The organism is Serratia sp. TSA_105.2 (assembly GCF_052692115.1).
On the sequence record NZ_JBQZFT010000002.1, the window covers coordinates 735,206 to 790,602 of the forward strand.

56 protein-coding genes, 1 other RNA gene and 1 other annotated feature (2 of these 58 running past the window's edge) are annotated in these 55,397 nt (G+C 60.5%); of the genes, 15 read left to right on the forward strand and 42 right to left on the reverse strand.

What is annotated here, in order from left to right; translation table 11 throughout:
- The 11 genes from hemH to ACUTSC_RS09985 form a co-directional block, all read right to left on the reverse strand.
- Nucleotides 1-685: the 5' portion of a ferrochelatase gene (gene hemH, locus ACUTSC_RS09935; protein WP_004940253.1), read on the reverse strand. The gene continues 278 nt to the left of window position 1, outside the view; the window shows 685 of its 963 coding nt (coding positions 1-685); it begins with the start codon at nt 683-685; its stop codon lies off the left edge, out of view.
- A gap of 119 nt (nt 686-804) precedes the next feature.
- Complete coding sequence (locus tag ACUTSC_RS09940; protein WP_445653303.1) at nt 805-1,968, reverse strand: glycerate kinase; 1,164 nt, start codon at nt 1,966-1,968, stop codon at nt 805-807.
- Nucleotides 1,969-1,977: 9 nt separating this feature from the next.
- Nucleotides 1,978-3,243, reverse strand: a complete 1,266-nt coding sequence (locus tag ACUTSC_RS09945) for a GntP family permease (protein ID WP_015376868.1) — start codon at nt 3,241-3,243, stop codon at nt 1,978-1,980.
- Between the two features lie 119 nt (nt 3,244-3,362).
- Nucleotides 3,363-4,496: a sugar diacid recognition domain-containing protein gene (locus tag ACUTSC_RS09950; protein WP_060423460.1), complete on the reverse strand. Its 1,134-nt coding sequence runs from the start codon at nt 4,494-4,496 to the stop codon at nt 3,363-3,365.
- 165 nt (nt 4,497-4,661) lie between these two features.
- Nucleotides 4,662-5,306 (reverse strand): adenylate kinase, encoded by a 645-nt coding sequence (adk, locus tag ACUTSC_RS09955; RefSeq protein ID WP_004940261.1) that lies wholly within the window; start codon nt 5,304-5,306, stop codon nt 4,662-4,664.
- Nucleotides 5,307-5,508: 202 nt separating this feature from the next.
- The gene (htpG, locus tag ACUTSC_RS09960) at nt 5,509-7,374 is read right to left on the reverse strand and encodes a molecular chaperone HtpG (protein WP_049199924.1); all 1,866 of its coding nucleotides are present in this window, start codon (nt 7,372-7,374) and stop codon (nt 5,509-5,511) included.
- A gap of 144 nt (nt 7,375-7,518) precedes the next feature.
- The gene (gene recR, locus ACUTSC_RS09965) at nt 7,519-8,124 is read right to left on the reverse strand and encodes a recombination mediator RecR (protein ID WP_004940263.1); all 606 of its coding nucleotides are present in this window, start codon (nt 8,122-8,124) and stop codon (nt 7,519-7,521) included.
- Complete coding sequence (locus ACUTSC_RS09970) at nt 8,124-8,453, reverse strand: YbaB/EbfC family nucleoid-associated protein (protein WP_025301790.1); 330 nt, start codon at nt 8,451-8,453, stop codon at nt 8,124-8,126. Before ACUTSC_RS09970 ends, recR begins: the two co-directional genes overlap by 1 nt.
- A gap of 41 nt (nt 8,454-8,494) precedes the next feature.
- Nucleotides 8,495-10,453 carry a DNA polymerase III subunit gamma/tau gene (gene dnaX / locus ACUTSC_RS09975; RefSeq protein WP_197773066.1) on the reverse strand — a complete coding sequence of 653 codons (1,959 nt, stop codon included), beginning with the start codon at nt 10,451-10,453 and terminating at the stop codon, nt 8,495-8,497.
- Nucleotides 9,098-9,162, reverse strand: a sequence feature (DnaX frameshifting element). (Overlaps the previous gene by 65 nt.)
- Nucleotides 10,454-10,545: 92 nt before the next feature.
- Complete coding sequence (gene apt, locus ACUTSC_RS09980) at nt 10,546-11,097, reverse strand: adenine phosphoribosyltransferase (protein ID WP_019454166.1); 552 nt, start codon at nt 11,095-11,097, stop codon at nt 10,546-10,548.
- A 278-nt stretch (nt 11,098-11,375) separates the two neighbouring features.
- Complete coding sequence (locus ACUTSC_RS09985) at nt 11,376-11,756, reverse strand: DUF454 family protein (protein ID WP_019454167.1); 381 nt, start codon at nt 11,754-11,756, stop codon at nt 11,376-11,378.
- 134 nt (nt 11,757-11,890) lie between these two features.
- Here ACUTSC_RS09985 and priC point away from each other — a divergent pair, with 134 nt between their 5' ends.
- Both priC and rsmS read left to right on the forward strand, forming a co-directional pair.
- Nucleotides 11,891-12,427 (forward strand): primosomal replication protein PriC, encoded by a 537-nt coding sequence (gene priC / locus ACUTSC_RS09990; protein ID WP_038875000.1) that lies wholly within the window; start codon nt 11,891-11,893, stop codon nt 12,425-12,427.
- A gap of 108 nt (nt 12,428-12,535) precedes the next feature.
- Nucleotides 12,536-12,715: a pleiotropic regulatory protein RsmS gene (gene rsmS / locus ACUTSC_RS09995; RefSeq protein WP_016928837.1), complete on the forward strand. Its 180-nt coding sequence runs from the start codon at nt 12,536-12,538 to the stop codon at nt 12,713-12,715.
- A 41-nt stretch (nt 12,716-12,756) separates the two neighbouring features.
- Here rsmS and mscK read toward each other — a convergent pair whose 3' ends face one another.
- From mscK to acrR, 3 genes are all read right to left on the reverse strand, one after another.
- On the reverse strand, nt 12,757-16,140 hold the full coding sequence (gene mscK, locus ACUTSC_RS10000; protein WP_443003470.1) for a mechanosensitive channel MscK: 3,384 nt from the start codon (nt 16,138-16,140) through the stop codon (nt 12,757-12,759).
- Nucleotides 16,141-16,240: 100 nt separating this feature from the next.
- Nucleotides 16,241-16,594 carry a DsrE/DsrF/TusD sulfur relay family protein gene (locus ACUTSC_RS10005; RefSeq protein ID WP_197766806.1) on the reverse strand — a complete coding sequence of 118 codons (354 nt, stop codon included), beginning with the start codon at nt 16,592-16,594 and terminating at the stop codon, nt 16,241-16,243.
- A gap of 11 nt (nt 16,595-16,605) precedes the next feature.
- Nucleotides 16,606-17,280, reverse strand: a complete 675-nt coding sequence (acrR, locus tag ACUTSC_RS10010; RefSeq protein WP_063990987.1) for a multidrug efflux transporter transcriptional repressor AcrR — start codon at nt 17,278-17,280, stop codon at nt 16,606-16,608.
- 142 nt (nt 17,281-17,422) lie between these two features.
- Here acrR and sdeX point away from each other — a divergent pair, with 142 nt between their 5' ends.
- The 4 genes from sdeX (at nt 17,423) to ykgO (ending at nt 22,368) form a co-directional block, all read left to right on the forward strand.
- Entirely contained in the window at nt 17,423-18,610 is a 1,188-nt protein-coding gene (gene sdeX / locus ACUTSC_RS10015) for a multidrug efflux RND transporter periplasmic adaptor subunit SdeX (RefSeq protein WP_063990986.1), read from the forward strand.
- A gap of 17 nt (nt 18,611-18,627) precedes the next feature.
- Entirely contained in the window at nt 18,628-21,774 is a 3,147-nt protein-coding gene (sdeY, locus tag ACUTSC_RS10020; protein ID WP_060423439.1) for a multidrug efflux RND transporter permease subunit SdeY, read from the forward strand.
- 186 nt (nt 21,775-21,960) lie between these two features.
- The gene (locus ACUTSC_RS10025; protein WP_004940303.1) at nt 21,961-22,215 is read left to right on the forward strand and encodes a type B 50S ribosomal protein L31; all 255 of its coding nucleotides are present in this window, start codon (nt 21,961-21,963) and stop codon (nt 22,213-22,215) included.
- Nucleotides 22,216-22,227: 12 nt separating this feature from the next.
- Entirely contained in the window at nt 22,228-22,368 is a 141-nt protein-coding gene (gene ykgO / locus ACUTSC_RS10030; RefSeq protein WP_004940304.1) for a type B 50S ribosomal protein L36, read from the forward strand.
- A gap of 106 nt (nt 22,369-22,474) precedes the next feature.
- On the opposite strand, the gene ACUTSC_RS10035 is transcribed toward ykgO, so the two are convergent.
- From ACUTSC_RS10035 to ACUTSC_RS10045, 3 genes are read right to left on the reverse strand one after another with little or no spacing between them, the layout of a single operon-like run.
- Entirely contained in the window at nt 22,475-23,353 is an 879-nt protein-coding gene (locus tag ACUTSC_RS10035) for a metal ABC transporter substrate-binding protein (protein WP_089185570.1), read from the reverse strand.
- Between the two features lie 25 nt (nt 23,354-23,378).
- The gene (locus tag ACUTSC_RS10040; RefSeq protein WP_197766807.1) at nt 23,379-24,236 is read right to left on the reverse strand and encodes a metal ABC transporter permease; all 858 of its coding nucleotides are present in this window, start codon (nt 24,234-24,236) and stop codon (nt 23,379-23,381) included.
- Nucleotides 24,233-24,946, reverse strand: a complete 714-nt coding sequence (locus ACUTSC_RS10045; protein WP_197766808.1) for an ATP-binding cassette domain-containing protein — start codon at nt 24,944-24,946, stop codon at nt 24,233-24,235. The genes ACUTSC_RS10040 and ACUTSC_RS10045 overlap by 4 nt, the downstream gene beginning before the upstream one ends.
- A 408-nt stretch (nt 24,947-25,354) precedes the next feature.
- Here ACUTSC_RS10045 and ACUTSC_RS10050 point away from each other — a divergent pair, with 408 nt between their 5' ends.
- From ACUTSC_RS10050 to ACUTSC_RS10060, 3 genes are all read left to right on the forward strand, one after another.
- Complete coding sequence (locus tag ACUTSC_RS10050; RefSeq protein WP_197766809.1) at nt 25,355-25,708, forward strand: hypothetical protein; 354 nt, start codon at nt 25,355-25,357, stop codon at nt 25,706-25,708.
- Between the two features lie 158 nt (nt 25,709-25,866).
- Nucleotides 25,867-26,235: an Hha toxicity modulator TomB gene (gene tomB / locus ACUTSC_RS10055; protein WP_004940312.1), complete on the forward strand. Its 369-nt coding sequence runs from the start codon at nt 25,867-25,869 to the stop codon at nt 26,233-26,235.
- 49 nt (nt 26,236-26,284) lie between these two features.
- The gene (locus ACUTSC_RS10060; RefSeq protein WP_004940313.1) at nt 26,285-26,488 is read left to right on the forward strand and encodes an HHA domain-containing protein; all 204 of its coding nucleotides are present in this window, start codon (nt 26,285-26,287) and stop codon (nt 26,486-26,488) included.
- Nucleotides 26,489-26,740: 252 nt separating this feature from the next.
- On the opposite strand, the gene ACUTSC_RS10065 is transcribed toward ACUTSC_RS10060, so the two are convergent.
- Nucleotides 26,741-27,259, reverse strand: a complete 519-nt coding sequence (locus ACUTSC_RS10065; protein WP_445653304.1) for a cytochrome b — start codon at nt 27,257-27,259, stop codon at nt 26,741-26,743.
- Nucleotides 27,260-27,311: 52 nt separating this feature from the next.
- Nucleotides 27,312-28,739, reverse strand: coding sequence for an N-acetylglucosamine-binding protein GbpA (gene gbpA, locus ACUTSC_RS10070; protein ID WP_197766810.1), 1,428 nt, complete (start codon nt 28,737-28,739; stop codon nt 27,312-27,314).
- 249 nt (nt 28,740-28,988) lie between these two features.
- Between gbpA and gspS the strand changes: the two genes are divergently transcribed.
- A complete protein-coding gene (gspS, locus tag ACUTSC_RS10075; RefSeq protein WP_445653305.1) occupies nt 28,989-29,351 on the forward strand; it encodes a type II secretion system pilot lipoprotein GspS in 363 nt (120 codons plus the stop codon).
- Here gspS and ACUTSC_RS10080 read toward each other — a convergent pair.
- The 16 genes from ACUTSC_RS10080 to ffs all read right to left on the reverse strand — a co-directional run bounded on the left by ACUTSC_RS10080 (nt 29,348) and on the right by ffs (nt 42,469).
- A complete protein-coding gene (locus ACUTSC_RS10080; RefSeq protein ID WP_445653306.1) occupies nt 29,348-30,163 on the reverse strand; it encodes a prepilin peptidase in 816 nt (271 codons plus the stop codon). The two genes, gspS and ACUTSC_RS10080, sit on opposite strands and share 4 nt — an antisense overlap.
- 36 nt (nt 30,164-30,199) lie before the next feature.
- A complete protein-coding gene (gene gspM, locus ACUTSC_RS10085) occupies nt 30,200-30,646 on the reverse strand; it encodes a type II secretion system protein GspM (protein ID WP_197766813.1) in 447 nt (148 codons plus the stop codon).
- Nucleotides 30,643-31,773, reverse strand: coding sequence for a type II secretion system protein GspL (gene gspL / locus ACUTSC_RS10090; protein ID WP_445653307.1), 1,131 nt, complete (start codon nt 31,771-31,773; stop codon nt 30,643-30,645). Before gspL ends, gspM begins: the two co-directional genes overlap by 4 nt.
- Before the next feature lie 3 nt (nt 31,774-31,776).
- Nucleotides 31,777-32,682, reverse strand: a complete 906-nt coding sequence (gene gspK / locus ACUTSC_RS10095; RefSeq protein WP_445653308.1) for a type II secretion system minor pseudopilin GspK — start codon at nt 32,680-32,682, stop codon at nt 31,777-31,779.
- Nucleotides 32,679-33,290 carry a type II secretion system minor pseudopilin GspJ gene (gene gspJ, locus ACUTSC_RS10100; protein WP_060440570.1) on the reverse strand — a complete coding sequence of 204 codons (612 nt, stop codon included), beginning with the start codon at nt 33,288-33,290 and terminating at the stop codon, nt 32,679-32,681. Before gspJ ends, gspK begins: the two co-directional genes overlap by 4 nt.
- Nucleotides 33,287-33,634: a type II secretion system minor pseudopilin GspI gene (gspI, locus tag ACUTSC_RS10105; protein ID WP_445653309.1), complete on the reverse strand. Its 348-nt coding sequence runs from the start codon at nt 33,632-33,634 to the stop codon at nt 33,287-33,289. Before gspI ends, gspJ begins: the two co-directional genes overlap by 4 nt.
- The gene (locus tag ACUTSC_RS10110) at nt 33,546-34,124 is read right to left on the reverse strand and encodes a prepilin-type N-terminal cleavage/methylation domain-containing protein (RefSeq protein WP_072265458.1); all 579 of its coding nucleotides are present in this window, start codon (nt 34,122-34,124) and stop codon (nt 33,546-33,548) included. Before ACUTSC_RS10110 ends, gspI begins: the two co-directional genes overlap by 89 nt.
- On the reverse strand, nt 34,121-34,555 hold the full coding sequence (gspG, locus tag ACUTSC_RS10115) for a type II secretion system major pseudopilin GspG (protein WP_047730782.1): 435 nt from the start codon (nt 34,553-34,555) through the stop codon (nt 34,121-34,123). The genes ACUTSC_RS10110 and gspG overlap by 4 nt, the downstream gene beginning before the upstream one ends.
- 41 nt (nt 34,556-34,596) lie before the next feature.
- Nucleotides 34,597-35,808: a type II secretion system inner membrane protein GspF gene (gene gspF, locus ACUTSC_RS10120; protein ID WP_445653310.1), complete on the reverse strand. Its 1,212-nt coding sequence runs from the start codon at nt 35,806-35,808 to the stop codon at nt 34,597-34,599.
- Nucleotides 35,798-37,294 carry a type II secretion system ATPase GspE gene (gene gspE / locus ACUTSC_RS10125; protein WP_445653311.1) on the reverse strand — a complete coding sequence of 499 codons (1,497 nt, stop codon included), beginning with the start codon at nt 37,292-37,294 and terminating at the stop codon, nt 35,798-35,800. The genes gspF and gspE overlap by 11 nt, the downstream gene beginning before the upstream one ends.
- A complete protein-coding gene (gene gspD, locus ACUTSC_RS10130; RefSeq protein ID WP_445653312.1) occupies nt 37,291-39,180 on the reverse strand; it encodes a type II secretion system secretin GspD in 1,890 nt (629 codons plus the stop codon). Before gspD ends, gspE begins: the two co-directional genes overlap by 4 nt.
- Nucleotides 39,181-39,305: 125 nt before the next feature.
- Nucleotides 39,306-39,809, reverse strand: a complete 504-nt coding sequence (locus tag ACUTSC_RS10135; protein WP_197766820.1) for a type II secretion system protein N — start codon at nt 39,807-39,809, stop codon at nt 39,306-39,308.
- Nucleotides 39,810-39,839: 30 nt separating this feature from the next.
- Complete coding sequence (locus tag ACUTSC_RS10140; protein WP_197766821.1) at nt 39,840-40,325, reverse strand: CadC family transcriptional regulator; 486 nt, start codon at nt 40,323-40,325, stop codon at nt 39,840-39,842.
- A gap of 402 nt (nt 40,326-40,727) precedes the next feature.
- Nucleotides 40,728-41,222 carry a FidL-like protein gene (locus ACUTSC_RS10145; protein WP_197766822.1) on the reverse strand — a complete coding sequence of 165 codons (495 nt, stop codon included), beginning with the start codon at nt 41,220-41,222 and terminating at the stop codon, nt 40,728-40,730.
- Nucleotides 41,207-42,004 (reverse strand): winged helix-turn-helix domain-containing protein, encoded by a 798-nt coding sequence (locus ACUTSC_RS10150; protein WP_197766823.1) that lies wholly within the window; start codon nt 42,002-42,004, stop codon nt 41,207-41,209. Before ACUTSC_RS10150 ends, ACUTSC_RS10145 begins: the two co-directional genes overlap by 16 nt.
- A 368-nt stretch (nt 42,005-42,372) precedes the next feature.
- Nucleotides 42,373-42,469, reverse strand: an RNA gene (gene ffs / locus ACUTSC_RS10155) — signal recognition particle sRNA small type.
- A 156-nt stretch (nt 42,470-42,625) separates the two neighbouring features.
- On the opposite strand from ffs, the gene ACUTSC_RS10160 reads away from it, so the two are divergent.
- Nucleotides 42,626-42,940, forward strand: coding sequence for an MGMT family protein (locus ACUTSC_RS10160; protein WP_033642088.1), 315 nt, complete (start codon nt 42,626-42,628; stop codon nt 42,938-42,940).
- Between the two features lie 64 nt (nt 42,941-43,004).
- On the opposite strand, the gene ACUTSC_RS10165 is transcribed toward ACUTSC_RS10160, so the two are convergent.
- Complete coding sequence (locus ACUTSC_RS10165) at nt 43,005-43,496, reverse strand: YbaY family lipoprotein (protein ID WP_060426627.1); 492 nt, start codon at nt 43,494-43,496, stop codon at nt 43,005-43,007.
- Nucleotides 43,497-43,727: 231 nt separating this feature from the next.
- Between ACUTSC_RS10165 and tesB the strand changes: the two genes are divergently transcribed.
- Nucleotides 43,728-44,591, forward strand: coding sequence for an acyl-CoA thioesterase II (tesB, locus tag ACUTSC_RS10170; protein WP_197766824.1), 864 nt, complete (start codon nt 43,728-43,730; stop codon nt 44,589-44,591).
- A 90-nt stretch (nt 44,592-44,681) separates the two neighbouring features.
- Here tesB and amtB read toward each other — a convergent pair whose 3' ends face one another.
- The 5 genes from amtB to ACUTSC_RS10195 form a co-directional block, all read right to left on the reverse strand.
- On the reverse strand, nt 44,682-45,968 hold the full coding sequence (amtB, locus tag ACUTSC_RS10175) for an ammonium transporter AmtB (protein WP_038876195.1): 1,287 nt from the start codon (nt 45,966-45,968) through the stop codon (nt 44,682-44,684).
- 36 nt (nt 45,969-46,004) lie between these two features.
- Nucleotides 46,005-46,343: a P-II family nitrogen regulator gene (gene glnK / locus ACUTSC_RS10180; RefSeq protein ID WP_004940327.1), complete on the reverse strand. Its 339-nt coding sequence runs from the start codon at nt 46,341-46,343 to the stop codon at nt 46,005-46,007.
- Nucleotides 46,344-46,621: 278 nt separating this feature from the next.
- Nucleotides 46,622-48,400 carry a multidrug efflux ABC transporter permease/ATP-binding subunit SmdB gene (gene smdB / locus ACUTSC_RS10185; protein WP_197766825.1) on the reverse strand — a complete coding sequence of 593 codons (1,779 nt, stop codon included), beginning with the start codon at nt 48,398-48,400 and terminating at the stop codon, nt 46,622-46,624.
- Entirely contained in the window at nt 48,393-50,168 is a 1,776-nt protein-coding gene (gene smdA / locus ACUTSC_RS10190; RefSeq protein ID WP_197766826.1) for a multidrug efflux ABC transporter permease/ATP-binding subunit SmdA, read from the reverse strand. Before smdA ends, smdB begins: the two co-directional genes overlap by 8 nt.
- Before the next feature lie 92 nt (nt 50,169-50,260).
- A complete protein-coding gene (locus tag ACUTSC_RS10195) occupies nt 50,261-50,722 on the reverse strand; it encodes an Lrp/AsnC family transcriptional regulator (protein WP_004940330.1) in 462 nt (153 codons plus the stop codon).
- A gap of 122 nt (nt 50,723-50,844) precedes the next feature.
- Between ACUTSC_RS10195 and ACUTSC_RS10200 the strand changes: the two genes are divergently transcribed.
- Nucleotides 50,845-51,885 (forward strand): PLP-dependent cysteine synthase family protein, encoded by a 1,041-nt coding sequence (locus ACUTSC_RS10200; RefSeq protein ID WP_015376851.1) that lies wholly within the window; start codon nt 50,845-50,847, stop codon nt 51,883-51,885.
- Nucleotides 51,886-51,945: 60 nt separating this feature from the next.
- Here the strand turns inward: ACUTSC_RS10200 and cof are convergent, their stop codons facing one another.
- A complete protein-coding gene (gene cof, locus ACUTSC_RS10205) occupies nt 51,946-52,770 on the reverse strand; it encodes an HMP-PP phosphatase (protein WP_197766827.1) in 825 nt (274 codons plus the stop codon).
- A 104-nt stretch (nt 52,771-52,874) separates the two neighbouring features.
- On the opposite strand from cof, the gene ACUTSC_RS10210 reads away from it, so the two are divergent.
- Nucleotides 52,875-54,590 carry an SgrR family transcriptional regulator gene (locus tag ACUTSC_RS10210; protein WP_197766828.1) on the forward strand — a complete coding sequence of 572 codons (1,716 nt, stop codon included), beginning with the start codon at nt 52,875-52,877 and terminating at the stop codon, nt 54,588-54,590.
- A gap of 115 nt (nt 54,591-54,705) precedes the next feature.
- Nucleotides 54,706-55,397: the 5' portion of a 7-cyano-7-deazaguanine synthase QueC gene (gene queC / locus ACUTSC_RS10215; RefSeq protein WP_025301770.1), read on the forward strand. 7 nt of this gene lie beyond the right edge of the window; 692 of the gene's 699 nt are visible here — the first part of the coding sequence; the start codon lies at nt 54,706-54,708; its stop codon lies beyond the right edge, outside the window.

Genomic DNA, 55,397 nt, shown 5'->3' on the forward strand with positions numbered 1-55,397 from the left:
CGCGTTCCGGCGCCAGCGGCAGCGTGGCGCTCAGCGCACGCAGGGTGTCCTCGCAGCGCTGCGGGTAGTCGTCACCCAGGCGCGCATAACGTTTGGGAATGCCGTGGAACGACAGCACCAGCCGATCCGGCTGGCCGTGCTCGGCGAACGAGCGCTCCACGCTTTGCTGCAGCGCGGCGATGTAGGCCGGATGTTCGGCGTAATCGCGGATGAAGGCCACAGAAGGCAAACGGCGATAGCCTTTCAGCACCCGCGCTACGCCATCCCATACCGCCGCGCTGGTGGAACAGGAATATTGCGGATAGAGCGGCAACACCACCAGGTTGGTCACGCCCTGCGCCAACAGCTTGTCGATGGCTTCCGCCAGGCTCGGCGAACCGTAGCTCATGCCCAGCTCCACCGGCGTATTCGGCATGCGCGCCGCCAGCGCCCGCTGTTGGCGGCGGCTGTACACCAGCAGCGGCGAGCCCTCTTCCATCCACACCGACTGATACAGCTTCGCCACGCGCGGCGAACGGATCGGCAAGATCGCGCCGTTGAGGATCGGCCACCAGATCAGCGGCGCCGTATCGACCACGCGATCGTCACTGAGGAATTCCTTCAGATAGCGTTTGACCGCCGACGAGGTCGGCGCATCTGGTGTGCCCAGGTTCACCAGTAATACGCCGTGTTTCTCTTGCTTCATCTCAGTTCCCCTCATTTCCTTTCCGGCCGGCATTCCGTTCTGGGTCGGGATGTCAGCAGTCATTAATGCCGGCTATTGTAACGGAAAAGTCCTGCATCGAAACCGATAACAGCAACAGGCTATGCCTGTGGGCCTTCCCTTTGCGCCAGTTGCCACACCGCCGCCACGTTGCGCGCCGTCACCTGCAGATTGCGATCGGCGTCCGCCAGCGCTTCTTCCAGCGTCACGATGCGATCGAGCACCGAAAACGCCGCGTCGATGCCGTGTTGATGCACCACCTGGTAATCCGGCGTCAGGCTGCCGGCGATGGCAATCACCGGCACCCCGTGGCGCTTGGCCACCCGCGCCACGCCGATCGGCGTTTTGCCGTGGATCGACTGGCTGTCCAGCCGCCCTTCGCCGGTGATCACCAGATCGGCATCGCGCACCGCCTCATCCAGACGCAGGGTTTCGGTGACGATCTCGATGCCCGGCCGCAAGCGCGCGCTGAGCATGCCGAGCAGCGCCGCCCCCATGCCGCCCGCCGCCCCCGCGCCCGGCCGGGTGAGCACGGCGCGGCCGGTTTCCCGTTCCAGCAGTTCGCCATAGTGATGCAGCGCCGCATCGAGCTGGGCCACCATCTCCGGCGTCGCCCCCTTCTGCGGCCCAAACACCGCCGAGGCGCCCTTTTCGCCGCACAGCGGGTTATCGACGTCGCAGGCGGCGGTTACGCTCACCCGTTGCCAACGCGCATCCAGCCCGGCGAGATCGAGGTGCGCCAGCTGCGCCAGGGCCGCCCCGCCCACCGGCAGCGGCCGGCGATCCTTATCCAACAATTTAACGCCCAGCGCCTGCATCATCCCGGCGCCGCCGTCGTTGGTGGCGCTGCCGCCGATGCCGAGAATGATCGCCTTCACGCCGCGCTCCAGCGCCGCCAGCATCAGTTCGCCGGTGCCGTAACTGGTGGTGATGCGCGGATCGCGCCGGCCGGGCGGCGCCAGGTGCAGCCCGGAAGCGGCGGCCATTTCAATCACTGCGGTTGCGCCGTCGCCCAGCAGGCCATAGAACCCCTGCACCGGCTCTCCCAGCGGCCCGGTGACCGTCACCTGGACGATTTCGCCGCCGGTGGCCGCCACCATCGACTCCACCGTGCCTTCGCCGCCGTCCGCCATCGGCAGCTTCACGTAGTGCGCCTGCGGATAAATTTGGCGGAATCCCCGCTCGATGGCGTCGGCAACGCCGAGCGCGCTCAGGCTCTCTTTGAAAGAATCCGGGGCAATAACCACTTTTTTCAGCGTTTTCATCACTGTTCCTTATCCCGCCAGGTTAAATACGCCAAACATCAGCGCCGAGATTGCCGCGATGGTGAATCCCACCAGCGTTTCATACGGCAACAGCTTCAGCCGCTCGTGCACCGCCATATTGACGCTGCCGCCGGTAGCGTGGAAGAAGCTGCCGTGCGGCAGGTGATCCAGCACCGTGGCGCCCGCATGGATCATCGCCGCGCCGGCCAGCCCGCTCACGCCCAGCTCGAGCAGCGTGGAGCTGAACACCCCGGAAGCCACGGCGGTGCCGGCGGTGGTCGACGCGGTCGCCATCGACATCAGCGCGCCGGACAGCGGCGCCAGCAGCCAGGCCGGCAGCCCGGTGTGCGTTAAGCCGTTAATCAAGACATCCTTCAGCGCCGAGTTGGCGATAATGCCCGCCAGCGTGCCGGTGCCGAGCAGCATGATCGCCACCGGCGCCATGCGCGACAGGCCGGAGACCATAAACTGATTGCACTGGCGGATGCGCCCCATCAGCAGCGCGCCCGCCAACCCGCCGGCCGGCAGCGCGATCAGCGGATCGACGGCGATACCGGCGATCGGCCGCAGCGACAGCAGCAGGATCGCCACCAACGGCGCGCTGATCGCCGCAGCGAAGCCCGGCCGCGCCCCTTCGGCATGCTGGGTCAGCTCTTCGGCCATCACTTTGCTGCCTTTATCGCTCAGGCGACGCGCCAGCAGATAGGCCACCACCAGGCCGCACAGCCCCGGCACGATGCCGGCCATCATCACCGAGGTGAGCGGCACGTGGAAGTTGTCCGCCGCCGCAATGGTGTTCGGATTAGGTGACATCACGTTGCCGGCCTTGCCACCGCCGATCATCGCCAGCAGGATCGCCGCGCGCGAAATGCCGGCCTTCTGGGCGATCGACAGCGCGATCGGTGCGACGGTGATCACCGCCACGTCGATAAATACCCCCACCGCCGTCAGGATCAGTGTAGCCACCGCCAGCGCCAGCAGCGCTCGGGTTTCACCCACCTTGCGCACGATGGTTTCGGCGATGGTGTGCGCCGCGCCGGATTCGATCAGCACTCCGGCCAGCACCCCCGCCGCCAGAATGCGCATCACGGCGTTGGTGATGCCCTGCGCCCCGCCGATCATCAACGTTACGGTCTGCACCAGGTCGGCGCCGCCGCACAGCCCGCCCGCCAGCGCGCCGGCGATCATGCCGTAAGCCGGTGGCACCTTGCGTAGAATCAGGACGATGGCGACGGCTAACGCCACCAGCGCCCCCAGAGTGGATACGGTTGTCATTGTTGTTTTCTCCGTGGTTGATGTGCAGGCCAACATATCCCGCGCGCCCGGCGTTGGCCTGAGGGGAAACAACAAAAAATCGCCGGGTGAACGGCGTGGAATTTGTGGGTTGGCACAACTCAGTCGTGCATCAGCATGCCGATATACAACCGCAGAGCGTCGGTTAATTGATTGATTTTCATGCCGGTTATCGCTTCGATGCGCTGCAGGCGATAGCGCAGGGTATTGACGTGGATATGCAGTTGCGCGGCGGTCTGCGTCTGATCACAATTCTGCGAAAAATAGTGGCGCAGCGTGCCGCGCAGCACGCCTTTTTCGTCCTGTTCGCCCAGCGTCCGCCAGGGGCGCCCCAGCTCCTGCGCGCGCCAGTCCTCCCCCAGATCGCACAACAGCGACGGCAGCGGGTAGTCGTGGTAGAACAGCGTGGCGTGACGCAGTTTCAGGCGCTGCGCCATCGCCTGGGTGGCGCGCGCCGTCAGGCTGGAACGGTAGGCGCTCTGCGGATCGTCATAAAAACCGCCGACGATCAAGCGCACCCGAAAGCGGTGTTTGAGTTGGTTTTGCAAACGCTGCGCCTGCTGGCGTTCCAGCTTCAGGCTCCATTCACCCTGCGCCATGCAGGCCGGGCGCAGCAGGGTCATTTCATTGAAGCCGGTAATGGCGATCAACGCATCGCGCTGGGTGGCCTCCAGCTCCGCCAGCAGCTCGCGCAGCAGGTGCGGCTGCGCCTCTTGCAGCTCGACGATCCAGACGATGCGCGCCTGGCGCAGATCCAATCCCAGATACGCCGCCATCGCTTGCAGCGACGCGGTGTTCGGCTGCGGCTGCAGCAACTGGTTCGCCAGCTCTTCCCGGTAGCGCTTTTCCCACTGGTGCTGATCCAGCAGCGCCGCCTGCTCCACCATCAACTCCGCCGCCATCTTCACCAGTTCGGCGTAGGCGCGCACCTCGGCCGGTTCGCCGGAGATGCCGATCACCCCCACCCGCTGGTTGCGAAAGCTGAACGGCAGATTGATGCCGGGCCGCACGCCCTTCAGGTGCTCGGCAGTGGCGCGGTCGATTTCCACCACCCGGTTCTCGGCCAGCGCCAGCACCGCGCCTTCATGGCGCTGGAACAGGCGCTGCGGGTTGCCGGAGGCGATGATCACACCGTTGCTGTCCATCACGTTGACGGAATGGCTGATGATACCCATCGCCCGCTGGACGATCTGGCGCGCGGTGGCTTCCGCCAGAAGATTGGTTTGTCTGAGCATGCCCGGCTCCCTGCTGAGGGTGAAAACGCAGGCTTGTTATACGCCATTTGGCGCGGGCGATTAATGGGCACGGCCGCAACAAGCCGCCGCGATCACAATTTGGCGGGAAAACGGCAAAAAAAACGCCGGGCCACAGGCCCGGCGTCGTGCACAATGCGCTTGCGATCAACCGAGGATGGTCGCCAGCTCTGCGCTCACTTCGGCGACCTTGCGGGTGCCGTCGATTTTGCGGTATTGGGTGTTGCCCGCTGCCGCTTCTTTGCTGTAGTAAGAGATCAGCGGCGCGGTCATCTGATGGTATTCCACCAGGCGCTTGCGCACGGTCTCTTCCTGATCGTCCTTGCGCGTGGTCAGCTCTTCGCCGGTCACGTCGTCTTTACCTTCCACCTGCGGCGGATTGAACTTCACGTGGTATACGCGGCCGGACGGCGCGTGCACGCGGCGGCCAACGATGCGGTCAACGATCAGCTCGTCCGGCACGTCGAACTCCAGCACGAAGTCCACGTTGATGCCGGCTTCTTTCATCGCGTCAGCCTGCGGAATAGTGCGTGGGAAACCGTCCAGCAGGAAGCCCTTGCGGCAATCTTCCTGAGCGATGCGCTCTTTGACCAGCGCGATCACCAGCTCATCGGTCACCAGCTTGCCGGCGTCCATGATCTCTTTCGCCTGCTTGCCCAGTTCACTGCCGGCCTTCACGGCTGCGCGCAACATATCACCGGTGGAGATTTGCGGAATGCCGTATTTCTCCATGATGAATTGAGCCTGAGTACCTTTACCAGCGCCCGGAGCGCCCAGCAGAATGATACGCATTGCGTAAATCCCCTTGCTATGTAGTTTTTATAAAATTGCGAAAACGCTCAACGATACCATTTCAGGGGGGGCAGGCTCAAGGCGCGCGAAGGAAATCGATTGCGGAATGTGCAAAAAAGCGGGGAAGCAAAGGGCGAGAAAAAGCGGGGAAAAATCGGCAATGCGCCCCTAACGGTGCCGTTAAGGGCGCATATCTTCAGCTTTAGGCGGACAGTAACTTATTCATGCGACGGATGAACAGGTTCGGATCTTCCAGCGTGCCGCGTTCAGCCAGCAGCGCCTGATCCAATAACAGGTCGATCCATTCGGCGAAATGTTCGTTATCGCCCACGTCGGATGCGCGTTTGACCAACGCATGCTCGGGATTAAGCTCGAAAATGTACTTCACTTCCGGCGCCTGCTGGCCGGCGGCGGCGAACAGCTTGGCCATCTGGGTGCTCATTTCGTCGGCGTCGGTTACCACGATCGCCGGCGTATCGGTCAGGCGGTGCGTCAGGCGCACATCCTTCACGCGCTCGCCCAGCAGGGTTTTCACGCGTTCGATGAAGGGTTCCAGCTGCTTCTCGGCGGCCTTCTGCTCTTCGGTTTCATCCGCCAATTTATCCAGCGTTTCATCCGCTTTGCTGACCGACTGGAACGGCTTGCCGTCGAACTCGGTCAGGTAGCTCATCATCCACTCGTCGATGCGATCGGACAGCAGCAACACTTCGATGCCTTTCTTGCGGAACAGCTCCAGGTGCGGGCTGCTCTTGGCGGCGGCGTAGCTGTCGGCGGTGATGTAGTAAATCTTCTCCTGCCCTTCCGCCATGCGGCCGACGTACTCTTCCAGCGACACGGTCTGTGCCGAGCTGTCGCCGTGGGTGGAGGCAAAGCGCAGCAGCTTGGCGATCGCTTCCTGGTTGCCGTTGTCTTCCGCCGGGCCCTCTTTCAGCACCAGACCGAACTGCTGCCAGAATTTCTGGTAGCCTTCGGCGTCGTCTTTGGCCAGCTTATCCAGCATCTGCAGCACGCGCTTGGTCAGCGCGCCGCGCAGGTTTTGCGTCACGCGGCTGTCTTGCAGGATCTCGCGCGACACGTTCAGCGGCAGATCGTTGGAATCGATCAGGCCACGCACGAAGCGCAGGTAGTTCGGCATGAACTGCTCGGCGTCGTCCATGATGAACACGCGCTGCACGTACAGCTTCAGGCCGTGCTTGTGATCGCGGTTCCACATGTCCCACGGCGCCTGCGCCGGGATATACAGCAGGCTGGTGTACTCCTGCTTGCCTTCCACCCGGTTGTGGCTCCAGCTCAGCGGATCGGTGAAGTCGTGGGCGATGTGCTTGTAGAACTCTTTGTACTCTTCATCGGTCACGTCCGCCTTGCTGCGGGTCCACAGGGCCTGCGCCTTGTTGATCTTCTCCCAGGTGACGGTGTCGTCTTCTTCGTTTTTGCTTTCGATCTCCACCGGCAAGGCGATGTGATCGGAATATTTGCCGATCACCGAGCGCAGGCGCCAGGCGTCGAGGTATTCATCTTCGCCTTCGCGCAGATGCAGGGTGATTTCGGTGCCGCGGGTCTCTTTGGTGATGTCGGCGATGGTGTAGTCGCCTTCGCCGGCGGACTCCCAGAACACGCCTTCGTCATCGGCGGCGCCGGCGGCGCGGGTGCGCACGGTCACTTTGTCCGCCACGATGAACGCCGAGTAGAAACCGACGCCGAACTGGCCGATCAGCTGGCTGTCTTTCGCCTGATCGGAGCCGATGGATTCCAGGAACGCTTTGGTGCCGGACTTGGCGATGGTGCCGAGGTTTTCGATCACTTCTTCGCGGCGCATGCCGATGCCGTTGTCGGCGATGGTCAGGGTGCGCTGCTCTTTATCGAAGGACAAGCGTACGCGCAGCTCGCCGTCGCCGGCGTACAGCTCTGGCGCGGACAGGGCGCGGAAGCGCAGCTTGTCGGCGGCGTCAGAGGCGTTGGAAATCAGCTCGCGCAGGAAAATTTCTTTGTTGGAGTACAGCGAATGGATCATCAAATGAAGCAGCTGTTTTACTTCAGACTGGAACCCGCGGGTTTCTTGACCTTTCATACTCATTGATTACCTCAAAAGACAATGGCTACCAAAATCGAACAATGAGGATCAGATGAGGGTCAGGGTCTTGTTTTTCAAGCGGACGGCGGGAGATTTTTGGCAAAAAAATGACGGGGCCGAACGGCCCCATCCGGGAAAACATCAGAACTTGATGGCGTGACGCCCGGCCAGCGAATGCGACAGCGTGGTGCCATCGACCATTTCCAGCTCGCCGCCCACCGGCACGCCGTGGGCGATACGGCTGGCGAGCACGCCATACTGGCCGCACATCTCAGCGATGTAGTTGGCGGTCGCTTCCCCTTCCACCGTCGGGTTGGTGGCGAGGATCACTTCGGTGATGCTTTCCTTTTCCAGCCGTTGCTCCAGGCGATCCAGACCGATATCGCCCGGCCCGATGCCGTCCAGCGGCGACAGATGCCCCATCAACACAAAGTAGCGCCCGGCGAACTGACCGGTCTGCTCGATGGCGTGGATATCCGCCGGGCTTTCCACCACGCAAATCTGGCCGTTTTGCTGACGGCGCGGGTTGGCGCAGATGGTGCAGACGTCCTGTTCGGTGAAGGTGCGGCAATCGGCGCAGTGGCCGATCTCCGACATCGCGCGCGTCAACGCCTGCGCCAGGCGCATACCACCGCTGCGATCGCGCTGCAGCAGCTGAAACGCCATGCGCTGCGCCGATTTCGGGCCAACGCCCGGCAGGCAGCGCAGCGCCTCCATCAGGGATTCAAGGAGCGGGCTGGTTTGCATCAGAACGGCATCTTGAAGCCAGGCGGCAACTGCATGCCGCTGGAAACGGAGGCCATTTTCTCTTTCTGGGTCTCTTCGATACGGCGCGCGGCGTCGTTAAACGCGGCGGCGATCAGATCTTCCAGCATGTCTTTGTCGTCTTCCATCAGGCTAGGATCGATCTCCACTCGGCGGCAGTTGTGCGCGCCGTTGATGGTGACCTTCACCAGGCCCGCGCCAGACTCGCCGGTTACTTCCAATTTGGCGACTTCTTCCTGCATCTGCTGCATTTTTTCTTGCATTTGCTGGGCTTGCTTCATCAGGTTGCCCAGACCGCCTTTACCAAACATAGTCGTCTCTCGTCGCTAGGGCCGCGCACCTCGCGCGGCGTTTAAAGGGGGCGGATACTCTCTTCATCCAGATCCGCGTCGAAGAACCGGCACAGCGTCTGAATATGGGTATCCGCAACGATAGACTGGCGCGCCTGCGCCAGCTTTTCTTCATAGATGGCTTGTCGCCACTCCAGCGGGGTGCGCTCCGCCGGATTATCGTCCTCTACCACGGTCAGCTCGATCGGGCTGCCGTACAGCTCACCGAGCGCTTCGGCCAACGTCTTCTGCGCCGAAGGCGAATTCAGATGACGCTGCGAAGACCGCAGATGGAGGCAAATCTTGCCCGCTTCCGGCTGCTGCTTGAAGGCGTTCAACGCCAGCTGCTGCACCAGTTTCGGGATCTTCAGCCTGTCGATTTCCGCCGCCCAGGCGTCGCGCTCCAGCGACTCCACCACCAGCTTGGCGGCCAGCTCCGGCGTTTTCTCGTGCTCCAACGCCGTGCGCAGCGCTTTCGGCGTCGCCAGCGGTTCCGGCGCCGCTTCCGGCTCGGTCTGCGCGCGCCAGCGATAGGCTTCCGGCTTGGCCGGTTTTTCCGGCACCTTCTTCTCCGCCAGACGCTGCTGGCTACGCTCGGTCACGGAAGCCAAACGCCCCAGCGCCGAGTTTGCCGGCCGCGCTATTCCTGGCGCCGCCGGCTCATTCTTTTTTGGTGTGGATGCTCCCTGCTGCCGCTGCAGCTGGGACCGCGCTTTCAACAGCTGGGCGGTGGCATCCGGTAAAGGGGTCGATGATTGTCGCGGTGGCGCGGCCGGCTGCCCTAGCGGCGGCGGCGCGTCCTGAAACTGCGGCGGCTGTTGCGCTGCGGCGGCCTGCGGCTGCGCCATCGGCGCCGGCGCGGTCTGCACCAACGCCACCGGCTCCGGGATCACCGCTTTCGGGTGAAACGCCAGCGCGCGCAGCAGGGTCATCTCAACCCCCATGCGGCGATCCGGCGCATAGGCCAGCTCTTTGCGGCCCACCAACAGCGTCTGGTAGTAAAGTTGCACATCGGCCGGCGGCAGGGTGCGCGCCAGCTCGCGCAGCCGTTGTTCCACGGCGGCGTAGTGGTTGTCGAGCATCGAAGGCAGCAGCTGCACCATCGCAATGCGGTGCAGCAGCGCCAGCGTCTCCACCAGCAGATTTTCCCAGTCCACGCCGCGCGAAGCGGCCTGCGCAACCTGCGCCATCACCTTTTCGCCGTCGGCGCTGACCAGCGCTTCGAGGATCGCCAGCGGTTGCTCGTCATCGAGCGTGCCGAGCATCTGACTGACGGTGGCGGCGGTCACCTGCCCCTGCCCCATGGCGATCGCCTGATCGGTCAGGCTCAGCGCATCGCGCATGCTGCCGTCGGCGGCGCGCGCCAGCAGCTGCAGCGCGCGGGCGTCACTGGAGATCTGCTCCGCCGTCAGCACCGTTTCCAGCTGCTGGCGGATCTGATCGACGTCCAGCGCCTTGAGGTGGAACTGCAGGCAGCGCGAGAGAATGGTCACCGGCAGCTTTTGCGGATCGGTAGTAGCCAACAGGAATTTGACGTGCGGCGGCGGCTCTTCCAGCGTCTTCAGCAACGCGTTGAAGCTGTGGCGCGAGAGCATGTGCACTTCGTCGATCAGGTAGACCTTGAAGCGGCCGCGCGCCGGCGCGTACTGGACGTTGTCCAGCAGATCGCGGGTATCTTCCACCTTGGTTCGGGAAGCGGCGTCGATCTCGATCAGATCGACAAAGCGCCCCTGCTCGATCTCGCGGCAGTTGTCGCATTGGCCGCACGGCGTGGCGGTGATGCCGGTTTCACAGTTCAGGCCTTTGGCCAGCAGGCGCGCGATGGTGGTTTTCCCCACGCCGCGGGTGCCCGAGAACAGATAGGCGTGATGGATCCGCCCCAGCGAGAGGCCGTTGGCCAGCGCGGTCAGGACATGTTCCTGGCCGACCACGTCTGCAAACGTTTGAGGGCGCCACTTACGGGCGAGAACCTGATAGCTCATTAATACCGGAGAAGTCGAGGAATCTGGAGGGTCATGCTAACACAGCCCCGCGGCGATCCGCGAGGCCGTTGTGCCCAAGGGGCGTTGCCGCATCAATGGCCGGCGAAGTCCACCAGGCAGTAGCAGTCGATGCCCAGCTTGTTCAGACGCGCTTCCCCGCCCAGATCCGGCAGGTTGATGATGAACGCGGCGTCTTTAACTTCACCGCCCAGGCGGCGGATCAGTTTGGTGGTCGCTTCGATGGTGCCGCCGGTCGCCAGCAGATCGTCCACCACCAGCACTTTGTCACCCGCGGTGATGGCGTCGGTGTGGATCTCCAGCTTGTCGGTGCCGTACTCCAGCTCATAGCTTTCGCTGAGCGTGGCGCGCGGCAGTTTGCCCGGTTTGCGCACCGGCACGAAACCGACGCCCAATGCCAGCGCGACGGGCGCGCCGAACAGGAAACCACGCGCTTCGGTACCCACCACCTTGGTCACGCCCGCTTCGCGATAGCGCTCAACCAGCAGCTCGATGCTGGCGGCGTAGGCCAACGGGTTTTCCAGCAGGCTGGTCACGTCGCGGAACAGGATGCCCGGCTTCGGATAATCCGGGATGGTTTTGATACTGTCTTTAATAAACTGAAGCTGCTGCGCAGTAGCGGTCATAATTGTTGCCTGATAAAACTGCCTGAAAACCGGCGCGCCGCTCACCCACCGCCCCCGGGTGAAACACACCGGAGAAGAAATGGCAGGCGATCCGCGCACGAAAACGCCCAAATCTATGCAAACTGGCGGACAAATGCAACTCTCCCCTGCATCTTTCAACCCGCAGCGTTGTTGACTGCACGCATTCCCCCCGGTCACTTACCTAAGTAAGCTCCCGGGGATGCCTGCGTTTGTCGCCTGGCTGCGGCTTGAAAGCTATTGGGGAGTTTAAGGCACAATCAGCGCTGTTTTTGTTGCGACAGGTCAATAACCGGCAGGCGCAGCATAAAGGTCAGCAAAATGGCCAGCATCAGCAGCAACAGCCCGCGCACCCACCAGATTTTTACCAGCCACAGCGAACAGGCGAAGGTGAGCACGATCACCAGCACAGCCTTCCACTTCGCCCCCGGCGGCAGCGCGCGATGCTGCTGCCAGTGGCGCAGGTAGGGGCCGAACCAGGAGCGGTGCAGCAGCCAGTGATGAAAGCGCGGCGAAGAGCGGGCGAAGCACCAGGCGGCCAACAGCAGGAACGGCGTGGTCGGCAACAGCGGCAGCACCACGCCCAACGTCGCCAGCACCACCGCCAGCCAGCCTAAAATGATCAATAACCCACGCGTCATGCGGCTCTTCGCTCCTCAATCGGTTGCCGCCTACTGTAGCATCGGCGCCGCGCCGGCGGAATATGCGTGCGGCGCTTGTTTCACGGCAGGATCGCGGGCAAGCTTACGCCTGTTGAAATCAAGAGGGAGCTTATGTGAGCACTCAGCGTCTATTACAGGTGTTGGCACAGCAGATCGCGGCGCTGGCGGCCGAAGTGACCCCGCGCGGCGATGTGCCAATCCCGCAGGCGCGCTTCGACGCCGCCCTGTTCGCCAATCGCGGCACGCGGCTGCGCGACTACCTGGCCGAGGTGGAGAAGAATTTCGCCCAGCTGCAAAGCGCCGCCAACGACAGCCGCACCAGCCAGGTGGCCTTTCTGGCCGAAAAACTGGTGGCTCAGATCGCCGCCCTGCAGCGCGAGCTGGCAACCCAGGCGCTGCGGCGCAAGAACCAGCCGAAAGAAGCCCCCGAGGCCGATCTGTACCACAAGCTGGCCGAGCATCAGGACTACGAACGCCGGCTGATCGGCATGATTCAGGATCGGGAAAGCCTGCTGGGGCGCCAGACCACGCTGGCGGCGCAGCAAAAGCTGCAGCACGAGCTGGCGGCGCTGGAGGGGAGACTGATGCGCTGCCGCCAGGCGCTGGCGCGCATCGAACGCAATATCGAGCGCAAAGAAAACGGTTTTTGAAGATTTATCACAATATTTTAATGATTATTCCCGGTTGCGCGCCGGGTTCACTATACTCTGCCGGTACGCGAGTTATTCATCCCATTAATTAATATAAGCGCAGGTGCTATGTCTCTGGAAAACGCCTCACCCGAACTGCAGCTGGCGGTAGACTTGATTTACCTGCTGGAATGCAACGAGATCGATCCGGCCACCGCGCTGGCGGCGCTGGATATCGTCAAACGGGACTATCAGGAAAAGCTGCAGCGCGCCGGCGTCACCTCTCCCTATCTGCCTGCCGGACAGTAATCAGGGACAGCGACGCTGTCCCTTTCGTCTTTCAACGCTTATCAGCCCGCCGTCTGGCCGCCTTCATCCGGCGACAGCGTTCTTTTCACTTCCTGCACTTCGTTGCCCTGCGGGTTATGCAGATAGACCTCCAGCTGGTTGAAGGCGATGTCGATGTCGTTTTCCCGACACAAACGATCGATTGAGCGGTTCAGCTCGTCCACGGTGTAGCTGCGATCGCGCAGTTCACGCACGTACAGCCGCAGCTCGTGATCCAGCGTGCTGGCGCCGAAATTGAGGAAGAACACCTGCGGTTCGGGATCGGTCATCACCCGCGGGTTGTCGTGCGCCGCCTGCAGCAGCACCTTTTTCACCTTGTCGAGATCGGAACCGTAGGCCACGCCCACCTTGATCAGCACGCGGGTGATGGTGTCGGACAGTGACCAGTTGATCAACCGCTCGGTGACGAACGCCTTGTTCGGAATGATCACCTCTTTGCGATCGAAGTCGGTAATGGTGGTGGCGCGAATGCGGATCTTGCTGACCGAACCGGAGAAGGTGCCGATGGTGATGGTATCGCCGATGCGAATCGGGCGTTCGAACAGAATGATCAGGCCCGAGACGAAGTTGGCGAAGATCTCCTGCAGGCCAAAGCCCAGCCCGACCGTCAGACCGGCGGCCAGCCATTGCAGTTTGTCCCAGGAGACGCCCAGCGATCCCAGCGCAACCACCGCGCCCACGGCGGTGATCAGGTAAGTGAGCACGGTGGTGATGGCATAGGACGCGCCTTGCCGCAGCTGCAGCCGCGACAGCACCACCACCTCCAGCAAACCGGGCAGGTTACGGGTGAGTACGTAGGCGACGATCACCGCGGCGATCGCCACCATCATGTTGCCCAGCGTCACCGCCTGCGACACGCTGCTGCCCGCCACGGTGCTGGTGTAATGCCACAGCGTGATGCTGTCCAGGTAAGCGATGACCGTCACCAGATCCGACCAAATGGCGTAGAAGGCGCTGGCGAAGATAGCGAACAGCACCAGAGTGGTCAGGCGCAGCGACTGCTGGTTGATCTGATCGAGCGCCAACGGCGGCTCCTCCACCACCGGCTCGCCGCCTTCGGCCCCCTCCTTCGCCGCGTTTTGCCGCCGCGCCAGCGCGCGCCGGTAGGCCAGACGCCGCGCTGCCACGCTCAGGCCGCGCAGCGCGGTCAGGTACACGATATTCCACAGGAAGAACAGATACAGGCTGTCTATCCAACGGCTGGCCAGCCGCAGTGTGGTATAGAAGTAGCCGGCGAACATCAGCCCCAGCAGGATCAGCGGCGTGGCGGCGAGCGCGGTGACCACCACCAGCCGCACGGCGTGCGAGCCCTTTTCACGCCAGCTGTCGCGGCACAGCGGGAACACCAGCACCGTGAGCAGCGCCAGCGTCAACATCACCACGATCTGGCCGATGACGTCCTCCACCAGGCGCAGCGGCGCTTTTTCGCCCAAGACCGACCAGAAGATCAGCGGCTGCAGCGCCAGCCCCAGCCGCAGCGTCTGGCGGCGGTAATGCGCGCACAGGTTGGCGCCGAAGTTGAAATGCCGCTCGGCGATGCCGCCCGGTTTCAGCATGCGGTAGCTGAAGCCGAACACCAGCCATGACAGCGCCAACTGCTGCGACAGCGCCCAAATAAAGTCGCTGATACCGAAATCCGCGCGATACAGCCAGAAACCGACGCCGAGCAGCAGCGCGGCGCCGGGCAACACCTTCAGCAAGGTCAGCGCGATGGCCTTCGGCGTATGCAGCTGGCCGTCGCGTTTAAGTTGCCCCACGTCGTTGGCCAGCTTTTGCAGATGGCCGTCGATCAGCCGGTAGCGCCAGCGCAATAGCCCGATCGCCAGCAGCATCGGGATCAGGAACACCAGCGCATTCAAGCCGCCCTGCAATAGCTTGCCGCCGTCGAATTTGATATCGAGCCCGGCGAGCTGATCGCGCACCGCCTCCGGCATCGCCTTCAGCCACGCCAGATCGACCGGCTTGTTGCTGTTGACCCAGAAAATCTGCTGGGTCAGCGTATCCTGCAGCGAGCCGTAGACGCTGGTGAGCTGCTGCTGGTTGATCTGCAGGTTGATCGATAACGACAGCTGGTTGCTGAGCTGCTTGTTCAGCTGATCCAGCAGCTCGCGGCGCATGTCGACAATTTCGTTCAGCGCGTCGATCACTTCCGGGCCGGCCTTTTCCTTGCTTTCGGCCACCAGCTGGTTGATGTAATCCTCCCCCTTGAAAAGATCGTCGCGTTGCTGATTGATATCGAACTGCTCCAGCCGCAGATCGGCGATGCGCGTGTCTATATCCGCCAGCAGCGTACCCTGCGGCAGGCTCTGCTGCTGCTGATACAGAATGCGCGACAGCACCAGGCTGCCCTTCAGCACCTGAATCTGCTCTTTCAGGTTACGTTCCGCCTGCAGACCGCGATCGAGCCAGTTTTTGACCCGAATATTCTGCTGGAACAGGGTGTTGCTCTCTTCGGTGGCGGCGATCAGCTGCTGGCTCAGCTGGCGGTTGACGTCCAGCTGCTTGCTGACCAACTGATCGTGCTGGATATCGGTGGCATCTTCCGGGTTCTGCGCCTCTTTGGCGGTTTTTTCAGACAGCGTCAGGCGCTTGCTGTTGACGAGCTCCTGCAGCAGCTGCACCGACCGATCCAGCGCGTCGATATGCGCCGTGGTGTAATCGCGCTGTTTTTGCAGCAGATCTTGTAGCGTGGTATTGGCTTCCAGGCTCTTGCGCTGCAGCTCCAGCTGCGCGTTGAGCAGCGCCTGTTCGGTGTTCAGCATCACCTGCTGGCTGTTGCGCAGCGAATCTTGCCCCGGCGTCTGGCCGCTGAGCTGGCTGCGGATCTCCTGCAGGCGCTGCGAAGCGGCGTACATGGTGCTCTGCACCCGTTCGGGCTGGGTTTGCAGCGACACCAGTTGGCTATTGTAAGTGGAGAGGCTCTCCTGCGCGCTTTGCAGCTCGTCGAGCGTTTGATACAGCCGGCTTTCCAGCTGGCGCAGCGACAACGGCAACAGCGCGGCGCGCGCCGCCGTGTTGTCCACCGGCTGCTTCAGCGCATCCAGTTCGGCGGTGACCTGATTGAGCTTCGCCGGCGCCTGCTGCACCTGCTGTTTAAGCTGTGCGGCGTCCTGCCGGTTGCGCTCGATGGCATCCAGCAGCTCCAGCGTGCGGGTCAAATCCTGCTGGGAGAGTTTTTCGACCGGGGTCAGGGCTTTTTGCTTGTTCAGCGTTTCCAGCTGGCTTTGCACGTCGCTGCGCTGCGGCAGATCGCCGTTCAGCGCCGCCTGCGCCGGCAAGCTGAGCGCGCAAATCAGGAAAAGGAGTGTCGCGGCGGCGATACGCCGCCGGCATGCGCCGACAAACGTGAGCGGCGCCAGAAAAGGCAGAGTCAACCAGCGATGCATGATTTAGCTTCGGATCGGTTAAGAAGCCTGAAGATTATCACGATCGCCGGCGGGCAACGAACAACAAAAGCGTTGCCGGTGATGTCCCGTTGTCGCGAAATCAGAAAGTCAGCACTTTCTCCGCTGCCAGCGTCCATTGCGCCAGTTCGACCAGCGTGCCGATCGCCACGCCGTCAGCCAGCGGCAAGCGGCTGACGCCGCGCGCGTCGGCACAGGTCTTGCACAGCTTGACCGGCACCTGCTGCGCGGTGAGGATCTCCAGCATCTGCTGCAGGTGATACCCTTCGTGCGGCTGCTGCCCGGCCAGCCCGGCCACCACCGCGTCGGACATCAGAAACAGCCGCAGGTCGAGGCTGCTCTGCTGCTCTTTCAGCGCAATGGCCAGCCGCAGCGCATTGAACAAGGATTCATGGCCATAGGCGGCGCCATTGGCGATGAGAACGATGGATGACATGAAATCTCTCCTTATAAAGGAAGGCGGTCGGCGCCAGGCGTCGCCGCGTCGGGTTTGAGGCGCAAGGTGGGGCAAAACTGCAGCATCTCCAAAAACGCGTCCACCAGCGCTTCGGCTTCGGCCCGCAGATCGAAACTTTCCGGCATAAACAGCCAGTTTTCCATCAGGCCGGTAATATAACCGCGCAGGATGATCGCCGCACGACGGGTATGTAAATCGGCGGGCAATTGCTCGTGGTGAATGCAGTTATACAAGACCGCTTCAATGCGTTCGTAGCCGGCGAGGTACAGCACCTTGCGCGAATCCAGCAATGGCATCATTTCACCGACAAACTCGCATTTGTGGAATATAATTTCCATCAACGCCCGTCTACGGCCGTCTTCAACCGTAGACGTCAGAATGTAAATCAGAATTTCTCGGATAACCCGCAGTGGATTATCGGGAAACTTTGCCTGATACTCTGTTTCGAGCTGGTCAATTTTCGGCTCGGTAGATTCCCAAACTTCATTAAACAGGTCTACCTTATTCTTGAAGTGCCAGTAGATGGCTCCACGCGTAACCCCGGCAGCGGTGGCAATATCTGTCAGTGACGTTGCAGCAACGCCACGTTCAGAGAACTCTCTCACCGCAGCATCAAGGATTTGCTGTCGGGTTTCTTGCGCCTGCTGTTTGGTTTTTCGTGCCATGGCATTGTTATTTAGGGGGAGTGTGATTTACATACATTCGCGAATGTATGTACCATAGCACGCACATATAATTAACGCAGCAATGGGTTTTAAAGCTTGTGATCCATTGATCATTTTGAAATCGGACACTTGAGGTTTTTCTATGAACAAAAACAGAGGGTTAACGCCTCTGGCGGCCGTTCTGATGCTTTCAGGCAGCTTAGTGCTAACAGGATGTAACGATAAAGAAACCCAACAGCAAGGCGCCCAACAACAGGCTCCTGAAGTGGGCGTAGTCACCTTGAAGGCCGAGCCTCTCAACATCACTACCGATCTTCCTGGCCGCACCGCTGCGTATCGTATCGCCGAAGTTCGCCCTCAGGTCAGCGGCATCATCCTGAAGCGCAATTTCGTTGAAGGCAGCGATATCAAGGCCGGGACGTCCCTGTACCAAATCGATCCCGCCACTTATCAAGCCAGCTACGACAGCGCGAAAGGCGATTTGGCCAAAGCACAGGCGAGCGCTTCCATTGCACGCGTGACGGTAAACCGCTACAAGCCATTGCTGGGCACGAGCTACATCAGTAAGCAGGACTACGACAACGCCGTCTCCACGCTGCAGCAGGCGGACGCCGCCGTGGTGGCCGCCAAGGCCGCCGTGGAAACCGCGCGCATCAACCTGGCGTACACCAAGGTGACCTCCCCGATCTCCGGCCGCATCGGCAAGTCCGCCGTGACCGAAGGCGCACTGGTCAGCAACGGCCAGGCAACCGCACTGTCTACCGTGCAGCAGTTGGATCCGATGTATGTCGACGTCACCCAGTCGAGCACCGACTTCCTGCGCCTGAAGCAAGAACTGGCCAGCGGCGCGCTGAAGCAGGAAAACGGCAAGGCCAAAGTGAAGCTGATGCTGGAAAACGGCACCGAATACGCGCAGGAAGGCACGCTGGAGTTCTCCGATGTCACCGTCGATGAGACCACCGGCTCCATCACCATTCGCGCTTTGTTCCCTAACCCGAACGATACGCTGTTGCCGGGCATGTTCGTGCGCGCCCGTCTGGACGAAGGCGTGCGCAGCGATGCGCTGCTGGTACCTCAGCAAGGCGTTACCCGCAACCCGCGTGGCGACGCGACGGCGTTGGTGGTAGGGGCAGACGACAAAGTTGAGCTGCGCACGCTGAAGGCAGACCAGGCGATTGGCGACAAATGGCTGGTTACCGATGGCCTGAAAGCCGGCGATCGCGTGATCGTTACCGGCCTGATGAAAGTGCATCCGGGCGCGCAGGTAAAAGTGCAGGAAGTTGACACTCAGGCGCAAAAACAGCCGCAGTCTGAAGCGCAGAAGTCATAAAAAGGAGCCTGTAATACATGGCTAAGTTCTTTATAGACCGCCCAATTTTCGCCTGGGTAATCGCCATCATCGTCATGTTGGCGGGGGTGCTTGCAATAATGAAACTGCCTATCGCGCAGTATCCCACTATTGCACCGCCGGCGGTGAGTATTTCCGCCAACTACCCGGGCGCAGATGCCAAAACGGTGCAGGATACCGTCACGCAGATTATCGAACAGAACATGAACGGTATCGATAACCTGATGTACATGTCCTCCACCAGTGATTCCTCTGGTAGCGTCACCATTACCCTGACGTTTGATTCCGGCACCGATCCTGACATCGCGCAGGTTCAGGTTCAGAACAAACTGTCGTTGGCCACCCCGTTGCTGCCGCAAGAAGTTCAGCAACAGGGCCTGAAAGTAGAAAAATCCAGCAGCAGCTTCCTGATGGTGGCCGGCTTCGTTTCCGACGATCCGAACATGACTCAGGACGATATTGCGGACTACGTGGCGTCCAACATCAAGGACCCGATCAGCCGTTCGTCCGGCGTGGGTGAAGTGCAGCTGTTCGGTGCCCAGTACGCGATGCGTATCTGGCTGGATCCGAACAAACTGAACAACTACCAGTTGACGACTACGGACGTGACCTCCGCCATCACCGAGCAGAACAACCAGATCGCCGCAGGCCAGCTGGGCGGCCTGCCGCCGGTGCCGGGGCAGCAGTTGAACGCCTCGATCATCGCGCAGACCCGTCTGACTTCGCCGGAAGAGTTCGGCAAGATCCTGCTGAAGGTGAATACCGACGGTTCCCAGGTGCGCCTGCGCGACGTCGCTCACATCGAGCGCGGCGCAGAAAGCTACGCGGTTACCGCTCGCTATAACGGCAAGCCTGCCGCCGGTCTGGGTATCAAACTGGCTACCGGTGCCAACGCCCTGAACACCGCCAAAGGTGTGAAAGACGAGTTGGCCAAGATGGCGCCATTCTTCCCGCAAGGGATGAAAGTGGTTTATCCGTACGACACCACCCCGTTCGTTAAAATCTCCATCAACGAAGTGGTGAAAACGCTGATCGAAGCCATCATCCTGGTATTCCTGGTGATGTATCTGTTCCTGCAGAACTTCCGCGCGACGCTGATCCCAACCATCGCGGTGCCGGTGGTACTGCTGGGGACCTTTGCGATCCTTGCGGCGTTCGGCTTCTCGATAAACACCCTGACGATGTTCGGCATGGTGTTGGCGATCGGCCTGCTGGTGGATGACGCCATCGTGGTGGTGGAAAACGTCGAGCGCGTCATGTCCGAAGAGGGGCTGCCGCCGAAAGAAGCGACCCGTAAATCGATGGGCCAGATCCAGGGCGCGCTGGTGGGTATCGCCATGGTGCTGTCGGCGGTATTCGTGCCGATGGCGTTCTTCGGCGGTTCAACCGGCGCCATCTATCGCCAGTTCTCGATCACCATCGTGTCCGCGATGGCGCTGTCGGTACTGGTGGCCTTGATCCTGACGCCGGCGCTGTGCGCCACCATGCTCAAACCGATCCCGAAAGGCGATCACGGGGTTAAAACAGGCTTCTTCGGCTGGTTTAACCGCATGTTCGAGAAGAGCACGCATCACTATACCGACAGCGTGGGCAACATCCTGCGCAGCACCGGCCGCTACCTGATCATCTACCTGCTGATCGTGGTTGGCATGGGCCTGCTGTTCCTGCGCCTGCCTTCCTCGTTCCTGCCGGACGAAGATCAGGGCATCCTGTTGACCATGGTGCAGCTGCCTGCCGGCGCCACCGAGTCCCGCACCAACAAAGTGCTGGAAGAAGTCTCCGACTACTTCCTGAACAAGGAAAAGGACAACGTGGTTTCGGTGTTTACCGTCGCGGGCTTCGGCTTCAACGGTAACGGCCAGAACAACGGCCTGGCATTCGTCAGCCTGAAAGACTGGGGTGAGCGTCCAGGGGCCGGGAACAAGGTCGAAGCGATCGCGGGCCGTGCCATGGGCGCGTTCTCGCAGATTAAAGAAGGTCTGGTATTCCCGTTCAACCTGCCAGCGATTATCGAACTCGGTACCGCAACCGGCTTCGACTTCGAGCTGATTGACCAGGGCGGGCTGGGGCACGAGAAACTGACCGAAGCGCGTAACCAGCTGTTGGGCATGGTTGCTCAACATCCGGACGTGCTGGTGGGCGTGCGCCCGAACGGCCTGGAAGATACGCCGCAGTTCAAACTGATCGTCGATCAGGAGAAAGCCAAGGCGCTGGGCGTCAGCATCACCACCATCAACAGCACGCTGAGCACCGCCCTGGGTGGTTCGTACGTCAACGACTTCATCGACCGCGGTCGTGTGAAGAAAGTGTACGTACAGGCCGAGGCGCCGTTCCGTATGCTGCCGGAAGACATCAACAAATGGTACGTGCGCGGTACCAGCGGCCAGATGGTGCCATTCTCCGCCTTCTCTTCGGCGAAATGGGAATACGGCTCACCGCGTCTGGAACGCTATAACGGCTTGCCGTCGATGGAAATTCTGGGCCAGGCCGCACCGGGCAAGAGTACCGGTGAAGCGATGAACCTGATGGAACAGTTGGCGTCCAAACTGCCAAGCGGCATCGGTTACGACTGGACCGGCATGTCCTATCAGGAACGTCTGTCGGGCAACCAGGCGCCGGCGCTGTATGCCATCTCGATTCTGGTGGTGTTCCTGTGTCTGGCGGCGCTGTATGAAAGCTGGTCCGTGCCGTTCTCGGTCATGCTGGTATTGCCGCTGGGGGTTATCGGTGCGTTGCTGGCCGCGACGATGCGCGGCATGAACAACGACGTGTACTTCCAGGTGGGGCTGCTGACCACCATAGGCCTGTCGGCGAAGAACGCCATCCTGATCGTGGAATTCGCCAAAGACCTGATGGAGAAAGAAGGCAAAGGCCTGATCGAAGCGACGTTGGAAGCGGTGCGTATGCGTCTGCGTCCAATCCTGATGACGTCTCTGGCCTTCATCCTCGGGGTTCTGCCGCTGGTTATCAGCAGCGGTGCAGGCTCCGGCGCACAGAACGCGGTAGGTACCGGCGTAATGGGCGGGATGATCACCGCCACCGTCTTGGCGATCTTCTTCGTACCGGTGTTCTTCGTGGTGGTTCGCCGCCGCTTCAGCAAGAAGAACGAGGACCTGGAACACAGCCATCCGGTAGAGCACCACTGATCGCTCAGTGATGTGAGCTCCACCCGATAATCGAAAAGGCCGCGCATGCGGCCTTTTTCTTTTGCTTCAGTTGCTTAATGTAAACCGTTCTCATTAATTCACTCTTGTGTGCAATTTGCGCTTGATCGCGATGTCAGGTCGGCGCATAATAATTGTTATAGTATAACATTACACGAGAGGGCCATTATGAAACCCGGCATCCATCCCGATTACCGCACCGTGGTGTTCCACGACGTCAGCGCCAATGCCTACTTCAAAGTGGGATCGACCATCAAAACCGATCGCACCATCGAACTGGACGGCGAAAGCTGGCCGTATGTCACCCTTGACGTCTCTTCCGCTTCGCATCCGTATTACACCGGCAAGCAGAAAGACTATTCCAAAGAAGGCAGCACGGCGCGCTTCCAGCAGCGCTTTGGCCGCTTTATCGGCAATAAGTAACAAGGAAATCCCATGCAGGTATTGAGTTCATTGCGTTCGGCGAAAAATCGCCACCCGGATTGCAAAGTCGTGCGTCGTCGTGGCCGCATCTATGTGATCTGTAAAAGCAATCCGCGATTCAAAGCGGTACAGGGACGTAAGAAAAAGCGTTAACTCCAAAGTGTCATCTGTCGCAAAGCCCCGTTGCTGCTCAACGGGGCTTTTTTTATGGCGAGAAAGTGTCTGCAAGCCGTCCCCCGCCGGCAGGCGGGGGCGGAGATTACTTCATGCTGCTCAGCAGCGCGTCGACATTGTGCTTGAACGCCTGCTCATAGGTGGCCGCCGGGCCGCCCGCGCGGGAGAGCGCTTCAGGGTATAGCTCGCCGCCCGCCTTTGCGCCGGTGGCGGCGGCAATCTGTTTCACCAACCGCGGATCGGTCTGATTTTCGATAAAGTAAGCGTTAACCTTTTCCTGCTTGATCTGCTTGATCAGGCCCGCCACGTCGCTGGCGCTGGCTTCTGCCTCGGTGGAAAATCCGACCGGGGCAAGGAAGGTGACGCCATACTCTTGCCCAAAGTAGCCAAAAGCATCATGGCTGGTCAGCACCTTACGTTTCTGTGGCGGTACTGCCGCGAACTGGGTTTTGGCCCATAGATCCAGCTTTTGCAGCTGCTGAATATAGTCGGCTCCACGCTGACGAAAATAGTTGGCATCCTCGGGATCGGCGGCAATCAGGGCGTTCATCACGTTGGTGGCGTACTGCACGCCGTTTTTCATGCTGTTCCAGGCGTGGGGATCGGTAATCGGTTTGCCGTCCTCCTCCATCTGGCGGGTGCTGATCCCCTGTGAAGCGGTGATCACCTGCCCCTTATAACCCGAAGCGCTGACCAAGCGATCGATCCACCCTTCCAGCCCCAGGCCGCTGACGAACACCACATCAGCCTGAGCCAGCTTCTTGCCGTCCTGCGGCGAAGGCTCGAAGCTGTGCGGATCGCCATCCGGCCCCACCAACGTGCTGACCTTGACATGATCGCCGCCCACCTGTTTGACGATATCCCCCAGAATGGAAAAGCTGGCGACGGCGTCGACGGTCTTCGCCATCGCCCATGGGCTGGCCAGCAGAGCAGCAACCGCCAGCGATATAGGTAAACGTTTCATACTTTCTCCTTGCAAATGGCACTTCTCAACGGCGCGCGAAGGCGAAAATGCCTCCGCGCGTTCCAAACAGGATCGAGACGAAAAAGATGACGCTGGCGCTGAGCACGATCGCCGGGCCGGCAGGCAGCGAAGCGTAATAGGACCACACCAGCCCAATCACGCTGGAAAGTGCGCCGATGCCCATCGCCGTCGCCAGCGTCTGCGGCAGATTGCGCGCCCAGAAACGCGCGCTGGCGGCGGGCAGCATCATCAGCCCCACCGACATCAGGGTGCCGAGGATCTGGAATCCCGCCACCAGATTGACCACCACCAGCGCCAGAAACAGGCCGTGGATCAGCGCCAACCGGCGCGGCGCGTTGACGCGCAGAAACGTCACGTCGAAGGATTCGATCACTAACGCGCGGTACAGCGCCGCCAGCGCCAGCAGCGAAACCGAGGCGATCGCACCGACCATCAGCATCGCCTGGGCATCCACCGCCAGGATCGAACCGAACAGCACGTGCAGCAGATCTACGCTGGAGCCACGCAGCGAGACCAGCGTGACCCCCAGCGCCAGTGAGCCCAGATAGAACCCGGCGAAGCTGGCATCCTCTTTCAGCGGCGTGCGGCGGCTCACCAGGCCGGACAGCATCGCTACCGCCAGCCCGGCAATAAAGCCGCCCACGCCCATCGCCACCAGCGACATGCCGGAGATCAGATAGCCGATCGCCGCGCCCGGCAACACCGCGTGGGACAATGCGTCCCCGACCAGGCTCATGCGGCGCAGCAGCAGAAACACGCCCAGCGGGGCGGCGCTGAGCGACAACGCCAGGCACGCCATGAGCGCACGGCGCATAAAACCGAAAGAGAGGAAAGGATCGATAAGCCCATGCCACAGCATCATGGCGCCACCGCCCGCAGATCCGGCTGCCGTTCGGCGGCGCGATACCTCGGCACCTGTTCCAACACCCGCTCGGCCGCGCCCCAATGGCAAGCCTGCGGCGTCAGCAACAGCGCCTGCGGAAAATGCTCGGCAACCATCGACATATCGTGCAGCACGGCGATCACCGTTCTCCCCTGCCGGTGCAGTTGCGCGATCGCCTGCAGCAAAATCTGCGTGGTGGCGCTGTCGATGCCGGTAAAAGGCTCATCCAGCAAGATCAGCGGCGCCTGCTGGACCAGCAGGCGTGCAAACAACACCCGCTGCAGCTGGCCGCCGGACAGCTCGCCCACCGGGCTGTGCGCCAGCGCACTCATGCCAACGTTCGCCAGCGCCTCATTGACCTGACTCGCCGCACGCTTGTTCATGCCGCCGAACATGCCGCTTTGCGGCCAACAGCCCATCGCCACCAGATCGCTCACCGCGATGGGGAACTGTCGATCCAGCTCCGCCTGCTGCGGTAAATAAGCTCTGCGCGGTGGCTTTCCGCCGCTAAAACTCAGGCTGCCTCCCAACGGCGGCAACAATCCGGCGAAGGTTTTCAGCAGCGTCGACTTACCTGCCCCGTTGACGCCCACCACCGCGGTGAGCGATCCAGCGGTAAACTGCCCGCTCAGCGGCGGGAAAAGCGGCGTGGCCCCATAGCCTATCGCCAACTGACGCAAGGTAATCATGGCAGCGACACCGCCCAGAAAATGCCGAGCCACAACAGGGCCAGCAGCGCAACGGCCCCCGCACAGCGCACGGCAGCGGAGGTGGTAAACAACGAATTCAGTGACGACGCGGCGTCATGTTGTGAAGAGGGAGTCAATGTCGTGATCAACGCAATGAATTAATGGTTATAATATAACATCACACTCGCTGCAACGTCTCAAGCCCTGCCGTGCCAATTAATGCAACGGAACGTAACAGCCCCGCGCAGCGGCTCTCCCCCGCCACGTTCCCCCTTATCAACCTCAGGGATATTCCCGTTCGACAGAAATGTTGGCATAAGGTAAAGAACAGCGGTAAATCGAAAAATTTACCGGCGGGGCCGGAAAAGGAGTAAGATAAGTAGATAACATTGTTGTTGGCCGAGATTAATGCTTGTTACCCTTGCCTGTAACCTGGAAGTCAACGCACTTTCTGTTAAAAAATTAAAGAAAGTGATTAATGACAATATAGCGGAGTTAGTGCCGGCGCTGACCAGCGGACTCAGCTTTTATTCTGAAAGCGCACGCTATGTCGAGGATTCATTAGAAATACTTGATATAGTGCAACAAGGTGACGGCGATTATTCAATGAGTTATCGCTATAAGTGGGGCATTTTTAATGCCTGCCTGGATATCAACAGCGAAGATATCATCAACGACAGCGTCCGGTTTCGAGTGACGGCGCGGGGTTTAATCTTCGACATCATTGATAACTCTCGCCCATCAACTGCGGATGAATTGTAAGTTTACGTAATAACTACAGGCCAAACGCGAAAAAATGATTTATATTCATTTTACGGGAAGTTTATTTAACCACCGTTAAGCTGCCTCCGTTCATGATGTAAATCAGCTTACTCACATAGTGTTATCACACCGCAATTAAGACTTACGGAGGGGATGATATGGATGAGTATTCGCCTAAGCGACACGACATTGCTCAGCTCAAATTCTTGTGCGAAAATTTGTATGATGAAGGTATCGCTACCCTGGGAGACAGCCACCATGGGTGGGTCAACGATCCGACGTCCTCCGTCAACCTGCAGCTTAATGAGTTGATCGAACATATCGCTTCGTTTGTGATGAGCTATAAAATTAAATACATGGACGAATCTGACCTATCGGAGTTAGTCGAAGAATATCTCGACGATACCTATACGCTGTTCAGCAGCTACGGTATCAATGATTCCGACCTGCGCCGCTGGCAAAAAACCAAGGCGAGATTATTCAGAATGTTCTCAGGAGAGGACATCTGTACGACAATGAAAACTTAGGGGATAATTATTCCCGAGCTATTTTACGGTTATTAAACTAAAGGCCACCATGACTAAAACCGACTATCTGATGCGTTTACGTAAATGCACCACGATTGATACTCTCGAACGTGTTATTGAGAAAAATAAGTACGAGCTTTCCGATGATGAACTGGAGCTGTTTTACTCAGCGGCCGATCACCGTCTGGCCGAGCTCACCATGAACAAACTGTATGACAAAATCCCCACCTCCGTTTGGAAATATGTCAGATAATCAGCCCCCGACGCGTTGAGCCGATGCTTTTATCGGCTTCAATGTCCACATTGAATACGTATTTTTCCTATTGACAACGAAATGTTAATTACGTTCATCTCTATCGTTAATAATAAATAGAAACACTTCTCTGTTCCTGTTCGGGGTATAACGCGATTAACGCGTGATGACTCCCGCCCCTGCTTAACGGCCACAGGCGTAACGGCCACGCCGCCGCATTGCCTCGCCGGGCGGCGTGATCGCCCCGTAAAATCAGAGCATGCGGCGCAAAATCGCCTGCCGAGCAAAACAGTGGTGTTTAATCACCGCCGCGACGTGCAGCACGATCATGGCCGACAGCGCGATACACGAATAACGGTGCACGGCGAAAAAGAAGCGGTTGACGTCGAGATTTGCAATCGGGCGCGGGAAGTCAATCGCGCCGAAAACGGCAAAGCCATGCTCCAGCATGAGGAATCCGCTGAGCAGCACCACGAAAATCAGCAGGTAGAATATTTCGTGCAGCAAATGCACCAATCCCTTCTGGTGCCCTTGCAACATATCGCCATAGGGCACCTTCGGGCGGAAAAAGCGCCAGATAAAGCGCGCCGCCATCAGCGGTGTCAGCACCAAAGCCAACGACATATTGGTCACGGAGAAAAAAGCGAAGATGCGCGCATCCGTCATAAAATGCAGTGAATAACCGACGATCATTACGTAGATCATGACCGCGGCAATGCCCCAATGCAGTAACCGACTGAAAAGATCGTAACGGGCAGGTTCGTGTGACATAAAACTCCTTGAAAAGCGGCCATCGCTGGCCGCTTGGCTATCCGATTTACGCTTACTTTTTCAGGATCCAGGCATCCTGCCAGTTGGATCCCACGCCCGGCTCATAATGAGTCGCGCCGCTGTTCCACTGCATGCAGTACCCGCTGTAAGGGAAAGGTTTGCACTGATACACCTTGCCGTTCTTCGGCTGCAGCACCGTGGTGCCGGCGGCGTATTTGTTCAGCTCGTTCGGGAAGACGAAGTTGTAGTCGCCGTTGCCGCCACCGCCGGTGGAGTCTGCTTCCAGGTTGAAGTTTTCGATATCAGGCTGAATGCTCTGCCCGTTGTCGTTGCTGGCGATCACTTTCAGCATGTGGTGGCCTTCGCTGACGTTGGTCAGCGCGATGGTCAGCGGCTGGCTGGCGTCTTCCAGCGTCTCTTTCACATAGCCTTTCTCCGTCTGGCCGTGATCGTAAACGCGCGCTTCCACCGTCAGCTTGCCTTTGACCTCGGCATTGAAGGTCAGCTGGGCTTTGCCGTCCTTGATCTTGGTGCTGGACAGATTGCCGATGCGGATCTCTTCGGTAATGGCCGGCGTTTCTTCCTCATAGGAGATCACCACGCTCTTCATCGTGCTGCCCTGCCTGGCGAAGACCGCGTTATTGCCGAATACCGGGTTGACGTTGCCTTTGCCGTCTTTCACCCCGGCGCGCACCGCTTTCTGTTCGGCGTTGATCTTGGTAGCCAGTGCGTGGCTCCAGCGGTTTTTGTCGGTCAGCGCCTCGCTGTCGATCGCCAGCTCGGTTTTCATCGCCAGCACTTCGCCGTTTGCGTCGAAGAAGCGAGCGATCGCTTTGTCGCCAACCTGCAGGTTTTTACCGGTGAGGGAACCTTGCAGCTGCTTGCGCCATTCGGATACGACGCCGTCGTCCTCGAAGTTGACGTCAACCACTTGATAGAAACTGTTCACCGTGTCATTGATTTCCCACACGCCGTAAATCACCTGATAGCCGGTTCTCTCCGGCACCACGCACTGGTGCACTTCGCGATCTTTTGGCGCCTGAGCATGGCCATCAACCTCGCAGAACGGTTCTTTTTCAAAAGCCTCGCGCGACAGCGGCTTGTTCACGTCCCAGTCTTGTTTGGTGATGTAGTAACGCCAGTTATTGGTTTTGTGCTTGGCGGTGTGGAACCAGGTGAACGTCTGCGGCCCCGGCTTCATGGTGTTCAACGCCCAGACGTTGACGCCCTGGCGATCCAACGGCTCGAAGCCGCCCACCCCGCCGCTGGCCAACTGACCGTCGAGCGGCGTAGCGCCGCCAGGGAAGCCGGAGGTCTGCTCAACGCTCTGCGGTTCCCACTGCGCCCGACCGCAGTCGGTGTTGCTGCCCAGCTTGCACTTGTAGGCGCGGCTTTCGGGAACTTCGATATACCCATGCGACCAGGCGGCCGACGAGGCAGCAAGCGTTGCCATCATCAGGGCAATTTTGGATAATTTCATTACGACTCCAGTTAAATTTATTGGATTCCAACTGAGTGAGAAGAAACTCAAAGAGATGCGGTAATACCGCGAGAGGAATAATAAGTAGAATCCCTGAACGTCCGGCACTTAGAATGCATTAAAATAATAAAACCTAATACGCCCAGGATATTAAATGGCATGACAAACGTTTAAAATAATCCGGAATCGCGACGCCGCCGTGCAGCGAAAGAAATAAACGCACCGTTCCTATTCCACAGAGAGAATAACGTGACATTGAAAAATATCGCCGCAGCGGCCTTGGCCTCCCTGCTGCTCTCCGGCTGCCAACACGCCGCCAAATCGATCCCTGACGCCGCCGCCCAACGCGACCAGCTGTCGTCGCTGGTCGGCGCCGGCTTGTTCTTGAGAGAGCGTTGCAGTCGCGCCGACATCCCGGTCGACGATAAGCTCGCGGCGGCGGCGCTGCAGGAGGCAGAGAAGAAAGGATGGGCGCCGGCGCTCAATCGCGCCCAGTTGCTTGCTGCAGGCAAACACGTCGCCGCGCAGCTGGCGACCGACGCCACGCCGCTGCAGGAGAAGTGCAGCGGATTCAATCGGTCGCTGGCACCCTTTTTAGCCCAGCTCCGTTAGCCCCCCAGCGGCAGCGCAAACCACTGGCAGGCCACCGCGCCTGCGCCCGCCGTCGCCAGCCCCGGCCCGAAAGGCAGGGGCTGTGTTGCATCACCGCCGCGCCATACGCGCAGCAGCAGCCACAGCAGGCTGCCGGCGGAGGCGAACAGCAGGATCGACGGCAAGGCGGCATAGCCGCCCCAGGCACCGAGCGCAGCCAGCAGTTTGAAATCACCGTATCCCAGCCCCTCGCGGCCGGTCGCCAGACGAAATGCCCAATACAGCAGCCACAGCGCCAGATAGCCCGCCATCGCGCCGACAACCGCCGTCGGTAAAAAGGCCGGGTGCGCCTGGCAATGCCACAGCAACCCGCCCCACAACAGCGACAGCGTCAGGCAATCCGGCAGGAGTTGGCGCTCGCTGTCAATCGCCGCCAGCGCCAGCAACAACGCGACAAACGCCAGCATGAAAAACCAATCCAGCCCGATGCCGAGACGCCAGGCCAGCATGATTCCCATCAGCATCAGAAATAACTCCACCAGTGGATAACGCACGGAAATAGGGCTGCGGCAATAACGACAGCGGCCACGCAACAGCAGCCAACTTAATAACGGAATATTATCGAACGCCGATAATTGTTTTGTGCATGACGGGCAAAATGAACGCGGCCAAACGAGATCAAATCGCTCGGCCTGCGTCGTTTCTCTTCCACGCTCAAGCATGATAGGCAGCCGATAAACGACCACGTTAATAAAACTGCCGACGCACAGACTCAACACGGCGCTAAATAACAGCCAGTGTTCATCCGCCGCCGCGTTTAGGGCGAATAGCATGATTTTTTCTGATCCCTGATGATTCGTTAGCGTGGGTTACATCGACGGCTGCGTCGTTACCTGCAGCCGGCTGACCTGCACTACGCCCGGCGCCTGCCCCGCGCGCTCCACGGTGAGCGCGAGCACGCGGATACCGTGTTCGCGCTGCAGGGCGGCCAGCCACGACAGCAGGCTTTCGAACGGCACGGGCGGCAGCCTCACCCGCATCTCCGCGTCACTTTCCGTCAGGTCGGCGATGGGAATGCGGTACGCCTGCGCGCTCTGCCGCAGCCTCTCCGGCAGTTGCTCACGCGCAGCGGCACCCGGCGGCAAGCGAGCCTGCAGTTGCTGGATGACGCGTGCCTGCCCCTGCAGGCTCTCCAGCCGTTGTGCGCTTTTCTGCGCCTGTGAAAACTGATACAGGCAGTAGCCGCAGGCTACCAACAACAACAGGCTTAACAACACCGCCCGCCGCAACGCCTTATCGTGCCACCCGATATTCATCGCTCACCTCTCACCGTCAGGACCGCCTGGTTGGGTGCGCCGCCTTCGCTGAACGCCATGCTGACCTCGCCGTCGTTAACCGGTGCCGGCAGCGGCACGTCGTTTCTGTTCACCGTCACCACCAGACGATCGTCGGCAGCGTCGAAAGCCAGCGCCTGCAGCTGCGGAGGCGCCCATAAAGCCAGTGCCCCGGCCGCGTAGGGCAGCAGCCTGAACAGCTGCGGCGCATTCAGGGCGTCTTGCATACGCCGCACCTGCACTTTCGCCGCCTGTTCCGCAAACGCCGGCGCGGTCTGGCCAGGCAGCAGGCGCTGAGACAGTACCGCTATCCGGCTCTCGTTCTGCCGGGCCATCTGTTGGTGATGCAAACCGCCCACCAGCAGCGAACCGCTGAGCAACAGCAGCGCGCAGACGGTCTTGTCGGGCAGGCGACGCGGCCAGCGTACGCTCGGTTTGAAACGCCCCTGCAGCAGCGTGGCGGGGCTACTCCAGGCCTCTTCCGCCAGTCGCCAGAGCGGATCCTCGTCAATGCGCGCCGCTTCCCAGCCCGCCGGAATCTCCCCGCCGCAGTGCAAACACCAATCAGGCGTCGGCAGCGGAGTGCAATCCCGCCAGGCATTGGGCAGCGACATGCTCTGCCCACTCCCCGTTCGGATCAGCCAGCAATCGCGCCAGCGCAGCGCGCTGCATTGGCCCGGCAGCGGCAATGCCAGCACGTCGGGCAGCATTTTATCGGCGCGAATGCCGCAGGCGCTTAGGCGCTCGACCCAGCCCTGCATCTGCGCCAGCGCGACGCCGGCGAGGGTGAAGTCACACTGCGCCTTCCCCAGCACCGCCCAGTGCATCCGATCGGTATCGGTCAACAACCCGGCCTCGTGGGCGTAGGCCAGCGCCAGCGGCGTCGCCTGCCGGGCCTTGCCCTGGAATGTCGTTTGTCTCAGCACCACATGACGGGCAGGCACCAGTACCACGACCCGGCTGCCCTGCGCCATGGCCGCCAACTCGCCGCCGCCGTCGGTCAGATCGAGGCGAGCGCCAAAGCGGCAGCGCGTCTCGCCGACGTGGCCCCAGCGCACATCGGCCATCGAGCCCTCGCTCAGCGCGATAAGCAGGATTGTGTTCGCCACCCTTTACCCCTCCCCTCTGTCGAACTGGCGCCCGCTGACCGTGACGCCTGACTGGTCCGGTTGCCACGCGCTGACGAGCCGATAGCGCCCGTCGTTCAGCGTCAGCTGCAGCTGCGCAATCCAGCGGCTGTCGTCGAACTTCAATCGCTCGCCGACATCGTCGTCACCCAAGTCTTGCAGCGCTTTTTCCTGCGACAAAAACATCAGCGTCTGCCACCCCTGCGGCGGGCGAGCCGCCAGCAACGCCCGCAGCCGTTCACCGCTCAGGGCGTTCATCAGCATCGCCCGCAGCAGCGGCAACCGAGCCTCATCCACGGCGTCCGGGTTGATCTGCAATTCAGCATCCGGCTCCGCACAAAGCTGCGGCGCGAGGCGCAGGTATAGCTCACGATCGATACCGGCCAGCTCCCGCAGTTCGCTGATATCCCCCATCAGGTACCCTTCGCCATAAGCCCGGGCGACGATCGCATCAGCAATCGCGCCCGCCTGCGCGTCGGCGATCCCCAGGTTGTTCAGTAACAGCATGAATATCCGCCTCTCTTTATTGGGGGGGGCCCCCTCGCTATCTCCGACCTCCGTTGGGCCGGCGGCGCGGATCAGGGCGTTTACGTTGAAACAGGCATCGACCCGGCGCAGGCGTATCACCACCTCCCCCTCTTCGGTACGCATACTGAACGCCGCCCCAGAGGCTCCCCAGGCCTTGCGCTGCTCTCCTGCCTGCCGCCACCGCTGTTGGGCGTAGATCTCCCCGCCCAACAGCAGCCATTTCGCCCTCAGCCGATCCTGCTGAGACTGGGTGCGCGCCAGCGAACGCTGCCAGTGGTCATTGATATTGACCGCCACGATCGCCATCAGCGACATCATCAGCAGCACCATCAACAGCGCCATACCGCGTTGTTTTTTCATCATGGCCTCGCCGAGGGCAGCGCGATGATGCGCCGTATTTCCCCCAACGCGGGGGTCTCGACGGTGATCTCCACCGCCTGCGGCAGCAGCCCGCCGGCGCGCCAGGCCGTCAACCATTCGCCTTGCCGGTAAAAACGCAGGCGGAACCGCGTCACCTCAGGCAGCAACAGCACGCTGCGCGCCGTCGCCTGCGGGCTGCTCAAATTCGGGTAACTGAGGCGCTCCAGCCGCCCCTGCCGGTGGCGATAGGCCACCCGCTCCTGCGTGGCACGCGGCAGCCGGGCCTGCGGATTCGACCAGCCGCTTCGGATCAGCAACAGCTGAAAATCCACGTCTTCCCCCTCCGCCGTCTGCAGCACCGCGAATTCCGGCGCCGCCGGCCTGCGTTTATCACCGATCGGCGCACGCGCCTGCGCATGAGCAAAATCGCGCTCGACGATCGCCAGCGCCCGTTGCAGCTGGGTCAGCTGCGTCGATTTGCGCTGGGTAATTTCGTCGTTTTTCAGCACGCCCCTGAAGACCGCCAGGGCGGTGAGCGACAGCATGGCGAACAGGGCGATGGCCAGCAGCATTTCCACCAGCGTAAAGCCGCGTTGCAAAGCGCGCTTCATGGCAACCCCCGGTAAGCCTGTAACTCCGCCAGCACGTTGCGATCCTGCGGATCGCGCCTGACTTCGATCGCGATCGCCCGCATTCCGGCGTCGCTGGTCTCCTGCCCACGATAACGCCAGTGCCAGGTCTCACCGGCCATCACCGTGGTGCCCGAATGCCAGGCCAGCGTCGGCGGCTGCGGCTCGAGCTGCAGCAGCGTCAGCTGGTTGTCCGCTACCCACAGCGCGACGGTCTTGGCTTCGATCTCGCTCAGGCTACGCACCTGGCCGCCGGTGCTGTTGATCAGCGCCAGGCAACCGATGGCGAAGATCATCAAGGCCACCATCACTTCCAGCAGCGTCATGCCCTGCTGGCGTCTCATTTTCCGCGTCATCGCAACGAATGTCCGTCGTTTCAAATACGAAGTAACCGGGCGCCTGCAATCGCCACAGGCACCGCCCCTGCGACAGCACTACGCTGAACGCCGTGGTTTCGCCCCCCGGATACAGCCACACCTGCGGCGGCCGCGCCGCCGCGTCATCGAGCGCGACGGTTTGCCCTTCAACGCTCAGCCACAGCGCGATGCCGTCCGGCAGGGCGTATGCCTCCCGGCTCGCCTGCCCCGCAGCGGCAACGCTGCGCCAACCGCCGCTGCCGAACGCCACGCCATAACTCACCCCTTCGCGCTCGGCCCGCTCGGCGAGGGCATTCAACCAATGGTTCAGCCGCTCCCCCTGCCGTGCCAACGCTTTCTCATCCGCCGGAAAACTCAGCATCACCAGGCCGCTGGTCACCCCCAGCAGCAGCAATACCAGCATGATCTCCAGCAGCGTAAAGCCGCGTATGCGCCTCATGGCGCGTCGGCGTCGGCCACCCAGTTGCCGATATCGTCATCGGTGTCGGCGATGCCGTCCGGCCCCAGAGAAAACACGTCCAGCTTGCCGTGACGCCCCGGATTACGCAGACGATACTCCTGCCCCCAGGGATCTTGCGGCAACCGGCGGATATAACCGTCTTCGGGATAATTTCTCGGGATCGGCGCCAGCGCCGGCCGGGTCACCAGCGCCGCCAGCCCCTGTTCCGCGCTGGGATAACGCCCGTTGTCCAGCTTGTACATATCCAACGCGTTCTCCAACGCGACGATATCGCTGGCGGCCTTTTGCCGATCGGCCTTCTCCTTGTTTCCCATCAGGCTTGGAATAGTCAGGCTGGCCAACAGCCCCAGAATGACGATCACCACCATGATTTCCAGCAGCGTAAACCCTCGCTGCCGCGACCTGCGCATCTTGCTGATATGACTCACTTTACTCTCCATTAACGGCATGATTAGCCGACCATATTATTGAGCTGCAATATCGGCTGCAGGATGGCCAAAATGATAAACAGCACCGAACCGGCCATCGCGATCACCAATAAAGGCTCAAACAGCCCCAGCGCCAGCGTGACTTGCCGGCCGAAGGCCTCCTGCTGCATCGTCGCCGCCCGTTCGAGCATCATGTCCAGCTCACCGCTGCGCTCGCCGGACATGATCATGTGCCGCATCATCGGCGAGAACAGCGCGGTGCCCTCAAGCGACGGCGACAATCCTTCGCCCTCCCGCACCCGTTCCATCGCCGCCAGCAGCCGTTCGCGGGCGGCATCGTTGCCCAACACGCCGGCGCTGATGCGCATCGCCTCCAGCAACGGCACCGCGCTGGCGTTCAAAATGCTCAGCGTTTTGGCGTAACGCGCCGTGTTCACCGCCAGCGACAGCTTGCCGACCACCGGCAACCGCAGGATGAACGCATGCCAGCGCACGCGCCGCGCCGGATCCCGCAGCCGATAGCGGAAAGCGCCAAGGCCCGTCAGCACCGATATCAGCGCCAACGCCCCCCATCGGCGCAGCCCGTCGCTGGCGCCGAGCAGCATCCGGGTCGACAGCGGCAAGGTCTGCTTCATATGCACAAACTGTTCGATCACCTTCGGCACCACCGCCGTCAACAGGATCGCCACCACGCCGATTGCCACCGCCGTCAGCACCATCGGGTACACCAACGCCTGCACGATTTTGTTCTTCATTTGCTGGCGCTGTTCGACGTAGTCGGCCAGCCGTTCCAGCACCGGCGCCAGATGGCCGGCAATCTCACCGGCGGCCACCATGGCGCAATAGAGGCGGTCAAAAATCTGCGGATACTGACCCAGCGCCTGCGCCAGCGGAAAGCCCTCCAGAATGCGCTGCCGCACCTGAGCCAACACCGCCTGCAGACCTTTTTTCTCCGTTTGCCGCGCCACCGCCATCAGCGCTTCCTCCAGCGGCAGCGCAGCGGACAGCAGCGTCGCCAGCTGCCGGGTCAACAGCGCCACATCGCCGCTGCTCACGCCGCTCATCCAGCGGCCGGCAAACACACCGGTGAAAGCGGGCCGCCTGCGCGCTTGCACCGCCAGCACCTGCCACCCCTTTTCACGCAGGCGATCGCGGGCGTGGCGCAGAGAATCCGCCTCCAACACGCCGCGCTGGGCGCGCCCCTCACGGTCGCAGGCGCGATAATCAAACTTCATCGCCGTCCCCTTCGCGCGTCACTCGCAGCACTTCCTCCAGACTGGTCTCCCCGGCGCGCATCTTGGCGATCCCATCCTGGCGCAGCGGCAGATAGCGTTCGGCGGCCAGTTTCGCGATGTCCAGCTCGCCGTCACCGCGATGGATCGCCATGCACATCGGTTCATCCAGCACCAACAGTTCGTGCAAGCCGATTCGGCCGTGATATCCCTGCCCGCCGCAGGCCTCGCACCCCAACGGGCGCCAGCAGGTCACCGCCTGCGTCGGGGGCAGCCCCAGCCGGCGCCGCTGCGCGTCAGACAACGCATAAGGCTCGCGGCACTGCGGGCACAGCCGGCGCACCAGGCGCTGCGCCAACACGCCGCTGAGCGAACTCGAAAGCAAGAACGGTTCGACCCCCATGTCCCGCAGCCGGGTCACGGCGCCGATCGCCGTGTTGGTATGCAGGGTCGACAGCACCAAATGCCCGGTCAATGAGGCCTGCACCGCGATCTGCGCCGTTTCGCCGTCGCGGATCTCACCGATCAGCACCACGTCGGGATCCTGACGCAGCAGCGCGCGCAGCCCGCGCGCGAAGGTCATGTCCACCTTGGGATTCACCTGCGTCTGCGCAATGCCGGCCAACTCATATTCGACGGGATCTTCGATCGTCATGATGTTGCGCTGTTCATCGTTGATCTGGCTCAGCAGGGTATAGAGCGTGGTGCTCTTGCCGGAGCCGGTCGGCCCGGTGACCAAAATGATGCCGTGCGGCTGGCGGATCAGGCGCAGCAACGCCTGCTGGTGCGCCGGCGCCATGCCCAGGCTGGGCAGTTCGAGCCGCACGCCCTGTTTGTCCAACAGGCGCATGACCACGCGTTCGCCGTGGCTGGCCGGCATCACCGACACCCGCACGTCAATCGCTCGCCCGCCGACCTTCAGCGCCATGCGCCCATCCTGCGGCACGCGCTTCTCGGCGATATCCAGCTTCGACATCACCTTGATGCGCGACACCAGCAGCGCCGCCAGCTTGCGCTGCGGCGCCAAAATCCGCCGCAGCGCGCCGTCGATGCGAAAGCGGATCACCAGCTCGCTCTCGTAGGTTTCGATGTGGATATCGGAGGCGCGTTCTTTGATCGCCTCGCTCAGTAAGGCGTTGATCAGGCGGATAATCGGCGCATCGTCCTGTTCGTCCAACAGGTCTTGCTGCTGCGGCAGCTCCTCGGCCAGCGCGTAAAAATCCAGTTCGCCGCCCAGGTCGTCGATCATTTTCTGCGCCTGGCCGCTTTCCTGCTGGTAGTGCGCCACCAGCCGTTGATCAAAAGCCTCCGCCTCCAGCCGGGCCAGCGCCGGCTCGCCGGGCAGGCAGCGGTAGGCCTCCATCAATGCGGCGTGGCTCGTGTCGGGGTGACAATAAATCTGGATACCGTGCTGCCCGTCAACGGCCAGCACGCCATGCTGGCGCGCCCAGGAAAAAGGCAGCAGCGGCCCCGCAGAACGGGGCTTCACGGGCGTACTCCCCGCGAATAAAACGCGTCGATACTTGCAACGGTGGCGAGAAACGCCCGATTGTCGAGCGCCTTCTTATCGCCGGCGATCTCGCCGCGCAGTGCGTCATTCAGCTCACGATCGTCCTGCTGTTCGGCGTCGAACTTGCCTAACTTGCGTTGGCTCTGCCGGGCATATCCCTCGGTGCTGCGAATGATGGTCGGGCGGATAAACAGCATCAAATTACGCTTGCTCGCTTTGGTGGCGGTCGAGCGAAACAGCGCCCCCACCAGCGGGATCTTGCCCAGGATCGGCACGCTGCTCTCCAGCTCCGAGTTGGACTTGTCCAACAGGCCGCCCACCACCACGGTTTCGCCGCTGTCCACCAGCACCGTGTTGTTAACCGTGCGGATATTGAAGGTCGCCCCCAGCGAATCCGGCGTAGCGCTGGCGCTGTCGGCAACGCTGGAGACCTCCTGTTCGATCTGCATCAGCACGGACTGGCCCTGGTTGATCTGCGGTTTGACCTTGAGTTTGATCCCCACCGTCTTGCGCGACACGGTATTGAAGACGTTATCGCTATTGGTGGTTTGCGAACCGGTCAGGATCGGCACATCCTGCCCGACGCTGAATTCCGCCTCGGCGTTATCCAGCGTGACGATGCTCGGCGTGGCCAGGATATTGTTTTGGTTGTTGCTGGCGATGGCGGTCAGCAATACGCCCCAGTTACCGCTGTAGAAGCCAGTCATCAGGCCGTTGGCCTTGCCGAACACGTCGCTCATGCCGTTTTCAAAGCCCGCCGACACCCCGGGCGCCGAGCCGGCGAACTGCGTGCCGCCACCGTATTTGTTGGCCCACTGCACGCCGATGTTCAGCCCCTGCCCATCCTGCACTTCGACGATCACCGCTTCGACCAGCACCTGCGCGCGGCGCACATCGAGCTTGGCGACCACCGCCTCGAGATCGCGCATCACATCCGGCGCGGCAGTGATGATCAGCGCATTGGTCTGCTCATCGGCCTTGATCACCACATTTTTCAGCAGCGCCACGTTGGCAGCGGCGCTCTCCTTCTCGTTTTGCAGGCCCGCACTCACGCCGGTCAGCACCTCGACCAGGCTCTGCGCCTTGGCGTATTTGAGAGGGATAACCTGGGTATTGCCCTGGGTGACGCTCTTGTTATCCAACTGGTCAATCAGTTCTTTGGCGTACTCGCGGCTCCGGTCATCCCCGGCGATCATCACGCTGTTGGTCCGCTCATCCGCCACCAGCCGCAGCGAGCTCGCGCCGGCCGTGCGCCGCTTGCCCTCTTCGCGAAACAGTTCGTTCACCATGCGCGCGATCTCGGGCGCCGCCGCATGCTTCAGCGCGAGAGTTTCGACCCGATTGCCATCGTCCTGATCCATCTCTCTGACGAGCTCGAGCAGGCCGTTGACCACGCTGGCCCGGCCGGTGATTAACAGCGCGTTCCCCTGCTCGTAATGCGCCACGCTGCCCACGCCGATGCTGTCGTTGAGCTGGCGCAATATCGGCGAAACGTCTTTGGCCGCGATATTGCGCAGCGGTACCACGCGCATCACCACTTCATCCCCTTCGGCGATCGCCTCGCCGCCGTTTTGCGCCAGCGCGGCTCTTTTTCCCTCTTTGGCGGCGATCACCTTCAGGACGTTATTGGGCATGCCGATGACCGTATAGCCATAGACATCCAGCACGTTGAGAAAGAACTGGTAATACTGCTTCTCGTCGAGCTGTTCATAGCTGCGTACCGTGACCTTACCTTTCACCGCCGGATCGATAATGATGGTTTTGCCCAGGTTTTTACTGACCGTATTGATAAATTCCTGAATGTCCGTGCCTTTGAAACTCGCGGAGAATTGCTCCGCGCGCGCCGCGCCACCCAGTACAATCATGACGGCCACCGCCGCTAACGCGCGCCATAAGCCGGCGCTCCAGCCTGGGCCGGAACGATAAATAAAATGCGTAATCACAATGTCGCCTTATGCTATAAACACCCCGCGCCGAAACGGCGCGCCGGCTACTCTTTAAACGTCAGCGTGGCGTAATAGCCGTTTTCATCGAGCAGTATTTTATTTTTTACTATCCGCACGATGACGGCATTGCTGCCGGCCAGACGGTCGCCAACACCATAACCGGTTTGCTTACCGCCATGCTCGACGATGACCAGGCTTTTTTTGGCGTTATCGCTGAACAGCAGACCCGCTATCTTGCCAAGCGCAGCGGCTTCCGGTGCGTTAGCCAGCAGCTCGGCACCGATCGCCCATTCGCCGACTTTATACCCGTGCGCCTTTTCGCCGTCTTTCGCCGCTTGATAGCGGCCAAACCAGTGCGCGTCATTAATTTTTCCGATGTCATCTTCCTGAGGAAAGACAATATGACGCGCCGGCCCGCGCGCGTTTTCACGGCTCGGCTCAACGGGCGCGCCATCCCCGGCCATCATTCGCCATCCCAGCTGGAGCATGAACGCCAGATTCGCCAGAAAAAAAAGAAGCATAAAAAAGTCTATCCACCGTTTGCTCACGGCACCCCCGGTTATTTAACGGTGCCAACGCTAAGCGGAAATACCGACTACCATCGCGACGGAAAACAGCAGCGTGATGACCAGGGCCACTTTATAATTCACGGCGTCCAGCCACGTTCGCCGGCGCTTATTAGCCGATGACGACGGGCATTCCCTCTGCAAATTAGCGGCCGCGCGTTCGCAGGCCTGAAAACTCAGCATCACGCCAAATCGGGGAATGGTCTTGATCACCTCGCCGGGAATACCGTGGCGGGAGAGCAAAGAGCGGCATTGAAATATCATCTGATAATAGTTATTGTCGCTAATGGTCTCATGGTTGCAAAACCAGACAGCGCGAATAATGTCGTTCTTCTTATAAATACCGCTCAACAGGCACAGCATGAAGCGCCGCTGTAATTCGGTCATCTCAATGAGCACATTCTCTTTTTTAAACAACAGCGTTTTTTCATTGTTGTTTAATATCACCAACTCATTTTCCAACAGAGTCTCGTTCAGGGCAATGTTATGTATGTCCATCTCTCGCCTATCAGTTTAATGAAGTTCAAAGGCTCTCTGTGCCATCACCTTTGCACGCATGCGGCGAGATGCATTTTCAATGAAAATTAATGGTTCGCCGTTTCAAGAGTGGCCTCAATTAATCATGCAGAAAACATTCATGCAACTTATTTCTTTAAAATAAACAATATAAAATTAATATGGTCATATCACATCACCTTAGATTCATTAAATCATTTAAAAACATGACGATAGCAGGTTTTATAAAATAGCTAAATCACCATTAAATTTGATTAATGATGAAGAAAATAGGCATTTACACATAATAACCCATGTTATTAGTTGCGTACTAAAAAGACAGAAAGCGAGAATATAAAGGGTAACAAAAATACACCTTAAACTCACATAAAAAATGAGATGAAATCAGGATTCAATATTGCATAAAAACATCGGCGAGTAGGCATTGCTAAACATCAACGTATTCTTATCTACGCTGCGAATATGATAAAACGTCGATTCATTGCTGAAAAAGTAAGCATACACCTCTTCCGGCAAGGTATCGCGCGGTGAATAATTCACCTCGCCATAGTGGAAACGATAGAAACTGCCTTGCGAGACATAGCTGAAGTTAACCCGTCGGTTGACGAAATACTTCTCTTCGCCGTCGTTGGCCAGGCCCGACAGGATCATCACGCCCTTATCGCCCGACAAAAAGATGTAGTTTATTTTTAGCGACAGCTGGATGTCATCGTGTGCCGCCTGCGCGTCCAGCGAATTGAAATAATTGAACGTGGCGTTCGCTTCGCAGGAAAAATCACCGAACTCATGATGGCTGCGAACCAGGGAATACACCACGCTGCCCGTCAACACACACAGGCCGACCAGCGTGGCTGACAAAATATTTAACTTTTTTTCCATGCCCGGATGTACTCGCTCTCACAATTATGCAAAACGGCCGCACTGTCCTTCGTGCATTTGGCGATAAACTGGCGTCCGCTGTCTTCATTGGCATTATGAGAACGGTTAACCTTGGTAATGACAATCTCACCGGAGCGGCAACGCTGACCATAAAGATCCTTCCTGACCAAGAACTGCAAATAGTCGTCCTGATGATTCTCCAAAAAATGGCCGGCATAGTAGATCGGGCAGCCGTTTACCGTCCCCACGTAAGACAATACTTGCTTCTTTTCACTGTCGCGATGATGTTTGTAATAGATAAAGCACAGCGCCAGAAAAGATAATGGCACGACGATCGATAAGCTGCGCAGAAGAATAAAAAAATAGTGGTGGGCGTTTTTTGACGTTACGGTCGGCACAGCCAAGGGAACCGGGGCATCGGCAAGCGGTGGAGGATCGGGTAAATCAATCCGCAGTCGGTCGATCGGTATTATTCTATTGAGTCTATACCCCTTTTTAGAGAGGGTAACGATCAGGCGTTCATTGAAACCGACAGACGTCAATGCCCGCCGCGTCAGGCTGATATATTGATTCAACGTCGCCGAAGAGGCGCTCAGGCCGTGATCGGTCCACACCTGCTGCAACAGCGTATCCCGGCTCACCGTCTCGTGGCCATGCTCAAGCAAACATTTGAATACTCTAGAATTAACGCTGGATAAGAAAACTTCCCGTCCCTTCTTTATACTCTTCAATGAACCGTTTTCAGTGTTAAATGTAATATCTTTATCAATGATATAAATCATGTTCAGCCTGACAGCGCACACGGGTTATTATTTAAACTTATTCAGCGAGTTCGACGACCGCCGCGAAGCGCGGATAGTTTTTTCGCACAGAGAATAAACAATACTAACGCCATCCCAACAGGCGTGCAACTTTAAGAATTTTCCCTATGCCTGCGCCATTATTTGCCCCACAAATAACGATATAAACGCTATTTTTTTCACCGTCATCGGATCTGTTGGCAACCCTATAGGGGATCACAGGGGGAGAAGGACAAAAACGGCGCAGAGGAAAAGACGCTCACTCGCGGCGTGCGAAATGACGCTTGTGCAGCTTGTCGACAGGAAGAATAACGGGGAAAAGCGTTTTGCGGGTCGCAAATGGGTGGGGACCCTGCCAGCTACATCCCGGCACACACGTCACCTGCTGCGGCTGCTTCCTTCCGGACCTGACCGAGTTCACAAGTTAGTGTTGCGGGAGAACCAACAGGGCCCCCATTGACGGCTTCTGTACTCCGAAGCGGTGGGCATTATCGGCGATGCCCTATCAAATAGCAAGCCAACCGGGACCAACCGCTGTTTTCTTACCCACCTGCGCTGTGGCACACTCTCCGCCTGGGTTTTGACTCGTGCAGGAACAGCAACATGCAACCAGAAGACGCCTCTTTCAGCCAGCGGGTATTCCACATCGTGGCCGCCATTCCTTACGGCAAAGTCACCACCTACGGCGAAGTCGCCCGGCTGGCCGGCTCGCCGCGCGCCGCGCGTCAGGTCGGCGGCGTGCTGCGGCGTTTGCCAGAAGGCAGCACGCTGCCCTGGCACCGGGTGATCAACCGCCATGGGCAGATATCGCAGCAGGGGGAGGATTTTCAACGGCAACGGCAGGCATTGCTGGCGGAGGGGATTATTTTCGGCCCGCACAGCACGGTCGATTTCGATCGCTACGGCTGGCGCTGGTAAAACAAAACAGCCTTTGGCCGAAGCGCAAAGGCTGTTAATTTCATCTTGCGGTACCGCAGTAAGATTACTGCATGGCGGTTGGCGCAGCCTGAATCGGCACACCCTGAACCGGAACCAGCAGCAGATCGGCACGGGTGCCGTTGCGGTTAACCACTTCCTGGATGGTGTCGGTAATAAACATCAGTCGCCCGTTGACCGTCACCGCCGCGCTCAGAATGATACGCGCATTCGGTTGGATGTCGGACGGGTTATACGGCAGCGTAAAGTTGAACGGCGCCTGTTGCCCTTCAGTACGTACCGCGCGCTGTGCAATCACTTTGGACGGCGCATCCGCCAGCGAGGCGTCAGAGAGGGTGACCGTCAGTACGGCGTCCGGCGGCAGCGCAATGCGCTGACGTATATTAACCGAACCTGTCACCGCCGGGCCCTGAATCTGCGTTTGCGCAGCCGCCGGGTTACCGGCCGCCTGTGTAGGCACATCAGCACTCTTTTGCGCGCATCCTGCCAGCGTGATCGTCAGTGCCGCGGCACCGCCTACGATTTGCCAGAGTTTCATGGATCGGTCTCCTTTTTTATTATCAACATGTTGGTGGCTTTCACCACCGCACCTATTAAACTTAGCACAAAACACTGATAAATCCACTTTGTCCTGACTATTAATCACTTAAACAGCCCAAGGCGCCCATGATTAAGAGCATTCTCATCGGCCCTTTAACGCAAAATGTTGACGCCGCGCCGTGATATTCCGCACACTGCGCAAAATGATTATTAGAAAGGTAACAATTTTATGAGCCAGGCATTGCAAAACCTCCTCGAGCTGCTGGATCTGGAGAAAATCGAAGAAGGGCTGTTCCGCGGCCAGAGTGAAGATTTGGGGCTGCGCCAGGTGTTCGGCGGGCAGGTGGTCGGCCAGGCGCTGTACGCCGCCAAGCAGACGGTGCCGGATGAACGCAGCGTGCATTCTTTCCACAGCTACTTCCTGCGCCCGGGCGACAGCAGCAAGCCTATCGTTTACGACGTGGAAACCCTGCGCGACGGCAACAGCTTCAGCGCGCGCCGCGTCAGCGCCATCCAGCACGGTAAACCTATCTTCTATATGACCGCCTCCTTCCAGAGCCCGGAGGCGGGTTTCGAGCACCAGAACCTGATGCCGGACGTGCCGCCGCCGGAAGGGCTGCTGTCCGAATCAGAGATCGCCCAGAAGCTGGCGCATATGCTGCCGGAAAAAGTGCGCGAAAAATTTATCGGCCAAAAGCCGATCGAAATGCGCCCGGTGAAATTCCACAACCCGCTGAAAGGCAGCGTGGAAGAACCGCATCGCTACGTCTGGTTCCGCGCCAACGGCAGCATGCCGGACGATCAACGCATCCACCAATACCTGCTGGGCTACGCGTCGGACTTTAACTTCCTGCCGACCGCGCTGCAGCCGCACGGCGTCGGCTTCCTCGAGCCGGGCATGCAGGTGGCCACCATTGACCACTCCATGTGGTTCCATCGCCCGTTCCGCATGGATGACTGGCTGCTGTACGCGGTGGAGAGCTCCTCCGCCTCCGGCGCACGGGGCTTTGTTCGCGGCCAAATCTACACCCGCGACGGCGTCCTGGTCGCCACCACCGTGCAGGAAGGGGTGATTCGCCAGCGCGACGCCTGATCCGCAGCATAAAGAAAGGGGCGATGTTTCCATCGCCCCTGTCGGCTTCATCATTATTTTAGTCTTTAGCGCACTGCCCTGCTTCGAGTCTTATTGGTTGTAGGCGCTCTCGCCGTGGCTGTTGACGTCCAGCCCCTCGCGTTCCTGCTCTTCCGGCACTCTCAGGCCCACCATCGCGCCCGCGATCTTGAAGGCGATAAAGGCGGCGACGCTCGACCACACCAGCGTGATCAGCACGCTCACCAGCTGGATCCAGACCTGATGGCCCATCGTCACCCCTTCGGCGTAGCCGGTGCCGCCCAGTGAAGAGGCGGTGAACACGCCGGTCAGCAGGCAGCCGACGATGCCGCACACCCCGTGCACGCCGAACACGTCGCAGGTGTCGTCCACCTTCAGCCATTTCTTCAGCGTCACTACGCCCCACAGGCCGGCGACGCCGCCCACCAGGCCGATGATCAACGCCCCGCCCACGCCCACGGTGCCCGCCGCCGGCGTCACCGCAACCAACCCGGCGATCATGCCGGAGCAGGCGCCCAGCAGCGAAGGCTTGCCGCGCAGCACCCATTCGGCGAAGGTCCAGGAGAGAATGGCGCCCGCAGTGGCGACCACGGTGTTGAGGAATGCCAGGGCCGCAATGCCGTTGGCCGCGCTGGCGGAGCCGGCGTTAAAGCCGAACCAGCCGATATACAGGATGGACGCCCCGGTAAACACCATCGGCAGGTTGTGCGGTTTGAAGGCCTCTTTACCGAAGCCGGCGCGCTTGCCGATCAGGTAGGCGCCGACCAACCCGGCGCTGGCGGCGTTGATGTGCACTACGGTGCCGCCGGCGAAGTCCAATGCGCCGTCGGTGGCCAGGTAGCCGCCGCCCCACACCATGTGCGCGATCGGCAGATAAGACAGCGTGAACCACACAATCGCGAAGATCAGCACCGCCGAGAAGCGAATGCGTTCGGCGAAGCCGCCCACCACTAGTGCGACGGTGATACAGGCGAAGGACGCCTGGAAGGCGACGTGGATCATCTGGCTGATGCTGCCGGTGACGCTATCGATGCCGATGCCTTTCAGCATCGCCGTTTCGAACCCGCCAAATACCGCATTGCCCTCGCTGAACGCCAGGCTGTAGCCATACAGCACCCACAGCACGCAGACCAGCGCGAAGGTGACGGTGACCTGCGTCAGCATCGACAGCACGTTTTTGCCGCGCAGCAGGCCGCCGTAAAACAGCGCGATGCCCGGCAGCGTCATGAACAGCACCAACGCAGTGCAGATCATCATAAAGGCGTTGTCGGCCTTATCAGCGACCGCCGGGGCGGCCAGGGCCAAAGAAGGAACCAGGGTTACCGAACTCAGGCCCAACATGGATAACAGTCTTTTCATTATCAATCCATCCCCATCACTTAGCTGAGTTCGCGGTTACAGTGCCGATTCGTCGGTTTCGCCGGTGCGAATGCGGATCACGCGTTGCAACTCGGCAACGAAAATTTTGCCGTCGCCGATTTTGCCGGTGTAGGCGGCTTTGCTAATCACATCAACCACTTCATCCAACTGATCGTCAGCGATGGCGATGTCGATTTTGACCTTGGGCAGGAAGTTGACGTTATATTCGGCGCCGCGATACAGCTCGGCGTGCCCCTTCTGGCGGCCAAAGCCCTTCACTTCGGTTACGGTCAACCCCTGAATGCCCACGGAGGACAGAGCCTCGCGCACGTCCTCCAGCTTGAACGGTTTGATTACCACGGTCACCAGCTTCATATTGCCCCTCCACGAATTAAACCCAAACTCACCCCTGGTACGCGTCATATGTAGCAAGGCCTGTGCCAGATTTGATTTTGCATGACGATTCAGCGGATTAGCGGGAACGCGGGCACCATCAGACCGCGGCGCCATACCGATACCCTGAATTGATTAAATATCGCGCACTGATTTGGTGCGCATCGCGTCGAAAAAGTGCAGAAAGGGGGCATGGCGCAGGCGGGTTGCCTGCTTGTGGTGCGTGGGAAAAAAAGAAGGGCCGCGATCGCGGCCCATGCTCAGGCGGGTTGGCTCTCTTCGCGCACCGTTTCCGCCAGCTGCTCGCCCGCCAGCTGCAGCTGGTACATCTGGTAGTAGCGCCCCTGCTGCGCCAGCAGCTGCTGATGGTTGCCCTGCTCTACCGCCTGGCCGCGATGCAGCACCAGGATGGAATCGGCATCGACGATGGTCGACAGCCGGTGGGCGATCACCACCAGCGTGGTGTGCTCGCGGATCGCACGCAGCGCGCGCTGGATCGCCTGTTCGGTGCCCGAGTCGATATTGGCGGTCGCCTCGTCGAGGATCAGGATCTGCGGCGCCTGCACCAAGACCCGCGCCATCGCCAGCAGCTGTTTCTGCCCGACCGACAGGTTATTGCCCTGTTCCCCCAGCCGGGTGTGAATACCCTGCGGGAAGCCGCGCACCAGCTCCGCCAGCTGCACCGTTTCCAGCGCCCGCCACACGGCGTCTTCCTCGATGTTGCGCCCCAACGTGACGTTGGCCAGCACCGAATCGGCGATCACCACCGGATCCTGCTGCACCATCGCCACGCCCTGGCGCAGCGTGCGGTGCGACAGGCTGGATAGCGGACGGCCATCGAGGCGCACTTCCCCCTCGCTGACCGGGTAATAGCCCATCAGCAGGTTGGCCAAGGTACTCTTGCCGCTGCCGGTATGCCCGACCAGCGCCACGAAGCCGCGCGAAGGCACCGCCAGCGAAATATGCTGCAGCACCTTTTTGTCCGCGCGGTAAGCGAAGCTCAGATCGGTGATGTCGATGCGGCCACCGGCCAGCGGACGATCGTCGGCACCGTAACTCTGCTGGCTGCGATCCATCAGCTCGAAAATGCGTTCGCCGGCCACTACCGCCTGCTGCAGGATCGACTGCTGTGACGTGAGCTCGATCAGCGGTTCGTTCAGGCGCCCCAGGTAGTTGATGAAGGCGTAGAGCACGCCGACGCCAATCACCCCCTCGCCGCTGAAGCCGAACAGCATCAGCAACCCGCACAACACCAGCGCCGAAAACAGGCTGAGCAGCGGCCGCAGCAGGAAACCGTCGAGCCGCAGGGTCTGCATGCGCGCCAGATAGTGCGACTGGCTGGCGGCGCTCATGCGTTCGCCGAAGCGCACCTGCTGGCGGAACTGCTGAATCACGCCCATGCCGTTGATCACTTCGTTGAAACCGTCGTTGATATCCGCCAGATAGCTGCGCACCCGTCGCACGATCGGCGTGCTGTAGTATTGATAGATGCCCATCACCACGAACACCGCCGGGAAGATGCAGACCGCCACCAGCGCCATGCGCCAGTCGAGGCTGAACATCGCCACCAGCATGGTGCCGATCAGCGCGGCGCTTTTCAGCACCGTGGAGACCACCATCACGTACAGATCCTTGATCACCTCGGTGTCGTTGGTGACGCGCGAGATCAATTGCCCGACCGGCTGCGTATCGAAGGCGCTGAGCGGCTGGCGCAGCGCGGCGTCCATCACGTCGGTGCGCAGCCGCTGCACCACGCCCACCGCCGCCTGGTTGAACAGCAGCGCCTGGAAGTAGTGCAGCGCCGCCGCCAGCAGCTCCAGCAGAATGTAAGCCGCCGCCAGCCCGCCGACGATCATCAGCGGCAGTTGCCCTTTGGCGACGTAGTTATCGATAAAATAGCTCACCAGGATCGGCCCGGCGACTTCCGCCGCCGCCGCTATCCACAGCATCAGCACCGCCAGCCCCAGCGGTTTGCGGTACGGCGAGCCATAAGCCAGCAGCCGCTTCAGCGTCGGCCACAGCTTTTGCACTTTATTCATCGGCCAACGCCTCCTCGCCGTTTTCCGGCGCTTCGTCCAGCGCCGCTTCCAGCTGCTGATAACGGTACATATCGCGATACCAGCCCGGCTGCGCCGCCAGCGCCGCCGGATCGCCGCGCTGCGCAACGCCGCCGTGCTGCATCACCAGGATCTCGCTGGCCTCGGTCAAGGCCGACAGCCGGTGCGCGCTGATGATCACCGTGCGATCTTGCCCCCAGCTGCGCAGGTTGTGCAGGATCTGGTGTTCAGTACGGCCGTCCACCGCCGACAGCGCGTCGTCGAGGATCAGGATCTCCGCATCCAGCAGCAGCGCGCGCGCAATGGAGATACGCTGTTTCTGCCCGCCCGACAGCATCACGCCGCGTTCGCCCACTTCGGTGTCATAGCCCTGCGGCAGCCGCAGAATGTCCTCATGGACGCTGGCCAACCGCGCCGCCTGTTCGATCTGCGCCTGCGTCGCCCCCGGATGGCCCAGCGCGATGTTGTTCGCCACGGTATCGGAGAACAGGAACGGCGTCTGGCTCACCACCGACAGCCGCGAACGCCAGTCGTCGAGTTTGACCTGCGGCAACGGCAGGCCGTGATAGCGGATCTGCCCTTCGTTGACATCGAACTGGCGCTGGATCAGCGACAACAGCGTCGACTTGCCGGCGCCGGTCGGCCCGCACAGCCCCAGCATCTGCCCCGGCTTCAGCGTCAGCGCCACGTCATGCAGCGCCGGATGTGGGTTTTCCGGGTAGTGGAACGCGCGGATATCCACGTCCAGCACGCCGCGGCCAGCCGGCAACGCCTGCGGGCCGTCCTGCACCGCCGGCGCCTCGTCGAGCAGGCTGCGGATGCGGCTGTAGGCCGCGCTGCCGCGCTCGACGATGTTAAACATCCAGGCCAGCGCCAGCATCGGCCAGATCATCAGGCCGAGATACATCACAAAGCTGGTCAACTGCCCGAGCGTCAGCGACCCGTTCACCACCATCCAGCTGCCGCCGCCGATGGCCAGCAGGTTAGAGGCGCCGATGGCGATATAAATGGTCGGATCGAAGCGCGCATCCACCCGCGCCACGTGCATGTTCTTGGCGCCGGTCTGCGCCGCCACCTCGGCGAAGCGGTTGGATTGGTGATCTTCCAGCCCAAAGGCCTTGATCATGCGGATGCTGGTCATGCTTTCCTGCGCCTGATCGTTCAGGCTGGAAAACGCCGCCTGCGCCGATTTAAAGCGCTGGTGCAGCTGGTCGCCGTAATATTTGATGGCGATCGCCATCAGCGGCATCGGGATCAACGCCAGCACCGTCAGTTGCCAGCTGATTTGGGTGCTCATCACCACCAGCACCACCAGCCCCATCACCAGCGAATCTACCAGCGTCAGCACGCCTTCGCCGGCGGCGAAGACCACACGATCCACGTCGTTGGTGGCGCGTGCCATCAGATCGCCGGTGCGGTGGCGCAGGTAGAACGCCGGGTTTTGCCGGCTGAGCTGGCGGTAAAAGTTTTCGCGCAGCTCGACCGCCAGCTGATAGGAGGCGCCGAACAGCAACACCCGCCACACATAGCGCAGCAGGTAAACGACGATCGCGGTACCGATCATCAGCCCGAGCCAGGCCATCAGCACGCCGGTAGACATTTGTTTTTCGGTGACGCCGTCCACGATGATGCCGACCAGCTTAGGCGGCAGCAGTTGCAGGATGGCGATGACGATCAGCAGCACCACCGCCCCGAGGTAGCGGCGCCACTCCCGGCGGAAGTACCAGCCGATTTGAGCAAATAATCTCACGCAGTTTGATTCCAGGGTTTTATGGGATTTGTCTCTTTTTCTGCTTCAACAGAGCAGGATACCACCGTTGAGCCGCCCGTCCGGTGAACTTTTCACTCCGGCACCGGCAGCGCAGTGGTGTATTTGATTTTTTCCATGGCAAAGCTCGAGGTGACGTCGATGAGGCCCGGTACGCCGTTCACCAGGCGCTTATAGAAGCCGTCGTAGCTTTTCATGTCCGCCACTTCGACCTGCATCAGATAGTCGTACTCCCCCGCCATGCGGTAGAACGCCAGCACCTCGGGCATCTGGCTGGTCAGTTGCACAAACGCCTGATACCACTCGCTGCTGTGCTGCTGGGTCTTGATCAGCACGAACGCCGTCAGCCCCAGGCCGAGCTTTTCGTTATCCAGCAAGGCCACCCGGCCGCGGATATAGCCCTCGTCTTCCAGGCGCTTCAGGCGTTTCCAGCACGGCGTCGAGGTCAAATTGACCGCATCGGCCAGCGCCTGCAGCGACTGGGTGCAGTCTTGCTGCAGCATGCACAGCAGCTTACGGTCTGTTTTATCTAACATGGCGGCCACCAGGAGAAAAATTTTCTCTCATTAGGCGATTAAACAGGGAAAATGGCAATCCTTTTTTCCTGCCGACAGGCTATGCTACGCCATAAACCTGCCCCCTATTCTGAGGCCAAATCATGACAAACTCTTGGGTAAAATATGCTATCGGTGAAATAGAAGCGGATTTTCAGCGCTCCGCCGATACGCACCTGATTCGCCTGAACCTGCCGGCATTTCCCGGCATTTGCCTGTATCTGAAGGATGAGAGCACCCACCCGACCGGCAGCCTGAAACACCGCCTGGCGCGCTCGCTGTTCCTTTATGGCCTGTGCAACGGCTGGATCACCGAGAACACCACCATCATCGAGGCCTCTTCCGGCAGCACCGCGGTGTCCGAAGCCTACTTCGCTCGTCTGATCGGCCTGCCGTTCATCGCGGTGATGCCGTCCTGCACCGCACGCCGCAAGGTGGAGCAGATCGCCTTTTACGGCGGCCGCTGTCACTTCGTCGATCACGCCGCCCAGATCTATGCCGCCTCCGAACAGCTGGCCAAAGAGCTGAACGGCCACTATATGGATCAGTTCACCTACGCCGAGCGCGCCACCGACTGGCGCGGCAACAACAACATCGCCGACAGCATCTTCCGCCAGATGGCGCGCGAACCCTTCCCGGTGCCGAAACACATCGTGATGAGCGCCGGCACCGGCGGCACCTCCGCCACGCTGGGGCGCTACATCCGCTATCAGGGGCACGACACCCAATTGACGGTGGTCGATCCGGAAAACTCAGTGTTCTATGACTGCTTCCACCACGGCGATCGCACCCTGATCGGCAGCTGCGGCAGCCGTATCGAAGGCATTGGCCGCCCGCGCGCCGAGCCGTCGTTCATCCCGTCGGTGGTCGACAACATGCTGCGGGTGCCGGATGCCGCCAGCGTCGCCACCATTCACTGGCTGGAAGGCGTGCTCGGCCGCAAGGTTGGCGCCTCCACCGGCACCAACGTCTGGGGTGCGCTGCAGTTGGCGAAACAGATGCGGGAAAACGGCGAGCAAGGGTCGATCGTCACTCTGCTGTGCGACAGCGGCGAGCGTTATCTGGATACCTATTACAACCCGGAATGGGTCAGCAATAACATCGGCGATTTACAGCCGTATCTGGCGCAGCTAGCAGATTTGTAACGCCAGGCTCCGGATAAAAAAAAGCCGGGTAGTCATACCCGGCCGGCTGTAAGGAGAACCTCATTCTTCGGGGGAATAGGTGAGGCAAGGTGAACGCAGCCAATGTTGTAAATAGTGGGCCACCGCCTGCTGTTGGCAATGGCCGATAACCGGTAGCTGCGGCAGCAGGGATTTCAGCTGCGGCAAGGCGTTGCCCATCACCACGCCGTGCCCCACCGCCCCCAGCATCTCTTTGTCGTTCATCGCGTCGCCGAACGCCATGCAGTCGGCCATCGTCAACCCCAGATGGCGGCTCAGCCGGTCCAGCGCCGTGCCCTTGTTGCAACCGAGCGGCAGCACCTCCAGGCAATCGTAAGCGGAAAAGCACAGGTCTGCCTCGTCGCCCAGTTGCGCCCGCAGATGCACCTGCAACGCCAGCAGCTCCTCGTGCGGCGCGACAAAGCACACTTTGCTGTTGCCGAACGCCGGCAGACGGCGCACGTCGGCCAGCTGAAAACGAAAGCCGCTCAGGTGGTGCGCCCGCAGCATCTCTTCCGGCACGGGAAACTCGGTCAGCCAACCTTCGTCACGGAACACATGCATGCTGGCGCGGGTGCGCCAATGATGATGCAGCACCTCTTCGGCGACCGCCGCCGGCAAATCGGTGGCGTGCAGCTGTTGGCCGCGGTTGTCATACACTCGCGTGCCGTTGCCGGTGATCAGGTAACCCTGCAGCCCTAGCTGCGCCATGATCGGTTGCGCGTCGAGGTAGTGCCGCCCGGTGGCGAACGTCACCACCATCTCCCGCTCCACCAGCTGGTTCAGTACCGCCAGCGTTTCCGGGCCAACCCGGTGATCCGGCATCAACAGCGTGCCGTCCATATCGAAAGCTGCCAGACGATACATAAGGACCTCTTGAATGTGAACGCGATTACAATCCGTGCAGTATGGGATGGTATTTGCGGAAGTAATAGTGAACAATTTGAGAAAACTGTTCCGGATTTCTGCCCATGCGCCTGGTTCACCGTCTCAGCCAATATCAACGCCTATACCAACAGCTCGGCAGCGCGCCGGTCGCCGTGACCATCGGCGAGCTGGCGGCGATGTTCTACTGCAGCGAACGGCACGCCCGCACGCTGGTGCAACAGCTGCAGGATCAGGGCTGGCTGAGTTGGCATTCGCAGCCCGGCCGCGGCAAACGCGCCCGCCTGCACTGCCTGAAAACCCCGGATGAACTGCGCGCGCAGCTGCTGCAACAGCTGCTGCAACAGGGCAACCATCAGGGGGCGCTGGAGATGGCGCAGCTCGATCCGCAGCACCTGCAGGATCTGCTCAGCCCGCACCTCGGCGGGCAATGGCAGGCCGGCAGCCCGACGCTGCGCATTCCCTATTACCGCACGCTGGAAGCGCTCGACCCACTCACACTGACCGGCCGCGCCGAGCAACATCTGGTATCGACCCTGCACGCCGGGCTAACGCGCCTGATGACCGGTAACCCTGAACCGCAGCCCGATCTGGCGCACCACTGGCAGATCGGCGAGCACGGCCTGCGCTGGCGCTTCTTTCTGCGCAGCCAGCTGCGCTGGCACAACGGTGAACCACTGACCGGCCAACAGCTGCTGCAAACGCTGGAAAAACTGCAGCGCCACCCGCGCAGCCAACCCAGCCTGACCAACGTCGCGCTCATCAGCCTGCCGCATCCGCTGTGCATCCAGTTCGATCTGCACCTGGCGGACTATTGGCTAGCCCACCGGCTGGCGGAGCTGCCTTGCCTGATGACCCACCCGGAGCTGCCGACTATCGGCGCCGGCCCGTTCAAGCTGGCGTTGAATGAGCCGCAGCTGGTGCGGCTGGAACAGCACGCCGGTTACCATCTGCAGCATCCGTATCTGGACACCATCGAATACTGGATCACCCCCGACCTGCCCACCGCCGGCGCCGACACCAGTTGCCAGCATCCGGTGCGCATCACCATCGGTCAGCAAGACGATTTGGCGCAGGCCCGGCCGGTGCAGCGCAGCATGAGCCTGGGCTGGTGTTATCTGGCGTTGAACCTGCGCCACGGCGTGCTGAGCGAAGCCCAGGGGCAAAAGCTGCTGATGCTGATCCAGCAGTCCGGCCTGCTGAGCCGTCTGCCGATCCCCAACAGCGTGATCACCCCCAGCCATGAAATGCTGCCCGGCTGGCGTATTCCCAGCCAACGGATTGAGGAAGATGTCACCCTGCCCGCCCGGCTGACGCTGCTGTATCGGCCGCCGGTCGAGCTGGAAACGGTGACGGTCGCGCTGCAGCGGTTGCTCGCACAGCACGGCTGCGAGCTGGAGGTGCGCTACTACGCCGGCAAGCGCTGGCAAAGCGAAGCGCAGATCGCCCAGGCCGACCTGCTGCTGGCGGACAACCTGATCGGCGAGGCGCCGGAGGCGACGCTGGAGAGCTGGCTGCGGCAGGATACGCTGTGGCGCGGCATCCTGACGGAAAACCGCTGGCAGCAGCAGCAGGAGACGCTGCGGCAGATCCAGCAGCTGCAGGCGCAGCAACCGCGCTTCGCACAACTGCAGGCTTATTATCAACGGCTGATGGCCGCCGCTATCATCACGCCGCTGTTTCACTACCAGTATCAGATCAGCGCGCCGCCGCGCATGCATGGCGTCACGCTAACCGCCCACGGCTGGTTCGATTTTTGTCAGGCGTGGCTGCCACCGCCGGTGGACGACGCACCGGCCTGAGCCGAACCGCCCTGCGCCTGGCGGCCCTTTCTGCTACTATTGTCGCCGCAACGCAATTTTTATCCTGCCGCCCGAATGTGTATCGGGAGAGGCCAAAGCCCAAAAAGGTGATTTTATGAAGCGCGCGGTTGTCGTTTTCAGCGGTGGACAAGACTCCACGACCTGCTTGATCCAGGCATTGCAACAGTATGATGAAGTTCACTGCGTCACGTTCGATTACGGCCAGCGCCATCGCGCCGAGATTGAAGTGGCTCAGGAGCTGTCGGTGGCCCTCGGCGCCAAGGCGCACAAGGTGCTGGACGTCACGCTGCTCAATGAGTTGGCCGTCAGCAGCCTGACTCGCGACAATATTCCGGTTCCCGCCTACGATCCCAATCAGAAAAATGCGCTGCCGAGCACCTTCGTGCCGGGCCGTAACATCCTGTTCCTGACGCTGGCGGCGATCTACGCCTACCAGGTGGAAGCGGAAGCGGTGATCACCGGCGTGTGTGAAACCGATTTCTCCGGCTATCCGGATTGCCGCGACGAGTTCGTTAAAGCGTTGAACAAGGCGGTGACGCTGGGCATCGCCCGCGATATCCGCTTCGAAACGCCGCTGATGTGGCTGAACAAGGCCGAGACCTGGGCGCTGGCGGATTATTACCACCAGTTGGACCGCGTGCGCCAGGATACGCTGACCTGCTACAACGGCATCAAGGGTGACGGCTGCGGCGAATGTGCCGCCTGCAACCTGCGCGCCAATGGCCTGATGCAGTATCGGGCCAACCAGGCGGAAGTGATGGCGGCGTTGAAACAGAAGGCCGCTCT

Excerpts from the sequence above, each read along its gene's own strand:
- ACUTSC_RS10050 (WP_197766809.1), top strand. The coding sequence starts at position 25,355 with ATGCTTGTTACCCTTGCCTGTAACCTGGAAGTCAACGCACTTTCTGTT.
- htpG (WP_049199924.1), bottom strand. The coding sequence starts at position 7,374 with ATGAAAGGTCAAGAAACCCGCGGGTTCCAGTCTGAAGTAAAACAGCTG.
- tomB (WP_004940312.1), top strand. The coding sequence starts at position 25,867 with ATGGATGAGTATTCGCCTAAGCGACACGACATTGCTCAGCTCAAATTC.
- ACUTSC_RS10110 (WP_072265458.1), bottom strand. The coding sequence starts at position 34,124 with ATGAGGCGCATACGCGGCTTTACGCTGCTGGAGATCATGCTGGTATTG.
- ACUTSC_RS09945 (WP_015376868.1), bottom strand. The coding sequence starts at position 3,243 with ATGACAACCGTATCCACTCTGGGGGCGCTGGTGGCGTTAGCCGTCGCC.
- ACUTSC_RS10060 (WP_004940313.1), top strand. The coding sequence starts at position 26,285 with ATGACTAAAACCGACTATCTGATGCGTTTACGTAAATGCACCACGATT.
- ACUTSC_RS10150 (WP_197766823.1), bottom strand. The coding sequence starts at position 42,004 with ATGATTTATATCATTGATAAAGATATTACATTTAACACTGAAAACGGT.
- ACUTSC_RS10140 (WP_197766821.1), bottom strand. The coding sequence starts at position 40,325 with ATGGACATACATAACATTGCCCTGAACGAGACTCTGTTGGAAAATGAG.
- dnaX (WP_197773066.1), bottom strand. The coding sequence starts at position 10,453 with ATGAGCTATCAGGTTCTCGCCCGTAAGTGGCGCCCTCAAACGTTTGCA.
- gspI (WP_445653309.1), bottom strand. The coding sequence starts at position 33,634 with ATGACGCTGCTGGAAGTGATGGTGGCCTTGATGATCTTCGCCATCGGT.
- ACUTSC_RS10195 (WP_004940330.1), bottom strand. The coding sequence starts at position 50,722 with ATGTTAGATAAAACAGACCGTAAGCTGCTGTGCATGCTGCAGCAAGAC.
- gspM (WP_197766813.1), bottom strand. The coding sequence starts at position 30,646 with ATGAATATCGGGTGGCACGATAAGGCGTTGCGGCGGGCGGTGTTGTTA.
- ACUTSC_RS10025 (WP_004940303.1), top strand. The coding sequence starts at position 21,961 with ATGAAACCCGGCATCCATCCCGATTACCGCACCGTGGTGTTCCACGAC.
- acrR (WP_063990987.1), bottom strand. The coding sequence starts at position 17,280 with ATGGCACGAAAAACCAAACAGCAGGCGCAAGAAACCCGACAGCAAATC.
- gbpA (WP_197766810.1), bottom strand. The coding sequence starts at position 28,739 with ATGAAATTATCCAAAATTGCCCTGATGATGGCAACGCTTGCTGCCTCG.
- ACUTSC_RS09985 (WP_019454167.1), bottom strand. The coding sequence starts at position 11,756 with ATGACGCGTGGGTTATTGATCATTTTAGGCTGGCTGGCGGTGGTGCTG.
- ykgO (WP_004940304.1), top strand. The coding sequence starts at position 22,228 with ATGCAGGTATTGAGTTCATTGCGTTCGGCGAAAAATCGCCACCCGGAT.
- ACUTSC_RS10005 (WP_197766806.1), bottom strand. The coding sequence starts at position 16,594 with ATGTCATCCATCGTTCTCATCGCCAATGGCGCCGCCTATGGCCATGAA.
- ACUTSC_RS10165 (WP_060426627.1), bottom strand. The coding sequence starts at position 43,496 with ATGAAACTCTGGCAAATCGTAGGCGGTGCCGCGGCACTGACGATCACG.
- smdB (WP_197766825.1), bottom strand. The coding sequence starts at position 48,400 with ATGAATAAAGTGCAAAAGCTGTGGCCGACGCTGAAGCGGCTGCTGGCT.
- recR (WP_004940263.1), bottom strand. The coding sequence starts at position 8,124 with ATGCAAACCAGCCCGCTCCTTGAATCCCTGATGGAGGCGCTGCGCTGC.
- ACUTSC_RS10065 (WP_445653304.1), bottom strand. The coding sequence starts at position 27,259 with ATGTCACACGAACCTGCCCGTTACGATCTTTTCAGTCGGTTACTGCAT.
- apt (WP_019454166.1), bottom strand. The coding sequence starts at position 11,097 with ATGACCGCTACTGCGCAGCAGCTTCAGTTTATTAAAGACAGTATCAAA.
- ACUTSC_RS09950 (WP_060423460.1), bottom strand. The coding sequence starts at position 4,496 with ATGCTCAGACAAACCAATCTTCTGGCGGAAGCCACCGCGCGCCAGATC.
- ACUTSC_RS09940 (WP_445653303.1), bottom strand. The coding sequence starts at position 1,968 with ATGAAAACGCTGAAAAAAGTGGTTATTGCCCCGGATTCTTTCAAAGAG.
- ACUTSC_RS10035 (WP_089185570.1), bottom strand. The coding sequence starts at position 23,353 with ATGAAACGTTTACCTATATCGCTGGCGGTTGCTGCTCTGCTGGCCAGC.
- gspG (WP_047730782.1), bottom strand. The coding sequence starts at position 34,555 with ATGCGCAGGTCGCGGCAGCGAGGGTTTACGCTGCTGGAAATCATGGTG.
- gspF (WP_445653310.1), bottom strand. The coding sequence starts at position 35,808 with ATGAAGTTTGATTATCGCGCCTGCGACCGTGAGGGGCGCGCCCAGCGC.
- amtB (WP_038876195.1), bottom strand. The coding sequence starts at position 45,968 with ATGAAAAGACTGTTATCCATGTTGGGCCTGAGTTCGGTAACCCTGGTT.
- ACUTSC_RS09970 (WP_025301790.1), bottom strand. The coding sequence starts at position 8,453 with ATGTTTGGTAAAGGCGGTCTGGGCAACCTGATGAAGCAAGCCCAGCAA.
- ACUTSC_RS10145 (WP_197766822.1), bottom strand. The coding sequence starts at position 41,222 with ATGGAAAAAAAGTTAAATATTTTGTCAGCCACGCTGGTCGGCCTGTGT.
- sdeX (WP_063990986.1), top strand. The coding sequence starts at position 17,423 with ATGAACAAAAACAGAGGGTTAACGCCTCTGGCGGCCGTTCTGATGCTT.
- gspK (WP_445653308.1), bottom strand. The coding sequence starts at position 32,682 with ATGATGAAAAAACAACGCGGTATGGCGCTGTTGATGGTGCTGCTGATG.
- ACUTSC_RS10080 (WP_445653306.1), bottom strand. The coding sequence starts at position 30,163 with ATGCTATTCGCCCTAAACGCGGCGGCGGATGAACACTGGCTGTTATTT.
- ACUTSC_RS10040 (WP_197766807.1), bottom strand. The coding sequence starts at position 24,236 with ATGATGCTGTGGCATGGGCTTATCGATCCTTTCCTCTCTTTCGGTTTT.
- mscK (WP_443003470.1), bottom strand. The coding sequence starts at position 16,140 with ATGCATCGCTGGTTGACTCTGCCTTTTCTGGCGCCGCTCACGTTTGTC.
- rsmS (WP_016928837.1), top strand. The coding sequence starts at position 12,536 with ATGTCTCTGGAAAACGCCTCACCCGAACTGCAGCTGGCGGTAGACTTG.
- adk (WP_004940261.1), bottom strand. The coding sequence starts at position 5,306 with ATGCGTATCATTCTGCTGGGCGCTCCGGGCGCTGGTAAAGGTACTCAG.
- ACUTSC_RS10160 (WP_033642088.1), top strand. The coding sequence starts at position 42,626 with ATGCAACCAGAAGACGCCTCTTTCAGCCAGCGGGTATTCCACATCGTG.
- glnK (WP_004940327.1), bottom strand. The coding sequence starts at position 46,343 with ATGAAGCTGGTGACCGTGGTAATCAAACCGTTCAAGCTGGAGGACGTG.
- gspD (WP_445653312.1), bottom strand. The coding sequence starts at position 39,180 with ATGATTGTACTGGGTGGCGCGGCGCGCGCGGAGCAATTCTCCGCGAGT.
- tesB (WP_197766824.1), top strand. The coding sequence starts at position 43,728 with ATGAGCCAGGCATTGCAAAACCTCCTCGAGCTGCTGGATCTGGAGAAA.
- cof (WP_197766827.1), bottom strand. The coding sequence starts at position 52,770 with ATGTATCGTCTGGCAGCTTTCGATATGGACGGCACGCTGTTGATGCCG.
- sdeY (WP_060423439.1), top strand. The coding sequence starts at position 18,628 with ATGGCTAAGTTCTTTATAGACCGCCCAATTTTCGCCTGGGTAATCGCC.
- ACUTSC_RS10200 (WP_015376851.1), top strand. The coding sequence starts at position 50,845 with ATGACAAACTCTTGGGTAAAATATGCTATCGGTGAAATAGAAGCGGAT.
- gspJ (WP_060440570.1), bottom strand. The coding sequence starts at position 33,290 with ATGAAGCGCGCTTTGCAACGCGGCTTTACGCTGGTGGAAATGCTGCTG.
- ACUTSC_RS10210 (WP_197766828.1), top strand. The coding sequence starts at position 52,875 with ATGCGCCTGGTTCACCGTCTCAGCCAATATCAACGCCTATACCAACAG.
- ACUTSC_RS10045 (WP_197766808.1), bottom strand. The coding sequence starts at position 24,946 with ATGATTACCTTGCGTCAGTTGGCGATAGGCTATGGGGCCACGCCGCTT.